Source organism: Paenibacillus lautus (genome assembly GCF_050482385.1).
In the GTDB taxonomy this organism is placed as follows: Bacteria; Bacillota; Bacilli; order Paenibacillales; family Paenibacillaceae; genus Paenibacillus_AQ; species Paenibacillus_AQ lautus_B.
Window position 1 is genome coordinate 1 of sequence record NZ_JBCNHV010000032.1, and the last position, 57,671, is coordinate 57,671.

54 protein-coding genes and 1 riboswitch (1 of these 55 running past the window's edge) are annotated in these 57,671 nt (G+C 51.6%); of the genes, 30 read left to right on the forward strand and 24 right to left on the reverse strand.

What is annotated here, in order from left to right:
• Positions 1–170: 170 nt before the first annotated feature.
• Complete coding sequence (locus tag ABEW73_RS31765; RefSeq protein ID WP_430170401.1) at positions 171–1,202, reverse strand: ABC transporter substrate-binding protein; 1,032 nt, start codon at positions 1,200–1,202, stop codon at positions 171–173.
• A 114-nt stretch (positions 1,203–1,316) separates the two neighbouring features.
• Positions 1,317–1,428: riboswitch (TPP riboswitch) on the reverse strand.
• Between the two features lie 170 nt (positions 1,429–1,598).
• Positions 1,599–1,982: a VOC family protein gene (locus ABEW73_RS31770; protein ID WP_430170399.1), complete on the reverse strand. Its 384-nt coding sequence runs from the start codon at positions 1,980–1,982 to the stop codon at positions 1,599–1,601.
• Positions 1,983–2,217: 235 nt separating this feature from the next.
• Here ABEW73_RS31770 and ABEW73_RS31775 point away from each other — a divergent pair, with 235 nt between their 5' ends.
• Together ABEW73_RS31775 and ABEW73_RS31780 are read left to right on the forward strand one after the other, a co-directional pair.
• Entirely contained in the window at positions 2,218–3,756 is a 1,539-nt protein-coding gene (locus tag ABEW73_RS31775) for a diguanylate cyclase domain-containing protein (RefSeq protein WP_430170397.1), read from the forward strand.
• A 205-nt stretch (positions 3,757–3,961) separates the two neighbouring features.
• Positions 3,962–4,996, forward strand: coding sequence for an EAL domain-containing protein (locus ABEW73_RS31780; RefSeq protein WP_430170395.1), 1,035 nt, complete (start codon positions 3,962–3,964; stop codon positions 4,994–4,996).
• 245 nt (positions 4,997–5,241) lie between these two features.
• Here the strand turns inward: ABEW73_RS31780 and ABEW73_RS31785 are convergent, their stop codons facing one another.
• From ABEW73_RS31785 to ABEW73_RS31795, 3 genes are all read right to left on the reverse strand, one after another.
• Complete coding sequence (locus ABEW73_RS31785) at positions 5,242–7,545, reverse strand: glycoside hydrolase family 65 protein (protein ID WP_430170393.1); 2,304 nt, start codon at positions 7,543–7,545, stop codon at positions 5,242–5,244.
• Positions 7,546–7,635: 90 nt separating this feature from the next.
• The gene (pgmB, locus tag ABEW73_RS31790; protein ID WP_430170391.1) at positions 7,636–8,286 is read right to left on the reverse strand and encodes a beta-phosphoglucomutase; all 651 of its coding nucleotides are present in this window, start codon (positions 8,284–8,286) and stop codon (positions 7,636–7,638) included.
• Positions 8,287–8,434: 148 nt separating this feature from the next.
• The gene (locus tag ABEW73_RS31795; RefSeq protein ID WP_430170389.1) at positions 8,435–9,469 is read right to left on the reverse strand and encodes a LacI family DNA-binding transcriptional regulator; all 1,035 of its coding nucleotides are present in this window, start codon (positions 9,467–9,469) and stop codon (positions 8,435–8,437) included.
• 613 nt (positions 9,470–10,082) lie between these two features.
• On the opposite strand from ABEW73_RS31795, the gene ABEW73_RS31800 reads away from it, so the two are divergent.
• A complete protein-coding gene (locus ABEW73_RS31800) occupies positions 10,083–11,780 on the forward strand; it encodes an alpha-amylase family glycosyl hydrolase (protein ID WP_430170387.1) in 1,698 nt (565 codons plus the stop codon).
• 167 nt (positions 11,781–11,947) lie between these two features.
• Here ABEW73_RS31800 and ABEW73_RS31805 read toward each other — a convergent pair whose 3' ends face one another.
• Positions 11,948–14,212 (reverse strand): ATP-binding cassette domain-containing protein, encoded by a 2,265-nt coding sequence (locus ABEW73_RS31805; RefSeq protein ID WP_430170385.1) that lies wholly within the window; start codon positions 14,210–14,212, stop codon positions 11,948–11,950.
• A 102-nt stretch (positions 14,213–14,314) separates the two neighbouring features.
• Between ABEW73_RS31805 and ABEW73_RS31810 the strand changes: the two genes are divergently transcribed.
• The 3 genes from ABEW73_RS31810 to ABEW73_RS31820 all read left to right on the forward strand — a co-directional run bounded on the left by ABEW73_RS31810 (position 14,315) and on the right by ABEW73_RS31820 (position 17,569).
• Entirely contained in the window at positions 14,315–15,259 is a 945-nt protein-coding gene (locus ABEW73_RS31810) for a helix-turn-helix transcriptional regulator (protein WP_430170383.1), read from the forward strand.
• Between the two features lie 250 nt (positions 15,260–15,509).
• Positions 15,510–16,184, forward strand: a complete 675-nt coding sequence (locus ABEW73_RS31815; protein ID WP_339270002.1) for a response regulator transcription factor — start codon at positions 15,510–15,512, stop codon at positions 16,182–16,184.
• Positions 16,181–17,569, forward strand: coding sequence for a sensor histidine kinase (locus ABEW73_RS31820; protein ID WP_430170381.1), 1,389 nt, complete (start codon positions 16,181–16,183; stop codon positions 17,567–17,569). The genes ABEW73_RS31815 and ABEW73_RS31820 overlap by 4 nt, the downstream gene beginning before the upstream one ends.
• Positions 17,570–17,942: 373 nt before the next feature.
• Here the strand turns inward: ABEW73_RS31820 and ABEW73_RS31825 are convergent, their stop codons facing one another.
• Complete coding sequence (locus ABEW73_RS31825) at positions 17,943–18,149, reverse strand: hypothetical protein (protein WP_430170379.1); 207 nt, start codon at positions 18,147–18,149, stop codon at positions 17,943–17,945.
• Between the two features lie 171 nt (positions 18,150–18,320).
• Between ABEW73_RS31825 and ABEW73_RS31830 the strand changes: the two genes are divergently transcribed.
• From ABEW73_RS31830 to ABEW73_RS31840, 3 genes are read left to right on the forward strand one after another with little or no spacing between them, the layout of a single operon-like run.
• On the forward strand, positions 18,321–19,241 hold the full coding sequence (locus ABEW73_RS31830) for an ABC transporter ATP-binding protein (RefSeq protein ID WP_430170404.1): 921 nt from the start codon (positions 18,321–18,323) through the stop codon (positions 19,239–19,241).
• Positions 19,238–19,954: an ABC transporter permease gene (locus tag ABEW73_RS31835; protein ID WP_430170378.1), complete on the forward strand. Its 717-nt coding sequence runs from the start codon at positions 19,238–19,240 to the stop codon at positions 19,952–19,954. Before ABEW73_RS31830 ends, ABEW73_RS31835 begins: the two co-directional genes overlap by 4 nt.
• A gap of 1 nt (position 19,955) precedes the next feature.
• Positions 19,956–20,690 (forward strand): ABC transporter permease, encoded by a 735-nt coding sequence (locus tag ABEW73_RS31840; protein WP_076322286.1) that lies wholly within the window; start codon positions 19,956–19,958, stop codon positions 20,688–20,690.
• A 120-nt stretch (positions 20,691–20,810) separates the two neighbouring features.
• Here ABEW73_RS31840 and ABEW73_RS31845 read toward each other — a convergent pair whose 3' ends face one another.
• The 3 genes from ABEW73_RS31845 to ABEW73_RS31855 all read right to left on the reverse strand — a co-directional run bounded on the left by ABEW73_RS31845 (position 20,811) and on the right by ABEW73_RS31855 (position 23,865).
• Positions 20,811–21,650 (reverse strand): hypothetical protein, encoded by an 840-nt coding sequence (locus ABEW73_RS31845; RefSeq protein ID WP_430170376.1) that lies wholly within the window; start codon positions 21,648–21,650, stop codon positions 20,811–20,813.
• Positions 21,651–21,684: 34 nt separating this feature from the next.
• Positions 21,685–22,767, reverse strand: a complete 1,083-nt coding sequence (locus ABEW73_RS31850) for a Gfo/Idh/MocA family protein (RefSeq protein ID WP_430170374.1) — start codon at positions 22,765–22,767, stop codon at positions 21,685–21,687.
• A gap of 150 nt (positions 22,768–22,917) precedes the next feature.
• Positions 22,918–23,865 (reverse strand): AraC family transcriptional regulator, encoded by a 948-nt coding sequence (locus tag ABEW73_RS31855; RefSeq protein ID WP_430170372.1) that lies wholly within the window; start codon positions 23,863–23,865, stop codon positions 22,918–22,920.
• Between the two features lie 186 nt (positions 23,866–24,051).
• Here ABEW73_RS31855 and ABEW73_RS31860 point away from each other — a divergent pair, with 186 nt between their 5' ends.
• The gene (locus tag ABEW73_RS31860) at positions 24,052–24,936 is read left to right on the forward strand and encodes a DUF4362 domain-containing protein (RefSeq protein ID WP_430170370.1); all 885 of its coding nucleotides are present in this window, start codon (positions 24,052–24,054) and stop codon (positions 24,934–24,936) included.
• A 93-nt stretch (positions 24,937–25,029) separates the two neighbouring features.
• On the opposite strand, the gene ABEW73_RS31865 is transcribed toward ABEW73_RS31860, so the two are convergent.
• Together ABEW73_RS31865 and ABEW73_RS31870 are read right to left on the reverse strand one after the other, a co-directional pair.
• Positions 25,030–25,614, reverse strand: a complete 585-nt coding sequence (locus tag ABEW73_RS31865; RefSeq protein WP_430170368.1) for a TetR/AcrR family transcriptional regulator — start codon at positions 25,612–25,614, stop codon at positions 25,030–25,032.
• 7 nt (positions 25,615–25,621) lie between these two features.
• A complete protein-coding gene (locus ABEW73_RS31870; RefSeq protein ID WP_430170366.1) occupies positions 25,622–26,371 on the reverse strand; it encodes an alpha/beta fold hydrolase in 750 nt (249 codons plus the stop codon).
• 221 nt (positions 26,372–26,592) lie between these two features.
• Between ABEW73_RS31870 and ABEW73_RS31875 the strand changes: the two genes are divergently transcribed.
• The 3 genes from ABEW73_RS31875 (at position 26,593) to ABEW73_RS31885 (ending at position 30,875) form a co-directional block, all read left to right on the forward strand.
• Positions 26,593–28,572, forward strand: a complete 1,980-nt coding sequence (locus ABEW73_RS31875; RefSeq protein WP_430170364.1) for a peptidase U32 family protein — start codon at positions 26,593–26,595, stop codon at positions 28,570–28,572.
• A 107-nt stretch (positions 28,573–28,679) separates the two neighbouring features.
• A complete protein-coding gene (locus ABEW73_RS31880; RefSeq protein WP_430170363.1) occupies positions 28,680–29,978 on the forward strand; it encodes an aspartate aminotransferase family protein in 1,299 nt (432 codons plus the stop codon).
• Positions 29,979–29,999: 21 nt separating this feature from the next.
• Complete coding sequence (locus ABEW73_RS31885) at positions 30,000–30,875, forward strand: UbiA-like polyprenyltransferase (RefSeq protein ID WP_430170361.1); 876 nt, start codon at positions 30,000–30,002, stop codon at positions 30,873–30,875.
• Positions 30,876–30,940: 65 nt separating this feature from the next.
• Here ABEW73_RS31885 and ABEW73_RS31890 read toward each other — a convergent pair whose 3' ends face one another.
• On the reverse strand, positions 30,941–32,689 hold the full coding sequence (locus tag ABEW73_RS31890) for an alpha-glycosidase (RefSeq protein ID WP_430170359.1): 1,749 nt from the start codon (positions 32,687–32,689) through the stop codon (positions 30,941–30,943).
• 342 nt (positions 32,690–33,031) lie between these two features.
• Here ABEW73_RS31890 and ABEW73_RS31895 point away from each other — a divergent pair, with 342 nt between their 5' ends.
• Together ABEW73_RS31895 and ABEW73_RS31900 are read left to right on the forward strand one after the other, a co-directional pair.
• Positions 33,032–33,292 (forward strand): metal-sensitive transcriptional regulator, encoded by a 261-nt coding sequence (locus tag ABEW73_RS31895; RefSeq protein WP_076322276.1) that lies wholly within the window; start codon positions 33,032–33,034, stop codon positions 33,290–33,292.
• Positions 33,293–33,515: 223 nt separating this feature from the next.
• Positions 33,516–34,529, forward strand: coding sequence for an NADP-dependent oxidoreductase (locus ABEW73_RS31900; protein WP_430170357.1), 1,014 nt, complete (start codon positions 33,516–33,518; stop codon positions 34,527–34,529).
• A gap of 405 nt (positions 34,530–34,934) precedes the next feature.
• Here the strand turns inward: ABEW73_RS31900 and ABEW73_RS31905 are convergent, their stop codons facing one another.
• The 3 genes from ABEW73_RS31905 to ABEW73_RS31915 form a co-directional block, all read right to left on the reverse strand.
• Complete coding sequence (locus ABEW73_RS31905) at positions 34,935–35,426, reverse strand: cytochrome c biogenesis protein CcdC (protein ID WP_430170356.1); 492 nt, start codon at positions 35,424–35,426, stop codon at positions 34,935–34,937.
• 124 nt (positions 35,427–35,550) lie between these two features.
• Positions 35,551–36,111 (reverse strand): TetR/AcrR family transcriptional regulator, encoded by a 561-nt coding sequence (locus ABEW73_RS31910; protein ID WP_430170354.1) that lies wholly within the window; start codon positions 36,109–36,111, stop codon positions 35,551–35,553.
• Positions 36,108–36,827, reverse strand: coding sequence for an MBL fold metallo-hydrolase (locus ABEW73_RS31915; RefSeq protein WP_430170352.1), 720 nt, complete (start codon positions 36,825–36,827; stop codon positions 36,108–36,110). Before ABEW73_RS31915 ends, ABEW73_RS31910 begins: the two co-directional genes overlap by 4 nt.
• A gap of 229 nt (positions 36,828–37,056) precedes the next feature.
• On the opposite strand from ABEW73_RS31915, the gene ABEW73_RS31920 reads away from it, so the two are divergent.
• From ABEW73_RS31920 to ABEW73_RS31930, 3 genes are all read left to right on the forward strand, one after another.
• Positions 37,057–37,248 (forward strand): hypothetical protein, encoded by a 192-nt coding sequence (locus ABEW73_RS31920; RefSeq protein ID WP_076322272.1) that lies wholly within the window; start codon positions 37,057–37,059, stop codon positions 37,246–37,248.
• 137 nt (positions 37,249–37,385) lie between these two features.
• Entirely contained in the window at positions 37,386–37,916 is a 531-nt protein-coding gene (locus ABEW73_RS31925; protein ID WP_430170351.1) for a sigma-70 family RNA polymerase sigma factor, read from the forward strand.
• Positions 37,909–39,309, forward strand: a complete 1,401-nt coding sequence (locus tag ABEW73_RS31930; protein ID WP_430170350.1) for a DUF4179 domain-containing protein — start codon at positions 37,909–37,911, stop codon at positions 39,307–39,309. The genes ABEW73_RS31925 and ABEW73_RS31930 overlap by 8 nt, the downstream gene beginning before the upstream one ends.
• A 207-nt stretch (positions 39,310–39,516) precedes the next feature.
• Here the strand turns inward: ABEW73_RS31930 and ABEW73_RS31935 are convergent, their stop codons facing one another.
• From ABEW73_RS31935 to ABEW73_RS31945, 3 genes are all read right to left on the reverse strand, one after another.
• Entirely contained in the window at positions 39,517–39,927 is a 411-nt protein-coding gene (locus tag ABEW73_RS31935) for a hypothetical protein (protein WP_430170348.1), read from the reverse strand.
• A gap of 146 nt (positions 39,928–40,073) precedes the next feature.
• Positions 40,074–40,457, reverse strand: a complete 384-nt coding sequence (locus ABEW73_RS31940; RefSeq protein ID WP_430170346.1) for a cytochrome-c oxidase — start codon at positions 40,455–40,457, stop codon at positions 40,074–40,076.
• A 180-nt stretch (positions 40,458–40,637) separates the two neighbouring features.
• Positions 40,638–41,798, reverse strand: a complete 1,161-nt coding sequence (locus tag ABEW73_RS31945) for a stalk domain-containing protein (RefSeq protein WP_430170344.1) — start codon at positions 41,796–41,798, stop codon at positions 40,638–40,640.
• Between the two features lie 235 nt (positions 41,799–42,033).
• On the opposite strand from ABEW73_RS31945, the gene ABEW73_RS31950 reads away from it, so the two are divergent.
• Positions 42,034–43,107 carry a lactonase family protein gene (locus ABEW73_RS31950; RefSeq protein WP_430170343.1) on the forward strand — a complete coding sequence of 358 codons (1,074 nt, stop codon included), beginning with the start codon at positions 42,034–42,036 and terminating at the stop codon, positions 43,105–43,107.
• A 176-nt stretch (positions 43,108–43,283) separates the two neighbouring features.
• Here the strand turns inward: ABEW73_RS31950 and sleB are convergent, their stop codons facing one another.
• Positions 43,284–43,943: a spore cortex-lytic enzyme gene (sleB, locus tag ABEW73_RS31955; RefSeq protein WP_430170341.1), complete on the reverse strand. Its 660-nt coding sequence runs from the start codon at positions 43,941–43,943 to the stop codon at positions 43,284–43,286.
• Positions 43,944–44,304: 361 nt separating this feature from the next.
• Between sleB and ABEW73_RS31960 the strand changes: the two genes are divergently transcribed.
• From ABEW73_RS31960 to ABEW73_RS31975, 4 genes are all read left to right on the forward strand, one after another.
• Positions 44,305–45,378 (forward strand): sulfate ABC transporter substrate-binding protein, encoded by a 1,074-nt coding sequence (locus ABEW73_RS31960; protein ID WP_430170339.1) that lies wholly within the window; start codon positions 44,305–44,307, stop codon positions 45,376–45,378.
• 38 nt (positions 45,379–45,416) lie between these two features.
• Entirely contained in the window at positions 45,417–46,265 is an 849-nt protein-coding gene (gene cysT / locus ABEW73_RS31965; RefSeq protein ID WP_430170337.1) for a sulfate ABC transporter permease subunit CysT, read from the forward strand.
• A 12-nt stretch (positions 46,266–46,277) separates the two neighbouring features.
• The gene (cysW, locus tag ABEW73_RS31970) at positions 46,278–47,144 is read left to right on the forward strand and encodes a sulfate ABC transporter permease subunit CysW (protein ID WP_430170336.1); all 867 of its coding nucleotides are present in this window, start codon (positions 46,278–46,280) and stop codon (positions 47,142–47,144) included.
• A 145-nt stretch (positions 47,145–47,289) separates the two neighbouring features.
• Positions 47,290–47,511 carry a YezD family protein gene (locus tag ABEW73_RS31975; protein WP_076322260.1) on the forward strand — a complete coding sequence of 74 codons (222 nt, stop codon included), beginning with the start codon at positions 47,290–47,292 and terminating at the stop codon, positions 47,509–47,511.
• A gap of 303 nt (positions 47,512–47,814) precedes the next feature.
• Here the strand turns inward: ABEW73_RS31975 and ABEW73_RS31980 are convergent, their stop codons facing one another.
• Entirely contained in the window at positions 47,815–48,726 is a 912-nt protein-coding gene (locus ABEW73_RS31980; RefSeq protein ID WP_430170335.1) for a hypothetical protein, read from the reverse strand.
• Between the two features lie 142 nt (positions 48,727–48,868).
• On the opposite strand from ABEW73_RS31980, the gene ABEW73_RS31985 reads away from it, so the two are divergent.
• The 3 genes from ABEW73_RS31985 to ABEW73_RS31995 all read left to right on the forward strand — a co-directional run bounded on the left by ABEW73_RS31985 (position 48,869) and on the right by ABEW73_RS31995 (position 50,897).
• Positions 48,869–49,858, forward strand: coding sequence for an alpha/beta fold hydrolase (locus ABEW73_RS31985; protein ID WP_430206422.1), 990 nt, complete (start codon positions 48,869–48,871; stop codon positions 49,856–49,858).
• Between the two features lie 21 nt (positions 49,859–49,879).
• Entirely contained in the window at positions 49,880–50,632 is a 753-nt protein-coding gene (locus ABEW73_RS31990) for a MerR family transcriptional regulator (RefSeq protein ID WP_430170332.1), read from the forward strand.
• Positions 50,633–50,768: 136 nt separating this feature from the next.
• Positions 50,769–50,897 carry a hypothetical protein gene (locus ABEW73_RS31995; RefSeq protein WP_430170330.1) on the forward strand — a complete coding sequence of 43 codons (129 nt, stop codon included), beginning with the start codon at positions 50,769–50,771 and terminating at the stop codon, positions 50,895–50,897.
• Between the two features lie 128 nt (positions 50,898–51,025).
• On the opposite strand, the gene ABEW73_RS32000 is transcribed toward ABEW73_RS31995, so the two are convergent.
• A complete protein-coding gene (locus tag ABEW73_RS32000) occupies positions 51,026–51,919 on the reverse strand; it encodes a hypothetical protein (protein WP_430170329.1) in 894 nt (297 codons plus the stop codon).
• Positions 51,920–52,284: 365 nt separating this feature from the next.
• Here ABEW73_RS32000 and ABEW73_RS32005 point away from each other — a divergent pair, with 365 nt between their 5' ends.
• Complete coding sequence (locus ABEW73_RS32005) at positions 52,285–52,917, forward strand: NAD(P)-dependent oxidoreductase (protein ID WP_430170328.1); 633 nt, start codon at positions 52,285–52,287, stop codon at positions 52,915–52,917.
• 66 nt (positions 52,918–52,983) lie between these two features.
• Complete coding sequence (locus tag ABEW73_RS32010) at positions 52,984–54,729, forward strand: NAD(P)H-hydrate dehydratase (RefSeq protein WP_430170326.1); 1,746 nt, start codon at positions 52,984–52,986, stop codon at positions 54,727–54,729.
• Between the two features lie 70 nt (positions 54,730–54,799).
• On the opposite strand, the gene ABEW73_RS32015 is transcribed toward ABEW73_RS32010, so the two are convergent.
• Positions 54,800–55,255 (reverse strand): hypothetical protein, encoded by a 456-nt coding sequence (locus ABEW73_RS32015; RefSeq protein ID WP_430170325.1) that lies wholly within the window; start codon positions 55,253–55,255, stop codon positions 54,800–54,802.
• A gap of 56 nt (positions 55,256–55,311) precedes the next feature.
• Positions 55,312–56,220, reverse strand: coding sequence for an SDR family oxidoreductase (locus ABEW73_RS32020; RefSeq protein WP_430170323.1), 909 nt, complete (start codon positions 56,218–56,220; stop codon positions 55,312–55,314).
• A 672-nt stretch (positions 56,221–56,892) separates the two neighbouring features.
• Between ABEW73_RS32020 and ssuE the strand changes: the two genes are divergently transcribed.
• Both ssuE and ABEW73_RS32030 read left to right on the forward strand, forming a co-directional pair.
• Positions 56,893–57,438, forward strand: coding sequence for an NADPH-dependent FMN reductase (gene ssuE / locus ABEW73_RS32025; protein WP_430170321.1), 546 nt, complete (start codon positions 56,893–56,895; stop codon positions 57,436–57,438).
• Between the two features lie 60 nt (positions 57,439–57,498).
• A protein-coding gene (locus tag ABEW73_RS32030; protein WP_430170319.1) for an AAA family ATPase crosses the window boundary here: on the forward strand, positions 57,499–57,671 show its start. The gene runs 418 nt beyond the window's last position; only the first 173 of its 591 coding nucleotides appear in the window; the start codon lies at positions 57,499–57,501; the stop codon falls past the right edge of the window.

Genomic DNA, 57,671 nt, shown 5'->3' on the forward strand with positions numbered 1-57,671 from the left:
ACACGAAGTGAATCAGGAAGCAGTTCGGCATCGAATCTTGAATTCAGCCGGGCCTTCCGGTGCTCACGTACCCAAAACGTACGCTCCGCTCCTGACGTCCCTAGCTTCATCCAACCTTCTCGGTGCTGAAAATCGACCTTTTTGAACACGCACTTAATATAGAAATAACCTTATGGCTTCTCCGGTAAAAATTCATTGGTAAATGCGCGGTCTGCGTCAAGTTCCTTCTCCAGCAGCTTGCGCTCAAACATCCAGTCGGCGTACCCCGACCATACTTCGGCTTTCTGTTCGCCCCAGCGGGCTGCATCGTCCTGGTAACGGGGGCTCAGCCATTTCTGGCTGGCGAGAACCAATTCGGCATCCAGGTCAGGAACAGCCTTCGTCAGCAGGGCTGCTGCATCTTCAGGATGTTGAATCGCATAGTCATAACCTTTTGAAGTCGCCCGCATGAACGCTTTGACAAGCTCAGGGTCTTCCTGGATCTGCTTCTCGTTCGTTACGATCACCGGTGTGTAATAATCAAGCTGCTCCGAGTAGTCCTTCACATAAATCATGTCAAGCGGCTCATGGCGAAGCTCGGCTTCAATACCCGTCCAAGCATAGAAAATCCAGGCAAAATCAATGTCGCGTTTCACGGCCGTAAAATAATCGGCATCGCCCATATTGACCATATTCACCTTGCTGACATCGGCGCCATCGATCTCCATGATGGATTTCATGACCGCTTCCTCCACAGGCGAGCCCCAGCCGCCATAGGATTTTCCTTCAAAATCGCCTGCCTTCACGATGCCTTTGTCCTTGGGGGCGGCAAATCCGGATGTATTATGCTGAATGATCGCCGCAACGGAGACGAGCGGCAATCCTTGGGTTCTCGCCAGCGTTACGCCTTCCTGATAGCTGATGCCAAACGGTACGTTGCCGGATGCGACCAGCGTATCCGTTCCGCCTGCTCCCGGCTGGACGATCTGGACATTAAGCCCTTCTTCCTCATAATACCCAAGCTCCTTCGCTGCATACAGGCCGGTGTGATTCGTATTGGCGGACCAATCGAGCATCAGCTGTACGTCACGGAGTTTCCCGGGAGTCTGACTGTCTTCGCTTTCAGCACCTGTTTTCTTGTTCTCTCCGCTTGTGCCGCATCCAGACGCAACCATCAGCAGGATGCAAGCAAGAAGCAGTGGAATCCATTTTCCCTTCTTCATCGTTTCTTCTCTCCTTTGAATTCTCTTTATATTACCTCGTTAGCTCCATAAAAAAAACGCCCTGATGACATCAGGACGCATGACGGCGTAAGTGTATACCACGGCAAATAAAAGCTGCCGCAAACATGGGCTTCCTACGCTGGCATTACCCAGATCAGGTGTAAGGGTCAGTATCATATCGGATACACTCTCAGCCGGCCAAATTCCAGCTCCCCCGGTATTTATGAAGTTTCGATCATTACATCCGCTATTATAGTCCTAACACAGCAGACCTGTCTAGTTCGAAGAGGCGCGAACGTGACAGGTCTTTGTTAGAACACTAATGTAATGGGAGAATGAATTGATGCTATGAACCTTTCACAAGGTAAAGTGTTTGAATACGGCTTCACGCAGAGGTTAGCGCTGGAAGAACTCAATCCATTCCCCTTCGGGGCCATGTACGAAGAAATAACGGAAACCGTTCGGGAGCGTCACGATTTCCTCGTCCAAGTGAGGAACGTCAAGTCCCTGAACACGGGCATATTCCTCTTCAATGTTATCCGTGCTGACTGCAAAATGATGTACAGTTCCTTCCGAAGGCAGTGTGTCGCTGTATCCCTGAATAAGCTCGACTTCCGTCTCGTTGCTGCCGTTAAATCCTAGGAACGCCAGCTGGATGATGCCATTGGTATGAGTCAGGCGGTCCTTCAGTTCAAGTCCGACTACGGATGTATAGAAGGCGATTGTAGCTTCAAGGTCCCGGACAACAATACCAACATGATCCAATCGTTTCTGTGACATGGTTCAACACCCTTTCCGATTCATATAAGATATGACTGAAATATTATCATATAATTCCTATACGTCAAGTGGGTGTTATATTGTTCTGCACAGGCTAATAAGATGATTTTTCTTTCATTTCCTCATCTTTACTTTTGGGTGGGCAAAAAGTATCATGAGAAATAGAAATGTTAATTCAAAAGACCTAACACACTTAAAGTGAACCCGCTTACCTTTTGGCCGAGGAGGAATGCTTATGAGTCCAACTCCAGCAGATCATCTGTGGATTCGACTCGCCATAATATATGCATTCATTCAGATAATGATCGCTCTGTGGATGCCTGATGCTTTATCGCTTCAGCGTGTTCTAGTCATTATTTCTCCTGCAGCCGCTTCCGTTTATTTAATGCGGATTCGTCGGCGTTATGAGGTTCATCTTCGTAGGTTTTGGCTTATTGTGAGTCTCGGATTGATGGGGGAGGCAGTGGCCCGAATCCTCCACGCATGCAATATCTGGTTTGCAAAAGAGAGCGCTTCCTCGCCGGTTCTAACCCATTTGTTCTGGGGGCTTGAACTTATCCTGTTCGCAAGTGCTCTCATTTATTTATTCCGGCATGTTCAGGGTTCGTTTCGGGGGCTGCGGTTTATGCTGGATATCGTGATTGTTGGCATAGCGGTCATGACGGTAGGATGGGAATATTTCATCAAGCCTGAGCTTCAGGGTCTGGCCCATGAGATCGTATGGGGAAACCTTTGGGTGGACATGCTGTATCCACTGTGCGCAATGGTACTTATTTTTTTTACACTGGTGTTGTATTTCAATACCGGACAGTTAAGGAAATGGGCGACCATTCTGTTATGTCTTGGCGGAAGTACATTTATTGCCGGAGATGTTCTGTATATCTATCTCGTTGATATTTTGAATATCGAGGTTCGCTCCTACCTGTATCCACTCTACACGTTATCGGTATTTTTCATTAGTTTCGCAGGCGGACAGTCCGCTCCTGATACCCGTAATCCATCTGTTGGCGAGCGGGAGCCGCGTTCAACCGGAAACCTGATCGTAAGGTACCTGCTTCCCTACAGCGTGCTCGGCGGGATGTTTGCCCTTATGGCACAGTATTTTGGAGGGTGGAATGGACTGTTTACCGGCCTTTCCCTGTGCGTTATCCTGATCCTGTTCAGGCAGATTTTAATCCAGTTTGAGAACGACCGCTTGTTTGATCGACTGCATGAAAGTCTGATGCAGAGTGAATCCCTGGCACATCGTGATGATCTTACGGGGCTGTATAATCGTCGTTATTTTAATGCAAGGCTGTCAAATTCGCTGAAGGAGGCGGACCGCGCAGGTTCCCGTGTAGGCTTGCTGTATATGGATATGAACCGTTTCAAACGAGTCAATGACCGATACGGCCACCGTGCCGGCGATTTGTTGATACGAAAGGTTGCAGACCGGCTTCAATCACTCGAATCCAAGGGAGTATTGGTTTCCCGTTTAGGAGGAGACGAATTCACCGTTATGATCCATCCGGCTGGCGATGATCAGGAACTGATCTGGATGGCGGAGGAGATCTGGACGATGCTTAGCGAGCCGTACGAACTGGAAGGGCATGAGGTCCGAACCACGCCGAGTATCGGTATTGCGGTTTATCCAGATCATGCCAGAAATGACCAGGAGCTGATTGGTCGTGCGGATGCAGCGATGTATGCGGCGAAGGAACGGAACGCCCCCTGGCATTTTGATGTAGAGCGGACGATGATGCTGCAGCTTTTGGACCAAAAGGTGAGTAGATGAATGTATGACCGTAGTGTCGACAATAGGTTGTTAAAAGCAATATAAGTCGATTTTTGTAGAATTTGACGCAATCATTGCACGAATCTTGCGCATTTCTCTTAATATAGGTCATAACTTCGATATAAAATCCATAAAATGCAAAGAAATCATATTCAAAATGCCGATAAGAAGCATAGTGAGAGCTAGCTTGCCAAGGAGGACGAACATGATTTGCGACAATTGCAGCACCTTTGAACCGATTGAGGACCAGGGGACCATTCATATGAAGCCTGCAAGTGGTGAGCTTATTCAGTTGCTGGCAGTGAACGGCTACACGGTACAAGAGAACAATGAGGGTTGTGCTGTGAACTACAAGGTACGTGCGGACCTGATCTCTATGATGAAGTGTCTGCAGCCCCTTCCGCTGAAGATTCGTCAAGAGCTGTCCTTCTGTGTTACCGGTGGAGAAGCTCCGCAAATCCGGCATTCGTGGACCCCTATGCAGAAGTTCGAACTGCAGATGGAGCATTACGATATGGTGAGTATCATTTTACATAAGCAGTTTACGAGCTACATGCAGCCCATCGTGGACACATCCGAGCAGATCGTGGCCTACGAATTTCTCCTTCGTCCGGTAGAGTGGGGAGCCAGGTTCCAGCCGTATGAGCTGTTTGAGACAGCCCGTAAAACCGGATTGCATGCATTTCTGGACCGGGCAGCACGAACCAGTGCCATTGAGACCAGTGCCGAGTGGCTTCCTATCGGCGTGAAGCGATTCGTGAACTTCCTGCCATCCTCCATATATGATGCGCAGATGTGTCTAAGCCACACCTTTAATACCATCGACAGGCTCCATCTGGATCCGAGGGATTTCGTATTTGAGGTCGTGGAAACCGAGCAGATTGATGATGTTAAGCATTTGCAATCGATTTTCGAGGTTTATCGCAGTCATGGAATCTCGGTAGCCATGGATGACGTCGGCGCAGGTTATTCCACATTGGAGCAGATGATTAAGCTTAAGCCGGATTATGTAAAGATCGACCGGAGTCTGATCGACCATTGCGATCGAAATCCCGCCCAGCAGAAGCAGCTCAAAATGATCACCAACATGGCTCATGATTTTGGGGCCATGGTGCTGGCTGAAGGCATTGAGAGACGGGAGGAGTTTCATTTTTGCCGAGAAATCGGGATCGAGCTCTCGCAGGGGTATTTGTTTGGGAAGCCATCTGAACGACCTCCGCGTGACCTCATTCTCAACTAATCTATTCATAGCATACATAATCGGCAATTCCCCCGCCATCTTGATGCGGAGCTTTGGCATCTGGTTGCCGCAGCCTTCGGCTGAGTCCGGACAATACAGATGCTTGGCATGGATGAAGATGGGTCCTTCAAGGAGTAATGATGTCTGAAGGAGCCCGTTCTGTAAAAACAAGGGCCCTGGAGTGTTCTCCAGGGCCCTTGTTTTTATATAGTTCGGGGTAGCCATTGATTGAACCAGCATGCTTGTTATCTTGCGGCTGTTACCTCTCCAAACCCGCTGATACTGTATTCCTTGCCATTCACGTTCAGGATAGCCGGCGTATCCGTTTCGTTCACGATGATGGTTTCCTTGCCCTTGACGTTGACCTTCAGGCGGGACCCGCGGAACATCACCTTGAAGGAGAAGGAAGACCAGTGGCCTGGAATGAATGGATTCAAATGCAATACGCCATCCTTCACACGCAAGCCGCCGAAGCCATGCACAACGGACATCCAGGTTCCCGCCATACTGGTTGTATGACAGCCGTCCTCGGTATCGTTGTTGTAGTTGTCCAGATCCAGGCGAGCTGTACGGAGGTACATCTCGTACGCTTTCTCCTGGTACCCAAGCTCGCACGCGAGAATGGAGTGAACGCATGGCGAGAGGGAGGACTCATGTACCGTGAACGGTTCATAGAAGTCGAAGTTTCGTTTTTTCGTAGCCAAGTCGTACTGGTCGCCAAGGAAGAACAATCCTTGCAGCACGTCAGCTTGCTTAATGTATACCGAGCGCAGAATGCGGTCCCAGGACCAGTTCTGATTCAGGGGCAGGTGGACTGGGTCCAGTTCCTTCACCGGAACAAGCTCCTTGTTGAGGAATCCGTCCTGCTGCAGGAATACGCCCAGCTCCTCGTCTACCGGGTAGTACATTTTGCTGATGATATCCTGCCATTTGGTCGTTTCGACATCCTGCAGCCCAAGCTTTGCCGTAAGCTCGGTATAGCGGGAATTCTCGTTCTCTTTCAAATATTCGAGCACGTCGAGCGTGTATTCCATCGTCCAGCTGGCCATGCGGTTTGTGTACCAGTTGTTGTTCACATTGTTCTCATACTCGTTCGGACCGGTAACGCCGAGCATCATATACTGATCCTTCGCTGGCACGTAGTTCACGCGCTCTTCCCAGAAACGGGAGATTTCCACGAGCACTTCCAGACCATATTGGCCGAGGTAAGAGAAGTCGCCAGTATAGTTTACATAGTTGTAGATGGCATAGGCAATCGCGCCGTTACGGTGAATTTCCTCAAAGGTAATCTCCCACTCGTTATGACACTCTTCGCCGTTCATCGTCACCATAGGATAGAGAGCGCCTTTGGTAAAGCCGAGCTTCTTGGCGTTTTCCTTCGCTTTTTCCAGGTGCTTATAACGATAAATCAACAAGTTGCGCGAGATGCTGGCATCCGCGGTGCTCAGGTAGAACGGCAGGCAATACGCCTCGGTATCCCAGTAGGTACTGCCGCCGTATTTTTCCCCGGTGAAGCCCTTCGGCCCGATATTCAGACGGTCGTCTTCGCCGCTGTAGGTTTGGTTCAGCTGGAAGATGTTAAAGCGGATCGCTTGTTGGGCTGCTACATCGCCTTCAATGACGATATCACTTTCCTTCCATTTATCGCCCCATGCATCGGCTTGCTCCTTCAGCAGCAACTCAAATCCGGTCTCGATCGCCGGCTCCAGCACAGCACGTGCAGCATCCACCAATTCGCCGAATCCATGATTGCGGGAAGTAACATTAGCCACATATTTATAGATGGTAATGACTTCGCCTTCAGATACCTGCACGCTTACGCGGTTCCCCGCATATTTCTCTTTCTCCACCAGTTCCGCTTGAAGTTCCAGCTTCTCGCCGTTCTTTAAAATAGCATAAGACATGACGGAGGTTACATGGAAATCAAGCTTCTTGGTTTTTACAGTCAACGCGGCCGAACCTTGCGCAGCTTCCTTGAATACTTCAAGCCAGAATTTCTCGTCATAGTTGGAGTCTTTGTTCTTCACATCTCCATCGAGATAAGGGGTAATCGTAAGTTCACCACTGAAATTGAGTGGTGTAACTGTATAACGGATGGCACCAATCTCATGGCGTACGATGCTGACAAAACGGACAGCTTCAACCTTGAGTTCTTTGCCGTCTTCCATGACAGCGGTGAAGCTGCGGGAGAGGAAGCCTTCCTTCATATTTAGCTCACGCACAAAATCCTTCACCGTGCTCTTAGCCAGATCAAGCGGCGCGCCGTCGATTTCAATGCCGATGCCAATCCAGTTGGTGCTGTTCAGGACTTTGGCGAAATATTCAGGATAACCGTTCTTCCACCAGCCTACACGGGTTTTATCCGGATAATACACGCCGGCCATATAACTGCCTTGCAGGGAGGAGCCGCTGTAGGATTCCTCGAAGTTGGCGCGCTGGCCCATAAACCCGTTCCCGATACTGAAGATACTCTCCGAGATCTCATGCGTGTGAGGATCAAAGCCCTCCTCAATAATTGACCATTCATCAAGCTTTAAATATTGTTTCACAATCATCGGCTCCTTTGTTTTTAGGAAAAATGGTTGCAGATCTATATGGGATGAAACTACCGGATGCCGTAAGCATGTGTACGCATTCGCTTACAACTCCTGCAGGCGATCCACCGTAAATCCTTCCAGGGAGGGAAGAACGATGTTGGCCCGCCCCAAGGTTTCAGGCGAACCGATGCCGACGCTGCGCATTCCCGCGCGCGTGGCCGCTTCGATGCCGGCCTCGGCATCCTCGAATACGACGCAGGCGTCTGGCCGGACGCCAAGCTCATGAGCACCCAGCGTAAATACCTCGGGATCCGGTTTCGCTTGGGCAGTCTTCGTTCCATCGATAATGGCATCGAAGTAAGGCGTGAGGCCGGTATTGTTCAGGATCAGCATGGCGTTTTTGCTGGCGGAGCCCAGCGCAACCTTGATGCCGCGGTCCTTCAGCGCTTGGATGAATTCGAGGGCTCCAGGCAAAATCTCGGATTCATCCATGTTGGAAATATACTCGACATACCAGGCGTTCTTCTTCTCGGCCAGTGCCAGCTTGGAGCCTTCATCCAGCGTCACTCCGCCAACCTCGAGCAGAATATCGAGGGAGGCCATGCGGCTTACTCCCTTCAGGCGTTCATTGTCCTGCTCCGTGAATTCAAAGCCGAGTTCCCCGGCAAGACGCTTCCAGGCAATGTAGTGATACTTGGCGGTATCCACCAGAACGCCGTCAAGATCAAATAAACAAGCGGATAGGGATGACATGAACATCCTCCTTAACGAATTAGTGCAAACGTTTGAACCGAGCTGCAAAAATAAAGGAAGCACCACGATGCTTCTTTATTTTGAAATACTTCGTGTATCTTCCGCATTATGAAAACATTTGTGTATCTTCCGCGATTCGATCCGGACCTTAAGATTTCGGGAGCGAAAACATCGAGGATTCGCGGATCATCAACCGATGCGGAATGATATAACGGTGCGGCAGTATCGTGTTGTCATCGTTACGAATGGTCTGGATCAGCGCTTGCGAGGCGGTATAACCCAGGTTATAAATCCCGATGTCCACACTGCTCAGCGGCGGGGTCGATAGTTCGGTCAATGAGATATTGTTGAAACTGATAATGGATACATCATCGGGCACCTTATACCCTAGCTCATGCAGTCCCCGCAGCACGCCGAAAGATACAATATCGTCAACAATGACTAGGGCCGTCGGCCGTTCAGGCAGGTTCATGAAAAAAGACATGGCGCGATAGCCGCTCTCCTGAAGGAACTCGCCTTCGACAATCCACTCTTTTCTCATCTCCAAACCTGCATCGGCAAGTGCTTTGCCATAGCCCTTCATCCGGTCCTGAGATACGATCAGGTTAGGAGGGCCGCTGACAAAGCCAATCCGTTGATGTCCAAGGGAGATCAGATGCTTGGTTGCATCATAGGCAGCCTGCACGTTATCGGTATCGACGGATAACAGATCCGGGTATTTCTCGCTCCGGCCGACAAGCACGAACGGATAGTTGTTGGACTTGAGAAAATCGACCACCTGATCGTCCTGCCTGGAGTATAGCAAAATGGCGCCGTCGACGCGGCGACCGTTAAGCAGCCGGGATACGGCTTCGACCTCTTCCTTCTCGTTGCCGCCCGAACTGAGAACGACGTCGTATCCGGATCGGTTCGCTTGGGTGACGATACCGCGAATCAGTTCCATAAAGAATAAGTTGAGGAACAATTCCTCCGCAGGTTTCGGCAGAATGACGCATATGCTTTCCGTCGTTTTGGAAACAAGGCTCTTGGCCATAATATTGGGATGATAGCCCATTTCCTCCATGATCTCTTTCACCTTACGCGAGGTTTCGCGGCTGATTCTAGGATGATTGGAAAGCACCCGTGAGACGGTGGAGGGGGATACGCCCGCTCGTTTTGCGACATCTTTAATCGTTACAGACATAATAGGACCTCCAGTGGAACCGTTTGCGTTTTTTTGAAAATAAGAAAGCGACTACTGGAGTTCTCTCTTATTTCAGAAGAGTAACTTCCGCTAATCGCGGACCGTTCTTCTTTATTTAATTGTGGGTCTGTCAGGCCCTGAGTATACATGATACCAATTGATCTAAAGCCATATTGATCCGGTATGTTAAACGGTTTCACACTGCTATATTAACGTTAATCGATAGGCTTGTAAATACGTATCCAAGTCAGTCCAACGCAATTATTTCACAAATGCATCAAAAAAGAAGCAAGGGTTAGAAAACGGGAGAAAGGGCGGTATAATCACCAGAAAATCCCGAAAAACAACTTAAAACGGCATTGTGCAAACGATTTAACAAAACGAAGAAGTGAGTTATGATATGGATGGATAAAAACGGGCCGTCATCGGGCGGAGGATGATGAAATTCAAGTTGAACCCTAAAATGTAACCGTTTTACTGGAAAACACTAGTGACTTTGTATACAAACGTTTGCGCCATTCTGGAATGCTGTAGAGATACAAGAGATCCTATCGAATACATAAGTGCAGTGACTGGATGAACATCAGCTGCTGCAGCGAACAGGAGGTAACACGTGATACGTTCTACATGGGGAAGACGTAGGGCCCTACCTTTATGGCTCGTCGCCTTTGCGCTTACGGGAAGTCTGCTGACAGGCTGCAGCGGCAACGCAGCTCCACCGCAAGAGGAGGCTAAGCCGCCAGCGGCACCGGAAACGAAGCCGTCGGATCCGGAAGCGCCTCCAACAATGGAGACATCGGAGGTGGATGAGCAGCCCTCGGATGTCTATTATGAAATTTTCGTACGATCATTCTATGATTCCGATGGGGATGGGATCGGTGATTTACAAGGTGTCATTGAGAAGCTGGATTATCTGAATGACGGAAATCCGGACACTACTGGCGATCTTGGCGTGACGGGGATTTGGCTGATGCCGATCAATCCTTCGCCAAGCTATCATGGCTATGACGTGACCGACTATCGTTCCATCCATCCGGAGTACGGAACGCTGGATGACTTCAAGACGCTGCTTGCTGAAGCGGATAAGCGCGGAATCAAAATTATTATGGATTTGGTAGTCAATCACACCAGCACGGAGCATGCCTGGTTTCAGCAGGCTGTGAAAGACAAGGCTTCGGCTACCCGCGATTGGTACATCTGGGCCGAGGATCAAGGGAAGACCCCTTCGGGGGCCAGCGCGGCAGGCAGCGGCTCGCCTTGGCATGAGATGAACGGGGCCCATTATATGGGCACGTTCTGGGGTGGAATGCCGGACCTGAACTTCGACAACCCCAAGGTCCGCGAGGAAATGAAGGATATCGGGAAGTTCTGGCTGGAGCTCGGTGTCGATGGGTTCCGGATCGATGCAGCCAAGCATATTTACGAGGATCTGATGTCCGATAAGGGCGAGGCAACCACGGCCAAGAATACGGCCTGGTGGCAGGAATTCCGCGCCAGCATGAATGAGGTGAACCCGGACGCTTATATTGTCGGGGAGATTTGGGATAATTCCGCTGCGGTCATTGCGCCGTATCTGGATAACGCATTTGATTCCGGGTTCAACTTTAGCCTGGGCGAGAGCATCATCGGTGCTGCGATGAACGAGAAGGATAACAACCTGGCCTTCACCCTGGAGCGGACTTATGGTTTGTTCAGCCAGGTATCGGGCGGCAAGTTTACGGATGCCGCATTCTTGACGAATCATGACATGAACCGTGTGATGTCCCAGCTGAAGGATGACGTGAACCATGCCAAGATGGCTGCCGGTATTCTACTGACGATGCCGGGCAATCCGTTTATCTATTACGGTGAAGAGATCGGGATGAAGGGAGCAAAGCCGGACGAACAAATCCGCGAGCCGATGATCTGGTCCAATACGGGCAGCGATAAGGGGCAGACGACCTGGGAGCCGCTTAAGCATAACCGGGGCGATCAGGTGCAGGGTGTGGAGCAGCAGACGGGAGACCCGGCTTCCCTGCTATCCCGCTATCGCACGCTCATCCGGTGGCGGAATGAGATTCCTGCCCTGAATAGCGGCACGATTGAATCCTATGCTTCCGGCAATGGGCAGGTGATGGCGTATATCCGCCGTACCCAAGACAACAAAGCCCTTGTGGTCCATAACCTGTCAGGCGAAGAGCAGACGGTCGATTTGGCGGCAAAGAGCGGGGAATCGCCATTCCAATCCTTGTCGAAAACAACGGACGATAGAGCGGTATTAAGCGGCAGCAGCTTAACGCTGCCGCCCTATACAACCGTCATATTGGAGTAGGTCGCAGCCTAACCCTGCTGCCCTATACAACCGTCATATTGGAGTAGGCAGCAGCTTCTCTATTGAGTGGAACACTAAAAGACCGCGAGCCCCTCTTGGAAGGAGGTGTGCTCGGGGTCTTTTTGACCGTTAGGATGCCTCCATATGAGCCTGGAAGACGTAGATGTCTAGGATTGAAAGTGCCGTAAATATCTGGCTGTTAGGGAGTGCGGGTTCTTCAGCAGATCAGCCGGTTTACCGGAGAACAGAATATTCCCGCCGTCTTGCCCCGCGCCGGGCCCCATGTCAATAATCCAATCGGCCTGGCTGATGATATCCAGATTATGCTCGATCACAATGACCGTGCTCTTCTGACGGACAAGGCGGTTGATGATGGACATTAACCGCTCGCAATCGGACAGATGGAGGCCTGTCGAGGGTTCGTCAAGCACATAAATTTCACCTTGTTTATCAAGCTCGGCCGCCAGCTTCACCCGCTGCCGTTCCCCTCCCGATAGCGTGCTTAAGGGCTGACCGAGCGTCAAGTAGCCCAGACCAACATGCTGAATGCGCTGAAGTGCAGCCACGATCCCTTGTTCCGTGAAATAATCCAGCGCTTCGTCGGTGGTCATGGCGAGCACGTCACTGATGTTTTTACCGCGAAGTTGATAGCGTAGAACGTCATCATGAAAGCGGCGGCCCCGGCAGGCTTCGCAAACGGTAACCAGGCTGTCCATAAAAGCCAGATCCATCGTAATCGTGCCGGAGCCGTTACACACCGGACAAGCCCCCTTGGCATTAAAGCTGAACAGGGATGGACTTACCTGATTCTCGTCGGCGAACAGCTTGCGGATGGCATCAAAAATGCCGGTAAACGTTGCAATATTGGAGCGGTTAGACGCCTGGATCATGTCCTGGTTAACTATGATGGCCTCCGGGTAAACGTTCGGCAGCACCTGGTTAATGAGTGTGCTTTTGCCTGACCCGGCAACACCTGTTACCACCGTCAGCACTCCGGCCGGAATGCTCACGGACACCTGCTTCAGATTGTGAAGGGAGGCGTCCTCAATGTGCAGCCATCCGGCCGGCTCCCGGACCACGGACTTTAACCGGGCACGTTGACTGAGATATTTTCCTGTCAGGGTGTTGGCGTGCCGCAACCCTTCCGGGTCTCCCTTATACACAATCGTACCGCCAGCGGTGCCGGCTCGCGGCCCCATATCGACAATATGATCCGCAATCCCGATGACGTCGGGATCATGCTCCACGATGATGACCGTATTCCCCTTATCTCGAAGCTGTTGCAGCAGGCGGTTCATGTTGTGCACATCGTGCGGATGCAGGCCGATACTGGGTTCGTCAAAAATATACGTTAAATCCGTCAAGCTGCTCCCCAACTGGCGCACCATCTTGATGCGCTGGGACTCGCCGCCGGACAGGGTCGCGGTTTCCCGGTCCATCGTCAGGTAACCAATCCCGACCAGAAGCAGCTGCTCCAACCGAGTTATGCAGGTTTCCACGATGGTTGCTGCCGCCGGATTCTCGATCGTCTGCAAAAAAGCGATCAGCTCATTGACCTGCATCCGTGCACAGTCGGCGATGGATGTTCCGTTGATATTGCAGGAGAGCACCTCCTGATTCAGTCTCCCGCCATGGCATAACGGGCAGGTGGTCTCAGCCACCACTTGATCAATAGCTTCCCTGTACGTCCTGGCATCCCGTGAATCCTTGCTCAGGAACGTTCGCTCCAATCGGGGGATAATGCCTTCATAATACGAGGTGGGCGGCCATTCCTCCGTTGGGTTCGGCGGTTTAAAGCCGGTTTTGTACAGCAGCGTGTCCCATTCTTCCTCGCTGTAATCCTTCAGCTTCTTATCATTATCAAACAGGCCTGTGGCGATATAACGCTTCCAGCGGAACTCCCCCGGACGGAATGTCGGGAACCGGATGGGGCCTTCATTCAGCGATTTCTCCTTGTCGATCAAGTTCTCGATCCGAAAGCTGTTCACTTTGCCCAGTCCCTCACAGTGGGGGCACATGCCTTGAGGATTGTTAAAGGAAAAGACGTCCGCATATCCGACGAAGGGCCGGCCTATCCGGGAGAATAACAAGCGCAGCAAGGAATGGATATCGGTGATGGTTCCCACGGTTGAACGGGCATTGCCGCCGATTCTTTTCTGATTGACGACGATGGCCACCGACAGGTTCTCAACCGAATCGACCTCCGGCTGCCCGTAATGTGGGAGACGATGACGGATAAAACTGGAATATGTCTCATTCAGCTGACGCTGGGATTCCGCGGCAATCGTATCAAAGACCATGGCGGATTTGCCGGAACCGGACACACCAGTGAACACCGTGATTTGTTTTTTGGGAATGGTCAGGCTCACGTTACGCAGGTTTTTGTTTCGGGCACCGTTTACCTTGATGGCCTGTTCCATGTGGTTGCACATCTTGAGGACTCCTTTCTTGTATCGTTTTGACCTGGACACAGCAATAGCATATCTTATAAACATGACAATTCTTGTCTAGTTATAACGTGTGAGGTGTGTATTATGTCAAAAGCGAAACAGCTTATGGATGTCATCATGTATGTCAATGCCAAAAGGAGTTTTACCGCTCAGGAAGTGGCCGACGAATTCGGCGTTTCCGTTCGCACGGCGCACCGGTATCTTACCGAAATCAGCGATATGGGCGTTCCCTTATATACGGAGCAAGGGCGGCACGGGGGATACCGTACATTGAAGAGTCGCGTTCTTCCGCCGATCCTGTTCGATGAAGATGAAGTGTTTGCTATATTTTTTGCCTTTCAAGCCTTAAAGCGTTATACCTCGTTACCGTTTGAGCTGAATATCGACTCTGCCTCCCGCAAGCTGCTGGCCGGATTTCCGGAGGATACGAAAATGATGATCAGCCGTCTGGAATCGGTGCTGACATTTTGGAGTCCAAACAGAACCGCAGGGTCCCCTTATCTAAAAGATGTCATTGAAGCCGCTCTTCATCAGCGGGCTATACGGATCAGCTATCGTTCGAAATCGGGCACGAGCGACCGGGAAGTGCTGCCGATCGGCGTTTATGCCCAGGATGGTTTATGGTATATGCCCGCGGTGGAACGCGAGAAGGAGGGTGTGCGTGTGTTCCGCATGGACCGGATGGAATCCTTAGCCCTGACCGATAACACCTATGCGGTGGACTTTAGCATGCAAGAATGGCTCGAGGACTATCCCATTCGGGAGCCGGTTCGATTATATGCCGAGCTGACAAGAGAAGGGGCGAGACAGTGCGAGAGCATTGCGTGGCTGGAGAACGAGGTGGTCATGCAAGATGAGCAGCGGGGCATTGTGGACACCATCGTAGATCGCAATGATTTTGAATATGTCGCTCAGGTCTTCCTGCGTTTGGGTATGGAGGCGAAAGTCATTGAACCTCAGGAGATCGTTAATATGCTGAGGGAGAAGGCAAGGCAGCTGAGCTTGCATTACGGAGTGGCGGATACATAGGTGCCCGAATCACCTAAGGCCCGTAAGATTAAGTGGCGCGAAGTGTTTGGATTGAGATTCAGAGAAGGTTGAAGAAGGATCAGGGTTGGTTAGCGAACTAGATCCCTGCACGCTTGGTATCCCATGATACAATGACAAATGATGGATCAATGTATATATAAATAGATACGGAAGTCTATTTTGACTTAAAAGATCTAGGGAACCTCTTCACAGGGGATATGAATATGGGCACGAGAAAGGAAGATGGATCATGAGCGCATGCATTCTATATATCGAGGACGACCGGGAGATCGGCGGGTGGGTCAGTGAATTTCTCAGGGATAAGGGCTATGAGGTGCGGTGGCTGCTGACTGGAGAGAAGGCCGTAGAGGAAGCGGCTCCGTGTGCGGTCGTTGTTCTGGATGTCATGCTCCCGGGGCTTGACGGTTTTACAATCGGGCAGCGCCTCAAAAAAGCCTATCCTGGACTGCCTATCCTGATGCTGTCGGCCCGCACCTCTATTGACGATAAGCTGCAGGGGCTTGAGTTTGCCGATGATTACTTAACGAAGCCTTTTCACCCGGACGAGCTGGCTGCCCGTCTGGAAGTGCTTCTGCGCCGGTCAGTCGTGAAATCAGCGGAGCCCATGAGAGTAAAGCACTTATCCGTATATGAAGCCGAGAATCGGATCGTGAACGAAGATACCGGCGAGGAGACGCTGTTGACCGGCAAGCAGTATCAAATCTTTATGTACCTGCTCCAGCACCAAGGGCGTGTCATGACCAAGGAGCAAATTTACGAATCGGTTTGGGGAGAGTCTTATATCGAGGGGGACAAGACGCTCATGGTCCATATCCGGTATCTGCGCGAGAAGCTGGAGCGGGATCCCGCCAACCCGGAGATTATTGAGACGGTTCGCGGGCTTGGTTATCGGGTGAGAGCATGAGATGGAGAAGGAAGCAGGGCAGGTTCCGCAATTCCCTGACCAACCGCTATCTGCTGTTAATCTCAATGGCGATGATCTTCATGCCAATCATGTTTCCGTTAGCATCGATTTTTTACTGGTTCGTGAATGATACGTTCTCGGATCGGCCGCCAGCCCCTGTCGGGAAGTATACCAGCGGTGCCGTGTTAGAGAAAATGTGGCATGCGGAAGCAACCCGATTAAGCGGAGCCTCGCCGAAGGTTATTGAGCAGAAGCTGAATTCGATACGGCAGGAGTATCCGGAAATCTCCATGTTCTGGGTGGACAGCAGCAATGAGACTAGGCTGCAGCTGCCTGCACAGCCTAACATTCCCGAGGTATGGAGCGCCCTCTATACCGTGCAGTTTATGAAAAACTCCCTGGATAGTGACCCGTTCACATCCGTCGCTTTTATTGGGGGAGAGGGATCGGGAGAAGGCTTTATGGTCATGCAGCTGCCGAGAAAATATATCAATGTCCAGCAGCCCATTGCCAGCGAAACGGCGCTGTACGGCCTGTTCATGGCCTTGATGTCCGGACTGTTCATTCTGGTCTCCTGGCTGTTCTTTGTGCGCATCCGCAAGCGGCTGCTGCGACTTCGCTTTGCCATGACGTCTTCTCATACGGTGACAGGCATACCGCAGCCGGTTACCTTAACCAAGCATGACGAGATTGGGCAGCTGGAGGAGGGCTATAACGATATGGTCATCCAATTAGAGGAGGGTCAGCGCCGCCAGCGCGAGGAAGAGGAGCTGCGCAAGTCGCTGATTGCCAATCTGTCTCATGATCTGAGAACCCCCTTGACGGTGATTCGAAGCCATATTTTCTCTATGGAGCGGGAGCCGCTGAGCGAGAAGGGGAAAGCATCGTTGTCACTCATCGAATCGAAAATCGCGGATTTGGGCGGCCTGATCGACAACCTGTTGTCCTACAACCTGCTCACCAGCGGCAGAGTGCAGCTGAACATGGAGCCGACCGATGTTCTGCGAATCGTCAAGGAAAGCGCTGCGGCTTGGTACCCCGTATGGGAGAAAGCGGGGATCGAACCCGATATCCAGGTGCGTGACGAGCCGCTAAGCTGGAACGTGGACGTGCTGTGGTTCCGAAGGCTTCTTGATAATCTGTTCCAAAATGTCGTCCGCCATGCCAAATCCGGGAAGTACATCGGAATACACACCGAGGAGAGAGAAGGGCTTGAGGGCGTGCTTGTCATTTCGGATCACGGACCGGGAATCGAAAGCGACTCCGGCAACAAAGGAACAGGCATCGGCCTGGCCATCGTGGATCACCTGACAAGGGAGATGGGACTTGGCTGCCATGTGGAAAGCTCGGACGAGGGAACGAGGATCCGCATCTGGAAGCGGTGAGGAAACAAGGGGTGGGCTATCAAGCATCATATCTGGGATGGTTGAGGTCTAGATCGAATATATAAAAAGAGGAACCGGCATTTATAACGGTTCCTCTTTTTTGCTGTCCATAACGGAAAAGACATCCTATCAGGCGTCTTTGTACCATTACTTTTCGCTCGAGTTTCACGAACTCGTCAGTGAACCGGGTTCATAAGCAAGGCAGGCTACAGTTGCTAGACTGAGAGAGAGCCATTTCGAAATCCAAACGAACTAGAACATTCATATTCATAGTTAACCGCGTTCTAATCGTAACTGTTAATTAGGCTGCGACTGGTACGAGTTCTCAAGCTTTGTCAGTCGGCAGGAGCAGATGCAGGCTCTATCATTCGTATTAGTTTATGTGAAGGAACCCCTTGCACCCTTGCAGATACACCAGCGGAGGGGACGGAATCGTTGCTGGAGAAGCGAAGCGTTCGCCTTTAAATCCGGGAAACCACCCTTGGGCAAATTCCAGTTTCCTGGATTTAACAGCGATCGGAAGAACGATCCGGCACCGGAGCGGCCTTTGTTGCACCAAGTCACTCTTAGCTCTTTTCACGAAGTCATCCCTATCTGCACGAAGCTCCAGCGACAGAGATCCACGAAAATTCCCACGATGGTGGCAGCCACTCCGAAACCGTTTGGATAGTCTGCCGACTTTTTAAAGAAAATTTAAACTTCAGGTCGACCGGCATTTAACCTTGGACATGTAGGATTTATACCTGAGGTGATGAACGTGACGGAACTCGTCATTCAAACAAAAGGCTTATATAAAATATACAAAAAGCGCGCAGCCGTTGTGGATTTGAATCTGGAGATCGCCCGCGGCGACATTTATGGCTTCCTCGGACCGAACGGTGCCGGAAAAACAACGACCATCCGCATGCTGCTCGGACTCATTCAACCAACGCGTGGTGCGATTCATTTGTTCGGCAAGGATTTGAAGAGTGACAAAATGGACATTTTGCGCCGGACCGGATCGCTCGTGGAATATCCATCCTATTATGGCCATCTAACGGCCGTAGAGAATCTGGAAGCCATTCGCCGGATTACCGGCGGACCGAAATCCCGCATCTCGGAAGTGTTGGAGATCGTCTCCTTGACGAAGGAAGCCAAGCGACCGGTCAAGGGGTACTCCCTTGGGATGAAGCAGCGTCTTGGCATTGCAGCCGCCCTGCTGAACAATCCGGAACTGCTCATTCTGGACGAGCCGACCAACGGCCTGGATCCATCCGGTATTCATGAAATCCGGGAGCTGATCAAGAATATGCCGCGCCAATACGGGATAACCGTGCTGGTATCCAGTCACCTGCTGGGTGAGGTTGAGCAGATGGCCGATAAAGTCGGCATCATCCGCGAGGGGCGCATGGTGTTCCAGGATACGATCAGCAACCTGGTATCCACGGCGTCCAGCGGCTTCCGTCTATCGGTGTCCGAGCCGGAGTTAGCGCTCGGATTGGCGCTGGACCTGGGCTGTGAAGGAGTTTTGCGTAATCAGATGCTGGAGCTGGAAAGCATGCAGGACGCCAAGATCGCGCTGCTCGTGAAGCGACTGGTGGAGAATCAGCATGCGGTGTACCGAGTGGAAGAACAGCGGAAGTCGCTCGAGGATATCTTCATGCAGATCGTAGGGGAGGGAAGCCGGGTATGATGTTCCGTGCGCTTTCCGCCGATTGGCTGAAAATCCGGGGCAAAGGCATTTGGTTTCTCGCTGCGCTCGGTCCCATCGGGCTGGCAGCGATGCAAGGGCTGAACTTCGGACTTCGATATGATTACCTGATGAAATCCTACGCGGCCGATCCATGGGGCGGGCTGCTGGAGAATGTACTGTTTTTCGTACCGATTGCCCTTTTTCTTGGGATTACACTGGTCTGCTCGTTGATGGCCAACGTGGAGCATCAGCTGAGCTCGTGGAAACAACTGCTCGCATTGCCTATTTCCAGAACGGCGGTATTCAGTGCCAAGTTCGTGCAGGCCTTCCTGATTCTCTGCGTATCCTGTCTCCTTCTGTCGATCAGTACCGCCGTGCTCGGCATCGTACTGGGGATGGGCGCAGATCAAATGCCATATCTAGATCTGCTGCGCATCGGTTTTGTGCAATTAATGGCTGCGCTTCCCATGCTGGCCTTTCAGCTGTGGCTATCATTGACGCTCAAGAACCAGGGGATCGCGGTCGGAATCGGGATTACCGCCTCCGTTGTATCGATGTTTGCCCTGCAGTTTCCCGATTGGATGCCGCTAAAGTGGCCGCTGTTGGCTTACATGGGTCCGGGAGAAGCTAAGGTCATCGGAGCGGGTCTGCTGCTGGGTGCGGTGATCACGTGTGCCGGCCTGATTCATTTTAACCGAAAGGATGTGGACTAAGATGGCATCCTGTATAAGAGCCGTGTCCGCAGAGTGGCTTAAGCTGTCAAAATCCAAATTGTGGCCGCAGATTTTCCTATGCGCGATCCTGGTCATGCTGGTGGGCATATTAAATGGAAAGCCTGAGGAGCTGGCACCATGGGAGCATTTGATCAGTATTATGATCATCCTGCATGCGATGCTGCTGCTCCCGATTCTGACGGGGATCTTTAGTGCCATGGTGTGTCGGTATGAGCATACGGGCGGGGGGTGGAAGCAGCTGCTCGTCCTGCCGGTTTCACGCGGTGCCGTCTATTTTGCGAAGTTCTCGGTGGTGGCCATGCTGCTTGCCGTGGTGCAGTTACTGTTCATGGGAGCCGTCCTGGGAGCCGGTTTGATCCATAAGGTGGAAACACCGATTCCGTGGGAAATGCTGCTGCGCTGCGTGCTGGGCGGATGGGTTGCCTGTTTGCCGCTGGCCGCGCTGCAGCTTGGAGTCTCCACAGCCTGGAGCAGCTTTGCCGCTCCGCTGGCATTGAATGTGGTTTTTACCATACCGAACATGCTGGTGGCCAACTCGCAGACGTATGCCCCTTACTATCCATGGACACAGCCGTTTCTTGCGATGATGCCAGCAGGTCAAGCCGATTTCGGTGCATTCAACCTGCCGTTTGAGAGCCTCATGACCGTCGTGGTTGGCGGGTTTCTCCTGTTCTTTCTTGCGGGCTTCATTTATTTTCAGCGGAAAGAAGTGTAACTCTTCAGAACTGAATTTCCAGTTGGCTTGGTTTCATGAAAAAGAGCTGCCCCTGGCCTTTACGGCCTGTTGGAGCAGCTCTTTATATATATTTCTATGTGTAACGAACCCTTGGTTTCGCTATTGAGGCAAATCCACCCACACATAAGGGGTGTCAGCGGCCGTCAATCCATACTCGATAATCGTGATGACGGCGACCGTTTCTGCCGGGTTGACGGCGGGCTTGCCCGATTCGAAGAAGTTCACCAGATTCTCAATGAACAAGGCAAAGAAATTCGAATTGGCGGTGACTTGCTTGAAGCTCCCGGCGTCATTCTTTATGCCTAGGGTAAACGGGCAGTTCTCCCCAAGATGATTCAGCGTGGCTTGACGTCCATCACCAAAATCGATCAGCAGGGCGGGGGAGTCAGGTGTTCCGATGTACATCACCCTCTTTGGGCTGGCCCCCATCAGGCTGACGATCGGCTCGATCTGATGGATCGAGTAATTGGCGAATCCGCCGGGGCCCCAGCTGCTGATGGTTTGGATGTCGCTCCGGTCCAGCTCCGTATATTCGCTCGCAAAGCGAAGGGCGGACGTTGAATACATCGGCGTTCCGTGTTTTGCCGCCAGATCAAACAGGCGGATAGCCGTGTATCGGTCAGGCGCGAACGTTTTATCAATATAAGTTGGCTTGCCGGATTGCAGCGGAAGCTGGGATAGCTCCTCATGGAATTCCGGGTTATCCGGGGACAGCACGATCAGGTAATCGCTGCGCTCCACCACGTCTTCGATCGTGGGCAGCAGCTCAATTCCATTCTCCTTGCTCCAGGCTTCGTTCGTGAGCCCGTTCTCTTTGTCTCTTTTGCCGTAGGCGTACACGACCTTCATGGCACTTTCCGTAGCCTGTTCAATCCAGCCAGGATATTTATTCGCATGGAATTGGTCCAGATGCAGGTCGATGAATCCGATTTTTTTCATGATTAATGATCCTCCCTGGCGTTCGAACTATAGGTTAAAGGCTGTTCTGGGCAACGGGCTGCAGCGAAACTTCTGCGCCTTGGTCGGACGAGTCGTAAATCGCCTGGATGATCTGGGAGGAGAGGATGACCGTATCGATATGCGAAGGCTGCTTCTCCCCGGTTTGAATGCAGCGGATGAATCCGTCGATTTCGTTCTGGAACATGCTGCCGAGATTGAATTTCGGCGTGGTTTCGATCAATGCGCCGTCCTCCGTGGTATAGAAGGTGAAGTCCGCGCCGTACTTCAGCCGGATGCCGCCTTTGTTGCCGAGGAAGTCGATGAACATTTCTTCGGCACCGATATTTTGCGCCCATGCGCCATTCAGGGAAATGGTTGGGCCTTCCGTGCGGACGAGAGCCGTGACAAAGTCATCGACGTCATACGTGCCGTCATATTTCGGCGGACCTGCCCACATGTTGAGGAAGGTGTAATTCTCCATATCTTTGCCCAGCTTGCAGTAGGCCTGCCCGGAGACGGTCTTCGGTTTCGGATCGCCCGTACAGTACATCACGACATCGAGGAAGTGAACGCCCCAATCGATCAGCGCGCCGCCGCCAGCGATGGCTTTGGTCGTGAAGGCGCCGCCAAGTCCCGGGATCGAGCGATGGGAACGGAAGCTGGCATATACGTGATACAGCTCGCCGAGATCGCCGTTTTGGATCATTTTTCTGATTCTGTTTACGCTTTCATTGTAGCGGTTGACCACCCCGATATTCAGCGTCTTGCCCGTTTCGTGCTGAACCTTTTGCATTTCCAGTGCTTCCGCGTAGGTCCGGGCTGCCGGCTTTTCGCATAATACATGCTTGCCTGCCCGTAAACAATCGATGGCGATGGAGGCATGGACGTCATTCGGCGTACAGATGGATACGGCATCGACCTCGGGATCATTCAGAATTTGTTGGTAGTCCTCAATGGCTTGACCGCATTCGTATTTGGCGACGGCGGTTTCGGCCCAGTCCTTCACGATATCGCAAAAGTATTTGATCTCGGCGTCTTCGTTGGCCATGTAGGCGGGGATATGGGCACTGTTCGCAATCGTGCCGCAGCCAATCACGGCAATTGTAATTTTGTTCATCGGTTCTCCTCCAAAATCGTGGATTGATGATGCAGGGATTACATGAGCCTGACACTTGATTCTTCGTTCTTGCTTGCCCCGAGTATAGCATGGGATCGCTCGCTTCGATTTCACTATCGTGTTTATTTATTGGATTATCGTACCGGGGTGTTAGTCCACGGTTTTAAAAGCATTCTTTTTATAGTATGCGGGAGTCGTTCCCGTATATTTCTTAAAAATGCGGCAGAAGTAGGGAAGCTCGTTAAACCCGACCTTGAAGCATACATCGGTTACCGTGAGTTCAGGCTCCGTGAGCAGCCGCATGGCCATCCGTATCCGGTAGTTGGCCAAGTATTGGCTGAAGGTCCGGCCTGTAACCTCCTTGAATCGGCGGCAAAAATTAGTCCGGGACATCATCGTCCGGGCACACAGATCCTCCAGCCATAGGGGCTGGTCGAAATGGTCATGAATATACTGAACGGATTCCAGGATGGGCTCTCGGTACTGGTCGCTGCCTGCGGTGATCGATGGATGCTTTCCCTGCTCGGCATGCTCGCGGTTCACGATCGCCAGCAGCTTCAGCAGATTGGCTTTTAGCAAAATATCAAAGAATGGACCCCGGCTTCCGTACTCGGCCAGCATTTCGGTTAGGAGCTCCTTCACGGCCAGGTCGCTGCTGCCGGTCAAGGTAATTTTGAGCGGGACGTTATCCTCGGTCGTAACAAATGAGTTGATGAAGGCAAGGTCGAACAGCTGCGGTTCGGTCGGCGTCTCATTTAGTCGTTCATTAATGAAGGCCGGCATGAATTCGCACCCCAGCACCTCCAGCTCTTTGCCCGGTATCATCTCCACGCGATGGACGCTATAGGGAGGAAGCACGAATATATTACCTTGGACCATCCGGTATTTTTGACCATAGAGCGTATGGATGAATTCGCCTTTGCTGACATACCAGATCTGAAGATAATCGTGCATATGGTCGGATAAACTCCCGAACTTTTCGGTAATCCGGTACATTTTGCAGGGCAGGCCATTCATCATTTCCAGCTCCGATGTAAAGTAGGCGATTCCTCTTCGGGTACATTCGGCGATATCTGGTGCCAGCCAGTGAATAGCCATCGTTCTTTACCTCCTCACGTGCATGTCGATCCTGTTATTAACAGCATAACTGATTAAGGGCATGAAGGAAGAGGAAAATTGAAAAAGTTAATCGAATTCAAGGCGTTTAGGGCAGAGTGAAAAAATGACGAGACCTGGTAACAAATGGACATCGGCAAACGTCTGTAGGTTAGAGGTGATGTTGTGATGAAGACCTTGAGGACATTCAAGCTGACAAATAAGGGTCTTGTTCTGCTAGGGCTGATGATGGTGGTGCTGCTGGCAAGCTGCGGCTCCGGGAAGGATGGTGACGTGAAGGAGTCTTCCGAGATGGGGGGACGAGGCACAACTTCCGTTATGGAGGAGGATAGCAGCCAATCCCAAGATCATGTGACGATCCACCGCGGTCAAACGTTCGGCAAAGTCAACTCGAGTATTTTCGGAACGCTGGATAGTGTGGAGGAAGTGGAGGGATTTGATGAGGCCATTCGTAAAGCCATCAAGATGCCAGGCATCATGGATGTAAGGGAGCCCGATTATGATGCGGTGATCCACCTTGACGGGAAGAGCACGTCCATTCATCTGTGGCTAGAATCCGACAGTACACGTGGAATGTTTACCTATATAACGGATACCGGCACAGGATATAAACTGACCGAAAAGTCGACAGCCCAGCTTAAAGAATCGATCGGTCAATTGCGATATACACCTGAGCAGGCCATGGACAATGGGGATGTTGTATTAAGCTTGGGCGGAATCGCCAACCGTGAGATATGGGACAAATTCATGATGGAGGTTAAGAAGAAAAAGCCCGCTTCTGTACAGCTGACGACCTATACAAAAGAGGGCAGCCCCATTTTTAGTGATTTGGAGTATGGTGACCAGGGCGAGTTCTTTCGGCATCGGTTCGATACGACCCATGACCCGATGGGCATGCCTATAAAATCCGTCGAATTCTGCAAGGAACTGGTAGCGGAGCAGACGGAACAGGGAATCGAATATCGTCTGAACGGCTGCGGTGAGGGGGATGCTCAAGAGAGTGAGACTTTCTATGTGCTGTTTCCCTTTGATCGTGTGATTCAAGATAACTGAAGATCATATCCCTTTTCGCGTGCGAAGAACAAATTTCGTGTTGCAAAGAGCCGAGGCGTCCTGAAACACAGGTGAACCCCCGGCTCTTTTTTGTTATGGGCAAAACTCTTGCAGCATCTGCTCCTTCACTTCTTCAATGGGGAAGTGCTGGGGATACGTGGATATCATCAGCATGATCCCCTGCAGGGTAGAAGAGAAGTACAAGGAGCGCTTGCGCGGCTCGGGAACTCCGAGGCCTTCGAATATGCGGCATTGAATCTCAAACTGCCGTGCAGCCTCTTCCACAAGACGCTTGCTGTAGGGAAACAACTCTTGATCCGCTTCGGGCTGGGTTTGAAGATGCAAGTAAAACCGGAATACTTCCGGCTGCTGATAGACGTTGTCGATGGCTTGCTCCAAAATAAATCTCAGCTGATCTGCAGGTGCTTGGAGTGAAGCGGCATTCTCTATGACTTCGGCCACGCCTGCAATTCGCTCCTCGACCATGGCGGCCAGCAGTCCTTCCTTGCCTGAAAAATAGTTATAAAGCAGCCCTTTGGATATTCCGGCTTGCTTGGCTACATCGCTAATGGAAGTGGCATGGTAGCCCTGATGGATAAACAAATCCATGGCGGCTTCTAAAATTTTGTCTTTTGCTATCTGGCGTATGCGTTCGTTCTCGCTGGGTGTGCGTGGCATGAAATCTTCATTCCTTCACAAATTTGGTGATATGGCGGGATAACTCCTCCGGATGCGTTAATGTGACCATGTGATCCGCTCCCGTAATAGTGGCAAAGCGAACGCTCGGAACCCTCCGAAATTGTTCTCCTACCTGCTGGTTATCAGGCAGTTCATGATCTCCTATGATAAACAGCGTTTTGGCCGAGATATCTTGTAATCGGTCCATCGCAGGCGGTTCTGGCCAAATCGAGTCAAAGGTAGCCCAGGTAAATGTACGTTCAAAATGGTGGCGAAGCATGTGGACCATAAGTTCCCGCTCGGCGTGGTTCCTTGTAATTTCATAAGAAGGCGGCTCCAGGCACAGTTCGATCATTTTCTCGATATCAGGGGCAGCGGCGCTTACCCGTAGCATGTAAGCTTGCATTTCCTCGGAATAAGGAAAGCCGGATAGGGCTGGTGCAATAACAATCAATTCCGATACTCTTTCAGGATAATGGATTGCGAACTCCGTGGCAATCCGTCCGCCCATGGAATGACCGACAATCGCGGCTTGAGGAAGCTTCAGATGATCAAGAAGAGATAACAAATCTTCAACATAGTTTGGCGGCTGGGCGGGAGAGGGGGAGCGTCCAGCTCCGCGGCCGTCGAAGGCAACCACGTGAAAGTTCTCAGATAAGAGAGGGGCAAGATAGCTCCAATCCCGTATATCCGCTCCACCGCTGTGAACAAGAACGACAGGCTTACCGTTGCCGTGAACTTCGTAGTGCAGATCCAATAGAATACCTCCAATCGATTTTCAATCATTTGCAGCGCTTGCTGAGTCCATTTTAATATTGAATGAACGACCAGTCAATATAAAATCCGAATCGAATCTTGAGAAGCTTTTCGGATCTGGGGTCGTACTGTGAATTCCGCTGTGAATTATTTCACTAATGTTAATTGTGAATTATGTTACAATCGAAAAAAATAAACTTAGCGGATTAGGAGGAACGGACGATGGCTCGTTATTTTAACGGTAAAGAAGTGGAACTGTTGGCTCCTGCCGGAACATTCGAGATATTCAAAACCGTCATTGACGCAAACTGCGATGCCGTATATTTCGGGGGACCCTCCCTAAATATGCGTATGTTGCGCAAGGGTTATAACTTAAGTTATGAGGAAGTCAGAGAAGCCGTTCAATTGGCCCATGCGCGCGGTAAACGCGCCTACATTACAGTGAACAACCTGATGGATGAAGAGGACCTGGAGGAAGCGAAGCGTTACTTCGCCTTTTTGAACGAGGTGGGCCCGGATGCTATTATCGCGCAGGATCTGGCCGTGTTTCCCCTGATTCAAGAGATGAATTATACGAATATTCCGGTTCACTCCTCGGTCATGATGAACGTGCACAATCTGGAGATGATTGAAGCCGTCAAAGCATTGGGCGTTTCCCGTATCGTGGCTTCCCGCGAGATGGACCTGAAGACGGCGGAGGTGCTGCACGCTAAGAGCGGAATGGAGTTCGAGTACTTTGTGCACGGCGATATGTGCACCGTTCATGGCGCTAACTGCTTGTACAGCTCCATGTTATTCGGTAACAGCTCCAACCGGGGACGATGCATGAAGCCTTGCCGTTGGGATTATCGGGTGAAAAAAGACGGATACCTCTATCCTACCGAATATCCGCTTGCGGCAAAAGATATGTATATGTACGAGCATATTCCGGAGCTGGTCAAGTCCGGCATTACCAGCTTCAAAATTGAAGGACGCATGAGAGATACCGAATTTTTGCTGATGGTCATTAATGCTTACGGAGATGCCATCGATCGTTACATTGCGGATCCGCTGGGCTTTAACCGCGAAGATGGGGCAGATACGCTGCATAAAAACCGGAAGCGTGATTTTACGACAGCCTATGCCTTTGGCAAGCCGGGACTGGAGTTCATCAATCGCCGTTATGAAGGAACAGGCAAGTTTTACAGTACGGGGAAGGTGTTCAGCACGCCTACCGCGGAACGCGAGATGAAGGAGGAACGGGTGCTTCAGGTGAAGGAATCGCTTCGTCATGCGAAGCGTGAGCAGCCGGGTACGACGATTCCGCAAATTACGGTGCATGTTAACACGGTAGAGCAGGCCCGTGCGGCAATGGAAGAAGGGGCGAACGTCATCTATCTGACAGGTGACGTATTCCAACCGGATCTTCCATTCGGCCGTGAAGATATCGAAGCTTTGACAGCGGATAAAGGGAACGCCGAAATTATTCTTGGCATGCCCCGCATGATGAATGAGCTTCATATGGAGCAGTATCATCAATTCCTCAGTGCAGGCAAGGAGCATAACCATTATGGTCTGGATGGCTTGCTTGCATCCAACATCGGTGCCATGCACAAGTTTCAATCCCTAGGGCTGCCGATGATTGCCGATTTCAGCCTGAATATATACAACCATATGGCGGCTTCGTTCTACCAGAAGCATTTTGGCATATCCAGAATCAATCCGTCCCTGGAGCTTCAGCTCCATGATTTGACGAAATTGCTGCGTCATCCGGAGATTCCTGTCGAGATCATCGTTCACGGATCGCCCATCGTCATGTATCTGGAGCATGACTTATACACCAATGCGGCAGAGTTTGAGCCCATAGCTGAAGAGGATAACCGGTTCGTGGATAACCGTCATCTCGTACTGCTTACGGATAAAGGGGAAAACCCCGTATATCGGGATGCCGCAGGATGTAACCACTTGGCACTGGCGAAGGAGCTGTGCAACATGCCGTTCTTGAAGGAGCTGCACGAAGCTGGCGTGAATCATTTCCGCATTGAAGGGAAGACGTATACGACGGAGCAGCTTCGCGGCCTGGTGCGGATATATCGCCAAGCTGCCCTGAATCTGGATTCATGCAGCAGGCTGTATGCAAACATGACACCGATCTATGCCGGTTATACACTGGGTTCGCTCCAATTCGGCCATGCCTTGCAGCTTGAGCTGACAGAAGTATGAGATGAGCTTCGAAACGGAGTATGAAGATGGACCCGATATGGCTATCATTTCGATATATTTTCACGGAACATGGGAGAAACGAGAACAATTCAAAGAGGTGAATATCCATGACGCATGCAGATCTGACGTATATCGGTCCCGAAGCTATCGTGGCAAAGCGTCGGGAGTACGGCTACCCTTGCACGGCTAATTTCTACAAAGAGCCGCCTCAGATCGTCAGCGGCAAGATGCATAAACTTTACGGCCATGATGGCAAAGCGTATGTTGACTTCTTCACAGGGGTGTCGGTTGTCGCCTGTGGTCACTGCAATGAAGCCATTACTGCAAGAACGATCGAACAGCTGCAGACGCTGCAGCATACGTCAACCATTTACCTGACTCAGCCGATGACGGATCTGGCGGAGCGGTTGGCAAACGGCGTTTTGCCCGGCAACCTAAAGCGAACGTTCTTCGTGAACAGCGGCTCCGAAGCGAATGAAGGCGCCCTGCTTGTCGCGCGTCTGCACACGAAACGCCGCAACTTTCTGGCGCTGGAACATGGCCTTCATGGCCGCACCTTCCTGACCATGAATGTGACCGGCATCCCGATGTGGCGTGCCGATGATTTCCTGGACCAGGAGGTGACTACGTTTATTCCGCGTCCTTATGATCCTGCCATGGATCAGGATGCTGCCGCTCGCCGCTCCCTGGATGTGTTGGCGAGTGTGCTCGCTGCGAAAGGAGACACCTTCGCCGCGATGATCGTAGAGCCGATCCAAGGTAACGGAGGAATGATCGTACCGCCGGATTGGTATTTCCATGAGCTGAAGACGATGCTGGAGGTGCACGGGATTCTCCTGATTGCCGATGAAATCCAGACAGGCTGCGGCCGTACAGGACGCATGTTCGCGATCGAGCATTATGGCATCGTGCCCGACATTCTGACCATGGCGAAGGCACTAGGCAATGGCGTGCCGATCGGCGCTTTCTCCACGACGGATGAGATTGCCGCCAGTCTAAATCGACCCTCCGCCTCGACCTTCGGTGGCAACCCGGTGTCATCGGCCACGGCGCTTGCCGTATTGGATTACATCGAGCAGGAAGGCTTGGTCGAACGTTCTCTGCGTATCGGCGGACGGCTCATTGAAGGTTTGAGGGAGCTGCAGGGACGATATGAGCTTATCGCCGATGTCCGAGGCAAGGGCTTTATGGCCGGGGCCGAAATCCGGGGAGCGACCGACGAGGAAAGCGCAGCATGGACGGATATCATTCTGGAGCGCATGAAGGAAGAAGGATTCATTATTGGAAAAAATGGCATCGGCCGAAACGTGCTTGCGTTCCAGCCGGCCATGATGATTCCGGAGGAAGATATCGAGGCCATGCTCAGCGCCTTGGACAAGGTGCTGGCTGGGTTATCCCAAACGTAAAATGAATGAGGTTGGATCCGGATGCAAATGATCAATAAAGTCGTTCACAAGACCAAAATGTTCGGAGAACTGGTGATGTTCTCCCACACGCTGTTCTCGCTGCCCTTTGCGATCATTTCCATGATCTGGGCCGCGGGCGGCGTACCGTCATGGCATGTCATGCTGTGGTCGTTGATTGCGCTGGTTGCCGCACGCAATGGGGCCAATGCCTTCAACCGTATCGCCGATTTGAAGTTCGACGCCGCGAACCCGCGAACGGCGAACCGCCATATGCCGAGGAAGCTTCTGCTGCCTCGCGAAGTGTACGCATTTGTCATCGTTAACTTTGCCATCTTCATTCTCGCGGCAGGGATGCTGAACCGGCTCTGCTTGTGGCTCTCACCGGCAGCGATTATACTGATCTGCTCGTACTCGTACACGAAGCGCTTTACCTGGTTGTGCCATCTGTACCTGGGCTTCACGATTGCTTCGGCTCCGATCGGGGCATGGTTTGCCGTAACGGGCCAATTCGCCTTCATTCCGTTTATCATCGGTACCGTCGTGATGCTGTGGATTGCGGGCTTTGATATCATTTATGCCACGCAGGATATCGAATTCGATCGCAGCACCGGCTTGTGGAGCATTCCCCGCGCGTTTGGGTTAGAGGGCGGACTGCTCATTTCCAGAATGCTGCACGGGATTATGGTCATCCTGCTGGTTTCCCTTTACTTTATCCAAGGCTTGGGCTGGCTCTACTTGACGGGGATTGTCGTCTCCGTCATGCTGCTTGCCGTGGAACATCGCATCATTAAGCCTTCCAGCCGCAGACGGATGCATCTGGCATCCTACAACCTGAATCAGGTGATTAGTTTGACAATTCTGCTTTTTACTTTGGCTGACCAATTTTTGCTCGGATAAAAAAACTCCCTTCGACTGCCGGCCCGTATACACGGGCCATATGGCATTCAAAGGGAGTTTGATTTTTATTGACCGGCCTTTAAGATGGCAAAGCCATAGGCCGGCAGCTTCACGGTCAGTTGGCCCTGCTTCGCGCTAAGGCTTTCGCCGTTCCACAGGTTCGTCCACTGATGATCCAGCACAGGGACGTTCATCGTGTTGCCCGCCTTGTCGTTGTTGACGGCAATGAGGATCGTTTCGTTGTCGTCCTCGCGCAGGTAGGCGATTTTACCGCTGTTCTTCTCGGCCTTCAAGAATGTGAAGGTTCCCGTACGGAGAGCGGAATGCTCTTTGCGGAGCTTAATCAGCGTTTGATAGAAATGGAACAGGTCCTTGTCATGCTTGGACTCGTCCCATTCCATGCATTTGCGGCAGCCCGGATCGTGCCCGCCGTCCATGCCGATTTCGTCGCCGTAATAGATGCAAGGCGTGCCGAAATATGTGAACTGGAACATCGCGGCAAGTTTCATCAGGCGTTTGTCGCCGTTCGCTTGCGTTAACAGTCTTGCAGTGTCATGGCTGTCCAGCAGGTTGAACATCACTTCACTGGCTTGTCTTGGGTAACCGGCAAGCTGCTTGCCAAGCATGAAGGAGAATTTCTCGGCATCGGCGGTACGATTGATGAAGAAGTCCAGTACGGCATTCGTGAACGGGTAGTTCATGACAGCGTCAAACTGGTCGCCTTCCAGCCAGATGGAGGATTCATGCCATACCTCGCCAAGGATGTAAGCATCCGGGTTGGCTTTTTTCACGACTTGACGGAATTCGCGCCAGAAGCTGTGCCCTACCTCGTTGGCTACATCCAAGCGCCAACCGTCGATGCCCGTTTCCTTGATCCAGTACTCGGCAGCCTTGAGCAAGTAAGCCCGAACTTCCGGGTTCTCCGTGTTCAGCTTCGGCATCAGCGGCTCGAAAGCAAAGGTATCGTAAGTTGGAATGCCATCCACCACTTCCAGCGGCAGGGAGCGAACGTAGAACCAATCCTTATATTTGGAGTTCATACCGTTCTTCTGCACGTCAACGAACGGCGCAAACGTTCTGCCGGAATGATTAAAGACTGCATCCAGCAAGACGCGGATTCCGCGCGCATGGCACAGATCGACGAGTTTCTTCAGCGTGTCCTTGTCGCCGAACTGCGGATCGATTTCGAGATAATCCTCGGTATCGTATTTATGGTTTGTTGTTGCCGTGAACAGCGGCGTGAAATAAATCGCGTTAACCCCAAGCTCACTAATATAATCCAGGTGGTCGATTACACCCTGAAGGTCACCGCCGAAGAAGTTTTTCGGCGTCGGTTCGGCACTGCCCCAAGGCAAAGCGCCTTCCGGATCATTACTTGCATCCCCATTTGCGAAGCGTTCCGGGAAGATTTGATAGAAGATCGCATCTTTGACCCATGCAGGCGGGTGGAAAACGTCATCCGGATTGATGAACGGGTATTCGAACAGGCGGTCCGGATTGGCCGGCGGCTCCGTCAGGAAGTCATATTCGGTCATCCAGCGTTTCTCGTCGCCCTGCTGGAGCAGGAAGCCGTATTTCAAGCGGCGGTACGGAGGGGTTGCCTCGCACTCCCAATAATCGAACATTTCATCCGAGGACAGCTTGGTCATCGGAATATATTCCATCGTTTGATCCCACAGGTACTTGTCGCCTGCGAGGGCGTACACTTCGGTAAGGTCGTCTTTTTTGGTGCGGATTCTGAGATGGATGGTCGTACCGTTATAAGCATAGGACCAGTTTTTACGCGGACGGTGATAGATGGCTTCCAAGAACATCGATAATTCCTCCTTAAGTCGTGAAATTAAAAAAAGGCACAGCCAGGACTATGAATAGCCGAGGTTGTACCTTTGTAAGATAACATTGCCTTTAAATTATGAGGTTTGGATCTGGGTGACTATGATTTCATTCGTTATTTAAAAATATACCATGCGCTCTTGGCGTATACAAGCCCTATATCGAAGTTGCTAATCCTATGCAGCAGCGAGCAGCAGGATGCCGATTTTCAAGCGGGATTCTGCCGGCGGGCAGGTCGTAAGGAAAGAGCGGGCGTTTGTTGTATAATATAGGGACAAGGATAAGCCTGACAGTGCAGATACGTATTATAGGAGGACAGTCACATGCAATATGACGATCAGATGAAAAACCGGATCAAGCGGATTGAAGGACAGCTTCGCGGCATCTTGAAGATGATGGAGGAGAACAAGGACTGCAGGGAGGTTATTACGCAATTATCCGCTTCGCGTACGGCGATCGACCGTACCATTGGCGTTGTTGTAAGCTCCAACCTGGTGGATTGTGTACGGCAGGCCGAAGCGAACGGCGAGGATACGGAGAAGCTTGTGCAGGATGCCGTTAATCTGCTCGTGAAGAGCAGGTAAACGTTTGAATAGCAGGCAGGGTGAGGGCATGAATGAACCGCTCTCCTCGAGTATCCGACCCATGATGGAACCGCTTGAATTTAGCGGGTCCCTCTGAATTGAACATGCACCCGAACACGAAAGGATCACCTGCCGTTAAGGGGTCTGGCAAGGGCTGGGGAATTTGTGAACGGACAAAATGGGTAAAGATAAGATGATGTTTTTTTTAAAGGAGGGTACTCAGATGTCTGTGAACGAACAAATTATACTAGCCAAAAGGCCGCAAGGCATGCCGGATGAGTCGGATTTTACATTTGAGGAGCAGCCTTTGCCCGTTCCGCAAGCTGGAGAAGTCCTGGTACGGACCGTATATTTGTCGGTGGATCCGTATATGCGGGGCAGAATGAGCGATGCCAAAAGTTACGCGAAGCCCTACGAGGTAGGACAGATTATCGCTGGAGGCGCAGTAGGGCAGGTCATGGAATCGACGGATCCGACCTTTCGGGAAGGCGATTTTGTTGCAGGAACATGGGGCTGGCAGCGCTTTGCCGCCGTGCGGACCGGGACGCTGCGTAAGGTTAACCCGGATCTGGCGCCCGTATCGACCGCCTTGGGTGTGCTGGGGATGACCGGTTTGACTGCCTATTTCGGACTGCTGGATATCGGTCAGCCGAAGGAAGGCGAGACGGTGGTGATATCGGGTGCCGCAGGCGCCGTTGGCATGATTGTCGGGCAGATTGCCAAGATCAAAGGGACCCGGGTAATCGGTATTGCCGGTTCTGACGAGAAAACCAAGTACCTGACGGAGGAGCTGGGGTTTGATGCAGCGATCAATTACCAGACCGAAGATCTGGCATCGGCTTTAGCGGAAGCTTGCCCGAATGGGGTGGACGTCTATTTTGACAATGTCGGCGGTGAGGTTTCCGATGCGGTGATGCGTCTTATCAACAAAAATGCACGGATCCCGATTTGTGGCCAAATCGCACTCTATAACCTGGAGAAACCCGATACGGGTCCGAGAATTCAGAGCCTGCTGCTGACCAATACGGCACTGATGAAGGGCTTCCTAGTCGGCGACTACGCCAGCCGTTACAGTGAGGCCTTGCATGAGCTGGCCGAATGGCTGAGGGATGGTAAAATTCAGTACGCCGAACATATCGTCGACGGTTTTGAGAAGACCATTGAGGCGTTTCTGGGGCTCTTCTCCGGGGAGAATCTCGGGAAACAGCTGGTGAAGGTAAGCGAAGAGCAAAGTTAGTCTTGTGATCTATATAAAATAAAAGAGTGTCGTATTCACGACTTCGTGAAGCTCCTCATACGGGAGCTTCGCGGCCGAACGGGTACAAGCCGTCCGGTTTAGCGTGAACATCGGCACTCTTTTTTGCGCTTGCTAAGTTTCATGACTATATAGATTGAACTAAAAAAAGAAGAACATCAACGGAGGAGGCGGAATTATTATGGAGAAACGAAGAGGTCGCCCGAAAGCTTTCCAAAGGAAAGCTCGCATCGGAAGCATATACTGTCCCCGGATTTTAACCATGATATGGATAAATAGAAGAAATCTGGGGGGCAACAGCGATCGGAAGAATAATCCGCATTCGTAGTGATGCTCAGGCTAAGAATCATTAGTTCAACTTATATAGTTAACGATGGAACATGTCCGCTATATAGCCGCTTCTGGTGTCGTAAATTGCTGATACTGGCGATACATCGAGATGCGCCAGTGGACAATCATGCCGTAAGCCAGCATGAAGAACAACGCCGCGGTCTGCGGGATGGAGATATGCTGCTCGATATATCCGTGGAGCAGGAGCCGGATAGCCAGCAGGCCCAGCAGAATGTAAATAAAGCTTTTCGATTTCTGCATGAAAATCTGGCCATCGACTTTCTCGAATTTGGTGCTGCGAATCAGAGGATAGGAGAAGATGAACCAGCCTACCAGAAAGGCAATTCCCGCCCACCATATGGGGATGCGTACTTGCGGCTCAACGAACATCAGAAACCCGGAGCTCATCGCTAGCGGAGGGATGATGATCTTCTTGACGGTGACGGGTCGGTGACTCGCTTTCATTCGAATGAAAATAACGGTCAGTGCCATAACCAGCATCACAATCGTAGAGCCTATTTGAAGAATTGGGGAATCGAAATTAACCACAATTCAGAACCTCTTTCCATATAAAATGACAAGACAATGTGCTGCTTTCTGATTATAGCACATTCTGATGCCAGGCAAAATCAGGCAGGCGGGGGAGGAGCAGCGCTGTTGGCGCCGGCTGTCTTTAAGGCTGGAGTCCATCGATGAAAATCCGGATCATGAAATCCAGGCTTTCGTCTACATTCAGATCCATGGCGAATTGACCCCCACGTTCCAGAGATGAGAAGCCATGGCACAGGCTGCGAAGTGTCCGCACGGCATGCAGCGCTTCCGCCTCATTGAGCTGGTAAGGAGCTAAGATTTGGAGCAGAAGCTCGACAATCTGATTGCCTACTTGCTGTGCCTCCTGCTGTTCCGGACGGAGAGGCTGCAATGCGGCTTCGTATAATCCGGGGTGAGATCTAGCAAAGTCTACATAGGTAAGGCATACATAACGGAGGGCATCTTCGCCTGACCGGCCGGCGACAGCCTTCAGCAGCCGATCATGCAATGTCTGGAGGCCATACAGCATCAGGGCGGCATGCAGACCGGGCAGTCCATCTACGTGGTTATACAGGGAAGGCGACCGAACGCCCAGCTTACCTGCAAGTGCGGCCAAGGTCACGGTATGAAGCCCATCCTGATCCGCTAGTTCGGCAGCGGTTTGAAGCAGTTGAAGCCGGTCGATTCCGGGTCTCGGACTCATTTTGCATTCCTCCTCATAATCGATTCCGCTTGCGCAACGGCCTGCTGCATGGCAGCCGCCGGATTCTTTAGCATCCGTCCATGGCCGACAGCCAGAACGACGGGGTTTCGTGCGGTTAGTATTTTGGCGCTCTCCAGAGCAAGCTCCTTGCTCCAGGTCGCCATGGCTGGGAAGGGAAACCAGGGCTTGAGCACGCCTGATACGGCTAATCCGCCCCGTGTCTGCCAAGCATCTCCGGCTATCAGAATACCGCTGCGTTCATCAAGGAATGCCATATGCCCCGGCGTATGACCGGGAGTGGCGATGGCCTTGAGCGAACCAACGGAATCCCCGTCACCCAGCAGCACATCCGGCACGGTGGTTATGTTCTTGGGAATATCCCCGCGAATCGGAGTTTGCAGCTCTCCAGGCTGGAGCTCGGCATTTCCTTTTAGCAGCAGCGCATCACGCCGCGAGATGTAAACCGAAGCATTCGGAAGCTCTTTCTTTAACCCGTCGAGCGCCCCGACATGGTCGCCGTGAGCATGGGTCAGCACGATCCGGGTGATGGGCTTTCCTATAGCGGCTGCCGCTTGAAGAATTCCCTTTTGGGAAAATGACATACCTGTATCAATCAGCGTAACCCCGTCGTTTTCTTCTACAAGATAGACATTTACCGGGAAAAGACGAGGAAGAAAAGAAATTTGAGTCACGTGTTCAATCGTTGTTATTAACATAATACAATTCCCCTCTCATTCAAAACTAATCATATTAGTATAATAACTAATATGATTAGTTTTATCAAGCCTGAATTTTAACATTTTCATGAATAGGCTCGTTTAACCCCTAAAATTTTTATAAATTTACCAAATTTTGAGTGCAATTTTCATCATTTTGAGTTACCATAAAGATAGATATACGGAAAAAAATGTAGATTATTGAGATGAAGAGTGAGGGGCGGACGACATGGATATTTTCAAACGCATCGTACTTCTGATGGTGATGTATGCCTTCTCCGCGGTACTTCTGTATGTAGCCAGTCAGCACACGCCATATCTGCTTCCTGTCATCTGGCTCTCTGCGCTTATGCTGCTGTTATGCGGCATCGGATATCTGGGATACCATTACTTCTTTAAAGGACGCAGAAAACGAAGTTAATTGAGAGATACGTTCAAGTCTGCCTGCCCGGGCGGACTTTTTTTGTGCGGAAAATAAAAAAACCGTTTGAATCGCTTCGCAGTCTTATATACAGAGATGAAAACAAACGAGGTAGGTCGGAGGGGAAGGGTAATCGGATGATGGAAAATCAAGAGCTTGCGGCTGCTGCCTGTAGAGGGGACGAGGAAGCGTTCTATGCACTCGTTACGGAGCACCGAAGGCGCCTATACGGAATTGCGTACAGTTATTTGCATAACGAGAGTGACGCACTGGAGGTATTGCAGGAGACGATATGCCGGGCGTGGATGAAGTGCCGGAAGCTGAAGCATCCGGAGGCATTTGTCCCTTGGCTCATTCGGATCCTGATTAACTGCTGCGTGGATGAGCAGAAACGAAAAAAGCGCATGGTTCCGGTTGAAGAAATTCGCAACCAGGAGACGGCTGGCGAGATGGTCAGTGATAGCAAGCTGGATTTGGAACGTGGGCTCAGCCGCATGAAGCCTAAATACCGCCATGTGCTGATTTTGAAATATTATCAGGACATGACGATCAGTGATATTGCCAAGATTCTCGATGTTCCGGAGGGTACAGTCAAAACCCGGCTGTATCAAGGATTAAAGCTGCTTCGGCAAAAAATCGAGCCAGGAGGTGCCGTATTCCATGTTTGAGAAGGAAGAGCGAATGCTGAAGGAGATGAATAGGGACGCGGAGAGCAGCGCAGCGGTTGTATCCGATGAAGCATTGGACGCGGCGGTGCGAAGCGGGATGCGAAGAGGACGGCGCGCGCAGCGGAGCCGGTCACGAATGTCTACCGTCACTGCCGTGGCTGTAACCGTAGCGGCTGCGCTGCTGTTCGTCGTATGGAACGGGAACGAAGGGCTGGTGAATCCTAAAGAGCAAATGGCGGCTCAAGGGCCGTATCCGCCATTGACCGGGTTTGATTTTGGAGAAGATATTACGCTGAATACAGCCAACAAACACGGCATGATTCAGCCGGTGAATCAATCGGTGACCAAGGGGGATTATACGGTAACGGTGAACGGGATACTTGTAGGCTCCCAACAGATGGAGGTGTTCTATACGGTCCAGAACCATGCGGAGCATCCCGCGGACTTAAAGAGGGTGGAGATGAAGCGCCGGGGATCCAGCGAACCGCTGCCTTATAGCATTGGGTCATCGGGCGGAAACGAGATTAAGCCCGGCGCCGGCAAGCTCTATTCCCGATCGGACATTCATATGGGCGAGAATCATCCTATACCTGAGGAACTGACGTTATCTTTTAACATCGCCCCCTATTCGACAAATACGGCTTATGAATCCTCTGCAGAGAACGAGCAGGTGCTTGATATTAACGTAACCGTTGATATGGAGACAGTCCGGAAGTATATTAGCACGATTCCGCTCAACCAAATGCTGCAGATTGAGAGCCAGAAATTCTATTTGAAAGAAGCCGTGTTGTCGCCTGCCGGAATCGTCTTGAAAGCGAACATCCCTTCCAGCAATACGATGAAGGTATCCGGTTTATGGGATGTGTATTTGGAAGCCGTGGTTAATGGCGAGAAGATCAGATTAAACAGCGATTCCGCGTTTTTGCCCGGTGCAGACGGGGGAGATATGACCTACTTCTTTGACAGCAATATATTGGAGAATCCGGAATCGATCACGCTGAAAGCAAGCGGATTCCAGGCGGTGGACCCCTCGAAGATGAAGCTCGTGGTGGATACGGATAAAAAGGAGGTCATCCGTTCACCGGACGGCGACCTTCGGTTTGGAGAGTACACGGGGCATACGCTGACATTTGAATATGAGGAACAGACCGACCGGCATATGGGCAGCGTGTCGATTGAGCCCGAGTTTGTGGATGGAGAGGGGAAAAAACATAGGATCAACGAGGATGCAGGGGGAGTTCGTTCTTCGTCCCGTTCCTCATCGGATACCAGCGTAAGCCTCATTACGGAGTATATCTACCTTAAACCTGGGGACTACCCACAGCCGCTGACGTTTACGTTAAGCAGCTACCCTGGAGTCATGGAGCAGGCATTCGAGGTGCCGATTCAATAAATTTAGAGATGCTGAAAGCCCATCAGAATAACCACAACGCCGAATGCGATGGTCATTTTGCCAGCAAATTTTAGATACCATATTCTCAAATCGCTGAGTTCAATATCATCGCTTGAGCCACGAATAAGGAACCGCCCCCGACCATGATGGCCGGAGGACGGTTCCTTTTTTTCATTTATGATATCTTGAATCATGGGCTTGATTTCGCTATTCCTTATGCTCGGTTGGGGAGCTGCCTTCAGGTCTCTTAGCATCCAGGAGTTCAATTAGCGCTTTGGGCACCCCGTTAAGCAGCAGCCACTCACGAAGCGTTTCGATGGCGCGGATATGGCCATTTCCTTCATCCCGCCAGGTCAGCAGCTCGACGACCTTGATGACGAGGAGCATCAGCTCCATTTTGTCATGCTCGGTTTGATCCGCGCGGATTTTTTGGAATACGGCTTCTTTCTCCCAATCCAGAAGGATCTCTTCCCCAATGGTTGGTCTCATGAGTGAATAGCTGTAATCGCACTGCGGGCAGAGTACCGTGGTGAACTGTTCTGATTTGAACGTAACCCCGATATCCGCTTGGCACTGACGGCAGTGAAATTGGACTTCAATTGCTGAGTTTGTTTCCATGTCTATGATGCCTCCTTCGAAGAGAAAGGTATCTACTTATACCCATTAGTCGGTAACTATGACCCATCTTCCGATGAAAGAGGCGCATGAAACATGAAGAAGGAACCGCCAAATAGAGGCGATTCCTTGAGGATCTCAGCCAGAAATCAGCGTTTCCTTCTTTGCGTACTTTTAACATGGGTTAGCACATTATAGAGGAAAGCCAGAATGCCCAACGTGACCAGAACGCCTCCAACGGCAATGACCGGCTCTACCGATTCCATACCGCTTACCAGCAGTGCGAGACCGATCATCATGACAGGCAGACCGATATTGTGCAGCCAGAAATGCACTTTGCCTGCGGTGGATTCTCCGGCTGCGGGGAACAGAACATAAATAACACCTGCAAGAGCCAGGGATGCCCAGCCCAGAAGGTTGATGTGTGTGTGAACTGAGGCGTAATCGTAGCTGTGGGAGATCGACATGTACATGCCGAGCAATATCCCCAGTACGAAGTATACAGCGGCAATCTTGATTAATTTAACACCCATATAACCCCTCCTCTTATGGATTACTACTATGATATATGCCAGCTATGGTGAAGTAGACCAAGAGGGAAAGATTTAATGAAGACCGATGCTTTACAGCCAGCAAAAAAAAAAAGAAACCGTGAACACCCTTGCCGGGGATTCACGGTGAATCGTGTTTTACACACTCGTGATGCCGATAACTTATTCAAGCTCCAGCACATCATAGATCAGCCATTTGCCTTCGGCTTTCTTAAGCCAGTAAAGAGAGGTCGAACGGACGATTTCACCGTCTGCATCATCGCTTTCTTTGGCATAAACAACGGCGTCTTGATCTTGGAAAAAGACCGTCCGGAGCTCCTCAGACTTGATGTTGAAATTCACCTCATCGAAGATGCCTTCCGCAATGCTGGTTCGGAATATCTCGTGGAAGGCCGATTCCGGATGAATAACCGACATAAGCAGCGGACCATCCTCCTCATTGAAGCCCTTGGACTGGGTGTCAATGGTAGCCACGATGGCTGTTTGTTCCGCTGCCGGCACTTCCGGACGAGCTTCCAGCAGTTCATCTCCGACCAGATATTCCGTCTCGTAATGGGTCAGATCATAGATTTTCCATGCTCCCGAAGCATCCTTCTTCAAGAGATTCTCGTAATGGAGTGTAGCATCCCAAGCAAAAGGTCCGCCGGTGCGGTCGAGGGTCACGCTGGTGTAGGCATGGATCGACGTTCCGGCTACCGTTACTTCCCATACGTCAGCAGATACGTGCAGATCGTTCTTAAATTGGTTCTGATAATTTTCTTGAATTTCCGCAAAAATAGGAGATTTCGGATGGAAGGCGCTCATGACAGCATCCAGTTTCTTGGCACTTCCAGCTTCTTCAATCGTATGGTAAAGCTTCTTCACCTCATCGGTGGCTTTATCAATTGCACCTTCGCGGTCGATCTTGATGGTGCGTGCCTTGGAATCCCACTTCACGGGCAGTCCGGTGGCTTCAGCTACGAAACGAAGGGGAACCAGCGTGTTGCCGGCATCGGTGAACGGGGCAATCTGAAGCGTGGTTGCTGCACCATTGACATAAGCGGTTTTCTGTCCGATGGTCATCTGCAGCTTCTGATCGAGGTATGTACCCGTCACCTGTTTATTCGTGCGGTTCCAATTGACTTTATAATCCAAGGCCTGGAACAGAGGGCGGAATTGCACGAAGGTGACTCCATTCTTCATAATAGGCGCTGCCTGAAATTTGATTTCCTGGTTATCGAGGTAGACCCGGATATCCCCTTGATTCTTTGCCGGAGCCGCTTGCGCCGCAGTAGCGAGCAAGAACAGGAAAGCGATCGTCAGTAGGCTGATTTTTTTCTTCAATGGGCTGTCATCTCCTTCAACGAATGATAGAATATAGTGGTAATTGTGGTAATCGTACATGATAAAACCAATGCTAGCAATACATTTCTTTATGAGTAATAATTGGTAGAGTAACCTGGGACGGCTTGCCGGATCGAATTGAAAAAAGGCGGTAAGCACAGAGTCCTGATGGGTAATACATAATAAGAATTAGACCGGTTCACCGGATCATTCATTAGACAAAGGAGTGGATCACATGACAGCAGGACAGGAACTGATATTTTACATAGGAACCTATGGTTCGGAGGAAGAGAATCGAATTCATTGGGGGGCGATGGATCGAGGTACGGGCGAGCTGCGTCTCTTAGGTGGTACGGCTGGTATAGAAAACCCTACCTATCTGGATTTCGATGATTCGATCTCTGTATTGTATGCAGCGAGCGAGAAGGGCGAGAGCGATGTATCGGCTTATTCGGCCAATCTGGTCACTGGTGAATTAACGCTGCTGAACGTTCAGTCTACCGGCTCGTCCGGTGCATGTCATGTATCCCGTACATCGGACGGGAAGTATCTGCTTACGACAGGGTACAGCGATGGACATATATCAGTGCTGGCATTAGAAGAAGACGGCCGGATTGGAGAGCTGGCCTCCAAGATCAAGCACAGCGGACGCGGTCTTCACGATGACCGTCAATCGGAAGCACATCCGCATTCGATATTTGAAGACCCCGTCAGCAAGTATATCGTGGTCAGTGACCTGGGTATGGATGATGTGAACCTGTATCGGCTGGAGGAAGGCAAGCTGGTGACCCACCGGGAGATCAGTCTGCCGCCAGGCTCGGGCCCGAGGCATGTGTCTTTTCATCCATCAGGCAAGTGGGTGTATGGCACGAACGAGCTGAACAGCACGGTAACGGCTTACGCAAACGATGGAACATTTGGCGATTTGAAAATATTGCAGCATATATCGACCTTGCCAGAAGACGTAGTGATGGATAACAACACATCGGCCCATCTGCTGGTCTCGCCTTGCGGCCGTTATCTGTACGCCTCCAACCGGGGTCATGACAGCATCGTTCAATATGTAATCGACCAAGAGAGCGGTACGCTCCGTGCCGTCAACTGGGTGTCTTCCGGCGGTAAAACGCCGCGCCACTTCAATATCATGCCGGACGGCTTCCTGCTAACGGCGAATCAGGACAATGGTTTGATCGCAAGTTATCGGATCGATCCGGACACGGGCAACCTGGTTTCTACGGGTTATACACTGGAAGTTACGCGCCCGGTATGCATCTGTCCCGTGGAGAAGGCAAAGGCTAATAAACGTTAACGTATAAAGAAGAAGCAGCTCGAAGACCCGAAAATGGGTCTTGAGCTGCTTCTTTTGTTAAGCGTCCCCTGCCGGTAGCAATGGACAGGAACACGGTGTTCAACCTCCAACTAGCGAGGAAGCTGACTAGCAAGGTTATAGGAATTCATTGGTTTAATGATTCATTCCATGAATCATTAATGCGCAAAGATATGATTGCCGATCTGCAGCACTTGCGGTCTGGACCAGATCCATTTGCTTGTCGCTGTTTTCGGATTGAAATAGTAAAGGGATTCATAAGTCGGATCCCAGCCGCGAACGGCATCCAATGCGGCAAGATAGGCGGTCCGGTTCGGGGGCAGCCAGTATTGTCCATCATCTACGGCTGTAAAGGCACCTTTTTGAAAGACGACGCCCCGAATATCATTCGGAAATTCGCTGGATTGAATGCGGTTCATGACAACAGCCCCGACGGCAACTTGTCCTTTGTAAGGCTCACCGCGAGCTTCGCTGTAAATGACTTTGGCCATGACATCCATTTCGGATTGATTTAACGTATATTTTTTCAGCTGTCTCCAGGTTTGTGCGCCGGTAACTCCATCGGCTGGCACACCGTATTCTTTTTGGAAACGGGTAACGGCTGTTTTCGTGTTAACGCCATATTTGCCATCCAGCGGCTGCGTGTAGAAGTCCAGCGTTTTCAGGCGATATTGAAGCTCCCAGACATCCCCGTTTTCGCTGCCCGGCTTTAACACCGGAGCTGCCTCCGTCGTTTGGGCGAATGCAGGCATGAACAGAAGAATACTTAGGAAAAGAGCAGAAATTATTTTTCGATTTGGCTTTCTTATGGTGATCAACTCCCTTTGGGGTAGAATTATAAGGCTGGAAGCGGGTTCATACAACCATCAGTAAATGGAAATCCGCGCCGTGACTGCGTTCGTTCCACCAAAAATGGTTCCATGGTCCGAGTGGTCCTGAACTTGAAATTTTTTGAAAAAAAGGTTTGACAGCAGGAGAGGGACTTATTACAATAGCAATATAACATACTAAACAGGTAGGAATTATATCATATTGTTCTCACCGTATCGACGGAGGAACGCTCGAGGACCAAGAGCAGGCACGGTTGCAAACCGGCTTGACTCTGTTCTGATGAGCCTTCCTCCGTCTTTTTTTGCCATACGGCCTGTTTAGTAAAGAAGAATAGGGGGAGTGATCCATATGAAAAAGGTGTTGAAGCAAGGGGTTCTCATCGGATTAACAGTGATGCTGACGGCGGCACTTACAGCTTGCGGTGCAGAGAAAACAGAGACAGCCACCGCCAATGGAGACGCGCCTGCTTCGGGTTCAAGCAAGCCGAGCGTGGAACTGCTCAATGTTTCTTACGATCCGACCCGGGAGTTATATGACCAATACAATAAAGCATTCGCGGCGCACTGGGAGAAGGAACAAGGCCAGAAGGTAACATTTAAGCAATCGCACGGGGGGTCAGGCAAGCAAAGCCGCTCGGTTATCGACGGTTTGGAGGCGGATGTGGTGACACTGGCCCTTGGATACGATATCGATGCGATCCGTCAGGCCGGATTGATCAATGAAGGCTGGGAGAGCAAGTTTGAGCATAACAGTGCGCCATACACCTCAACCATCGTTTTCCTCGTCCGCAAAGGCAACCCGAAAGGCATCAAGGATTGGCCGGACCTGATCAAGGAGGGCGTGGAGGTGATCACGCCGAACCCGCAGACCTCCGGCGGTGCTCGGTGGAACTACCTGGCGGCATGGGGGTACGCACTTAAAGTTAACAATCATGATGAAGCGAAAGCACAGGAATTCGTGAAGGAACTGTTCACCCACGTACCGGTGCTGGACAGCGGAGCCCGCGGTGCGACAACCACTTTTGTAGAACGCGGAATCGGGGACGTGCTGCTGGCTTGGGAGAATGAAGCCTATCTCTCGATTAACGAGCTGGGACCGGATAAATTTGAAATCGTGAATCCGTCCGTCAGCATTTTGGCGGAGCCTCCGGTTGCCGTCGTGGATAAGAACGTCGACAAGCGGGGGACCCGCGAGGTAGCGGAAGCCTATCTGCAATATCTATACAGTGAAGAGGGGCAGACGATTGCGGCGGAGAACTACTACCGTCCAACGCTTGCCAGCGTGGCTGACAAGTACAAGGAGAAATTCCCGGCTATCGAATTGTTTACGCTCAAGGATGTGTTTGGAACATGGGAAGAGACGCAAACGAAGCATTTCAATGACGGCGGCATCTTTAATCAGATTTACGTGCCAGGCAGCTGATCGGCATAACCGCCGAAGGCAGGAAAGGATGAGTGGATATGGCAGTACTCCCCGTAGAGAAGCAAAGCAGAAACAATCGCAGCGTACTCCCGGGTTTTGGAATCGGCATGGGACTGACCGTCCTTTATATGAGCTTGGTTGTGCTTGTGCCACTGTCGGCGCTGCTTCTCAATCAAACCGGACTAACCTGGGAGAAGTTCTGGTCGGTTGCAACCGATCCGAGGGTGCTGGCCTCCTACCGGGTTAGTCTGACGACAGCGGCGCTGGCTGCATTCGCGGATGCGATACTGGGGTTGCTGCTGGCTTGGGTGCTGGTGCGGTATGACTTCCCCGGCAAAAAATTGTGGGATGCCCTGATTGATTTGCCCTTCGCCCTGCCAACGGCCGTGGCGGGGGTGGCTTTAACCGCGATTTATTCCGCTAATGGCTGGATCGGATCGCTGCTGGAACCGCTAGGGATCAAGGCGGCATTCTCTCCTTTAGGGATCACGCTGGCTCTCATGTTCATCGGCATACCGTTCGTTGTGCGGACGGTACAGCCGGTGCTGGAGGATGCGGAGCGGGATACGGAAGAGGCGGCTGCGACGCTTGGAGCGGGCCGATGGCGCACGTTTTGCACCATCATTCTGCCGACCTTGGTTCCGCCGCTGCTGACCGGATTTGCGCTCGCTTTTGCCAGGGGCATCGGAGAATACGGCTCTGTAGTCTTCATATCGGGGAATATGCCGATGAAGACGGAGATTGCACCGCTGCTGATCATGACGAAGCTGGAGCAGTTTGATTATGCCGGCGCGACGGCGGTTGCCCTGATTTTGCTGCTCATCTCTTTCGCACTGCTGCTCGGCATCAATATGTTACAACATTGGACGCGGAAAACCGCGCGTTAAGGAGGGGATACTATGGCTGAAACTGTACCCGCTGCCGTTCCTGCAGCGAAACGAAACACGCCGTCCTCTCCGGCGGCAGCGGAGAAGACGTGGGTGAAATGGACATTCATAAGTTTGGCTGGGCTTGTGCTGTTGTGGCTTATTGTCCTCCCTCTGATTACGGTGATGTCCGAAGCGCTTAAGAAGGGATGGGACGTCTACATAGCCGCTCTATCCGATCCTGATGCTCTATCTGCGCTTCAGCTGACTTTACTGGTGGCCGCTATTGCGGTACCGCTGAATTCAATATTCGGCGTTATTGCAGCATGGACCATAACGAAGTTTCGTTTTAAAGGCAAAAATCTGTTGATTACGCTGCTGGATCTGCCGTTTGCGGTATCGCCGGTGATCGGAGGTTTAATCTTCGTGCTGATTTTCGGGCGGCAGGGATGGTTCGGCCCTTGGCTTGAAAGCCATGATATCAAGATTATTTTTGCCGTGCCCGGTATTGTCCTGGCTACATTATTTGTCACGTTTCCCTTTGTGGCCAAGGAACTGATCCCGCTGATGGAAGATCAAGGGACGAAGGAAGAGGAGGCAGCTGTAACGCTGGGCGCCAAGGGATGGCAAATATTCTGGAGGGTCACCCTGCCCAATATCAAGTGGGGGCTATTGTACGGCATTATTCTGTGCAACGCCAGAGCGATGGGCGAGTTTGGCGCCGTGTCTGTCGTTTCCGGCCATATCCGCGGCGAGACCAATACGCTGCCCCTTCATGTCGAAATTTTGTACAATGAGTATCAGTTTTCGGCATCGTTCGCGGTGGCCTCATTATTGCTGTTATTAGCCGTCGTAACCCTGCTGCTGAAAAATTGGTTTACGCGAAAAAATGCCCATTGACAGTCGTTTCCAACCCATGCTAATGTTAATTCATACTATGTAGGTTGGAAAAGAATGAATAATGCATGCGTGCAGGTAAAATGTCACTTCGACTTGTGGGGATGAGTAAATATATTTGGGCTTTGCCCGGTGAGGAGGCGTATCCATGGCTAAACCTTTAAAAGTGGATGAAATGTGGCTCGAACGCATAGCCAGCCTGCTGAACGACATGGAATTTGGTTCGCTGCAAATTGTAGTGCATGAGGGTCAAATTGTTCAGATGGAACGAACGGAGCGCAAGCGTTTCGAGAATACGGCCTCCGGAGCGGTCAAGACGTCAGGACCATCCCGGGCATCCGGTCAACAGCGAAGAACGAATGCAAGATGATCCCCAAGGGTTATCGAGTACCAAGAAAAGAATTTCCTTAGATGCCATAAGTACACCTTACCCAGTAGACTTTGGAGAAACACCTTGAGTGTTAACCGACGTAGACATAGGGGTGCGTTTTGGTCATCATGCGGGAGTTCTTTTTTTGTATGAACACAGGGATCCAGGATTGCGGCATGTAAGAGTATGAGCGTAATATCGGGTAATGACTGCCTGCCGTACAAGGAATGTGGAGATATAAAAACAGCCCGGCCGTTGATTCGGCACGGGTTGTATCTCGTCATATTCATATCGTCGGCTATCTTATCTGGATCGCAGAGGGCTGTTAATGATCTCCGGGTCGCCGGAACCTCCCGTCTCACTAAGAGGGTCATTCTCGCCCGTAGGATGAAGGAATTGTTCCATTAGCTCCGGGTGTCCGGCATAGGGCCGTTCACGGCGCTTGCGGGTGGCTGTAACCCGGAAACCCGCCAGATACAGCAAGCATTGGGCAGCCAAAACGTAAGGCGAGGCCTCGTTCCAGATCAGATTAAACAGGGCTGAAGCTACAATCAGCAGATGCAGTATGGTATAGATCATTCCATGCGTTCTTCTTCTGGAATCCATCAATAGTCGGTAGAAAGAAATCGTGGCAATTATGTTGGAGAGCCACAGACACCATACCTCGGGGGTTGTCCAGGCAGAGGATTGCCTTAGTTCTTGGACGAGAATCGTCGTCCATAGGATCGCGGCGCTCAGTGAAAGGGCAGGTACGGCAGGTTTCAGGAGCAGCCACAACCCCATACCCCAACCGGGCTTCTCGAGCCGCCCAACCAGTTCGTCGCGCTCCTTCATAAGTCTGTTGATCTCGCGGTCCAGCAGCTTGTGAAGTGTTGTTAGTCTGGATTCATCACGATCGCTAAGAAAGGTATCAATCTGTTCGTGGAGCTCCCGCGTCAGCAGGTCAGCGGATTTGCATTCCTGCAGAAGCCGGATCAACAGGTCGTCGGGGACAGCCGTTCGGGTCGGTCGATTGATAAGGGTTCCCAGAGGTCCGGCTAGTCTGGTATAAATCGTCAAGGACTGACGAATGCGTGCGAGTGAATCCTTCCGTGCACCCAATAGCCGGGATGCACTGTATATGTACAGGCCCGAAAATACGGCAGTGGCAAGAAGTATGGCCACGAGCGTGTCCAGTGAGCCAAAGATATCAACCATCCATTCCGTAAGGGACAAGCGGATCCCTCCTTCAATATTCTACCTTTCACTATTGCACAACAAGGGAGAGATTTCAAGCCGATTCGGAAACAGGCAGCTATGGATAGCATGGGGGTTGCGTATAACGTTACGTCATATCCTATAGTCACCTTAGGAGGGGATGGAGTTGAATCGAAAAAAAGGATGGGTGATCTTGGGTAGCATTCTCATTGCTATACTAGCTATACTGACGGTAATAGGCTTTTTATTCAGAGATGACGGGTCGTTAAGCGGTTTTGTTACAGAGGATGGGCAGAAGGAATACGCGGCGGCTTATGATGAGGCGATGAATCACTTACCGGAACCGGTTGAATCGATTAAGGTTCATACCGATTTTGGCGTGGTGCAGCTCTACAAGTTCCGGGAGAGCGATACACCGCATAAAACACCCTTGTTGCTGCTTCCCGGAAAAGGATCTGCTACACCCATGTGGGAGGCCAATTTAAGCGGCTTGTTAGAACACCGGCCTGTATATACCCTTGATTTGATAGGAGAGCCGGGTTTAAGCACAGAAACCAGACGGATCGAAACCGCTGCGGACCAAGCAGCTTGGTTAGGGCAAGTGCTGGATCAGCTGCCGGAATCAGAGATCCACCTATTAGGGCTGTCGTTCGGCGGGTGGAGTGCGGCGAATGTGGCGCTCAAGCACCCTGAGAAGATTCACTCGCTCATATTGCTGGACCCTGTCTATGTGTTTGGCCCCATTCCACTGAAAATGATACTGGTATCCATTCCGGCGTCTGTGCCCATGGTGCCCAAACCGATCCGGGAGAAAATGCTCAGCTATATATCCGGCGGGGCTGAAGTTGATGACAGCGACCCGACCGCCAAATTAATCGAAACCGGTATGCGGACATTCAAGAGCAAGCTGCCCATGCCGAAAGCCATCAAGCCGGAACGATTAGCTGAGCTGACAATACCGGTGCTCGGTATTTTAGCTGGACAATCGACGATGCACCATGCTGAAAAGTCGTATCAAACGGGGATGGATTCCCTGAAAGACCCTAATAGCGAGATGGTCGTATTTGAAGATGCCTCGCATGCAATTAACGGGGAATACCCTAAAGAGTTACTGGAAACGATAGAGGCTTTTTTAGCGAAAATCGAGTAAGGGACAGGAAGGGATGGGTTCATGGGAAAAAAATATTCCGTAAAAGAAATCAGTCAATTGTCGGGAATAACTCCGCGAACCATTCAGTATTACGATAATGAAGGGATTCTTAAGGCGGAGCGAGATGAGCTGGGGCATAGAGTATATTATGATAAACAGTTGTATGTACTTGAACAGATTATGTTCTATAGAGCCATCGGTTTCTCTTTAAGAAAGATCAAAGAACAATTGATCGTGGGCACCGAGGAGCAGGATATCGAGAACATTCTAGATTACCAGGAATCGGTGCTCTATTCACAGAAAGTGAGTATCCAAGCCAAGCTTGACGGATTGCATGTCGCAAAGGAAATGATGAAAGAAGGTTACAACGTACCTTGGGAGCTGTTAGCCCATCTCATGCGTTCGTTGAATGAGGTCGATATGTCGGCTTGGAAAGAATACGAATTTTCGGAGGAAGACTCGCGGCTATTTCAAAAAGTATTTAACTCTGAGCAGGCTGCATTGGATTTTTACAATACGTTCAGAAAAATATCGCTGCAAGCTGCAGCTTATAAGGCCTCAAAGGTTCCCATCGAATCCCGTTTAGCCAGGACCTTAGCCCAAGAATGGCAACGGATGGTTCAACGTGTGACACATGGCGACGAACGGATTCATGCTGCCTTCTTAGCAGTCGATCGAAATCGGGATCAGTGGAACACGGGAGAACGTCAGCTTGTAATGGAAGCAGAACAATATTTGCAGGACGTCTTGAAGCGCTATCCTGATCGTGAATGAGCTGCATTGCAGCCCAGGTTCTGCTTCTTATGCAGGAAGCCTAAATCGTACTCTACTGTTTGCATGGCTAATCGTTTTTTTCTTGGCAAACAATTTTTCCTCAAGGCAACACAAGAGACCGAGCCGCATATAGTATATGAATAAGACGGTAGCACCGAAAGAGAGGAAGGGGCCCTGGGTGATGGAAGTGCAGGTAAAAAAAGCGCCGCTACAACGCGCCAAATTGACGGTCGGTTATGTACTGCTTCTCATGTTGACGGTTTAAGAGCGATCAGGCCTTTTACCCGATGGAGAGGATGAGTTCCTTCATCTAATAATATAAAGATGGCGCCAGAGGAGACACCCTCTTGAAACGCCATCTTTTTTATTCCCATTATGAAATAAATCGCGATGTTATCGATCGGAGTCATGCAATGCCTTCCAGTATCGGTAGTCATGAATGGCGAACCCGGAGAATGAAGGGTGCTTCTCCGCTTTGGTACATACCTTGGACAACTGTTCCTCCATATAGGACGTGCCTTCCTCAAAAAAGGTAATGTAAGCTCCCTCATTGCTCGATTTGGTCTCTACGGCGATCAGGGCTTCCTTGCGGAGTTCATCGGCTTCCTTAAGCTCGGCGGCAGCGACGCTGTAAATGTTATCCGCTTGATCACGATAGGCCATAATGACGACCTGGTCGAACTGCTGGATCATCCACCGACTGATCGACATCGACTGGTCCGGCAGCTGGTAGCCGTGCAGCCAGAAGGTCATGTCGGAACCGATGGGCAGATTCAGTGTGTGCGCTTCATGGACCAGATAGCGGACGCTCGCTTGCCATTGCTTTACCAAGGAGGCCTGGTTTGTTTTCCACTCGGTCAGCACATGTGGCTCGATATCGACATGAATGCCGGTGAAGCGCTCATTCGGAGCGGCGGAAGCCTGATATTCAGCGGTCCATTGAATGAAAGTTTCTAATCGATCACGCTCCGTTTCCAGCGCCCAGTTAGGCGCGCCGCCAAGAACATGAACCTCGATCCCCTGTTCACCTGCTTGGCGGATAAAGCTGCGATAATATTCGGGCCGAACATCACGGTTCATCTGCAGATAGAGCACATTGGCGCCTTGACTGATGGCAAAATTCAGAATGTCGTCAGCCGAATCTTGAATCTGCGGGGTATCCCAGAACCAGGTTGCCTTCTGACGGGATTCGGCTGTAGCCGCATCAGGCTGAAGGGAGAAGCTGCTTAGCAGCAGCAGACTGCCTGTGAGACAGAGGGCTAGCAAGCGAACGTATTTTTGTTTCATGGTATGGATAATCTCCTTTACATTACGATCAAGTCATAGAAAAACGACAAATTCCAGCAAACACACAACCTTAGTAATGCGAATTAAGTCGCTATGCAAGATATATATTTTCGTAAAAATGAATCTATGTATTCTATCGGTGAAAATAATATTGTGATACATAGGTCTAAAGATCTATTGTTTTGAGGAAAAATGAACGAGTGTAGTTTGAAGAGGTCTGTAAGGGGATAAGTAAATAGGAGGTGCGACAGCCTGGGACGGCTATAGACGGCACTAGGTGTTTATAATACTACTTAAGATTCAGTAAAGAGCCATTCATCACCAAGGGTGATATAGTATAATTTCTAAGCGAAGGAGCGATGAACATGAAGGTAGCATTAATTGGAGCAAGCGGAACGATCGGGAGACGAATTACGGAGGAAGCGCTGCGCCGGGGGCACGAAGTCACGGCGGTATTGCGTAATCTGGATCGATTGGATTCAGAGCATGAACGATTAAAGAAAGTCAAAGCGGATGTAATGGATCCTTCATCATTAGAAGAGGCGATTCAAGGGCATGATGCTGTCATTAGCGCTTTTGGTCCGAAGTTCGGCCAGGAAGAGGAACTCGTTGCAGCCGCACGCACGATTGTAGAGGGAACGAGACGCGGCGGCGTAACCCGTCTGTTGATCGTTGGCGGCGCTGGTAGCTTGATCGCCGACAGCGGCGTACCGCTTATGGATGCCCCGGAATTTCCTGAGGAGATCCGGCCGCTTGCCCGTGCGCATGCGGATGCTTACGATCTGTATAAGGAAAGCGATCTGGAATGGACGTATGTCAGTCCGGCGGCGATCATTGAGCCGGGGAAACGCACCGGACAGTTCCGAATCGGCATGGATCGCCTGGTGACCGACGAGAGCGGAAGCAGCCGAATTTCGGTTGAAGATTTCGCGGTAGCCGTGATCGATGAGCTGGATGATCCGCAGTTTATTCAGTCCCGGTTTACCGTTGCTTATTAATAGTGGGGCATCCTGAGTCGACAGAACGTTTGTGTAGGATATATCGAAGCAAAGGGGAGAGCTTGGATGTATGTTGTAACGTCTGAACAGATGAGGGCACTCGACAACCATACGATTCACCGAATCGGTATTCCGGCGATTGCGCTGATGGAGAATGCGGGTAAAGCGATTGCCGAGGAAGTTCTGAAGCTGTGCCTAGAGCGTGATAGAGTGAGCTGTTCTTACACTGCAGGTGCTGTGACTGCAGGAATGGCTCAACCATTCATGCCGGGGGACGGGCGAGGTGAACAGCGGCTATCCTTACCGGAGCATTCGGCAGTGGCGGAGGCTCCTACCGCCGGGAATGACCTGGCTCTGGCGATGAGCCGCCCGTCGCCTGTCATCGACGGAGAGGCTCGATTGCCCACCGCGCTCGCGGCGCAGCAGCACTGGCTCATTCTGGTGGGCAAAGGCAATAACGGCGGCGACGGCGTGGTCGCCGCCCGGCATTTGCGTGACGCCGGTATACGCGTCACGCTGCTCTATGCCGCCGAGCCGTCTGCGCTTGCCGGCGAGGCGGCGGTGCAGCGGGATGCCGCGACGGCGCTCGGCATCCCGGCTCTGGTCCACGGCCGTGAAGCCGTGGACTACGGTGCGTACACCGGCATCGTGGACGCGCTGCTCGGCACGGGCGCGACGGGCGCGCCCCGCGGCGCTTACGCCGCGCTGATCCAGGCCGCCAATGACAGCGGCCTGCCGATTGTGTCCGCGGATATTCCGAGCGGACTGGACGCCGATACCGGCGCGCGGCACGAGCCGTGCATTTCGGCTGCGGTGACGGTATGCCTCGCCTTCTTGAAGCGAGGCCTGGTGCAGTACCCCGGCGCCGAGGCGGCAGGCCGGGTGGTGGTCCGCTCCATTGGCATTCCGGCATCGCTGTGCCGGGAGCAGGGCGTGGGCACGCATCTGCTCACCCCGCATGTCCTTCGGACCGAGCTGGGTGCGGACGTGTCCCGCTACCGCTCGCCGGACGGGCATAAGGGTACCTACGGTCACGTCCTGACCGTAGGGGGGAGCCGCACGATGAGCGGCGCAGGCCTGCTCGCTTCCCGGGCAGCGCTTCGCGCGGGCTGCGGCCTGGTGACCTGGGCGCTCCCTGCAAGCCTGGTGCTGCCGCTGAGCGGAGCCGCGCCCGAGGTGATGCTCGCCCCCGCCACAGGTGAAGAGAGCGGTGGCTATTGGGATGAGGCCTCCGCGGAGCAGGTGCTGGAACTCGCCAAAACTCGTGATGTGCTGGCCGTAGGTCCGGGGCTTGGCCGCTTTGACGGAGATGCCAGGTGGCTCCGCCGGTTGTGGGAAGAATGGGAAGGGCCGTTGGTGGTGGATGCTGATGCGCTGAATATGCTGTCCGCAGCCGGTGATTTCAGCACCTGGAAGCCGCGCGGTGCGGCAACCGTGCTGACCCCACATCCGGGGGAGATGTCCCGGATGCTGGATACCCCCACCGCCGAGCTGCAGCGGGACCGGATCGGTGCCGCCGCTGGGTTTGCGACCGAGCACGGGGTTACCCTCGTGCTCAAGGGGGCGCATACCGTCGTGGCTTCGCCGGACGGACAAGCCTACATCAACCCAACCGGCACCTCCGGCATGGCGACCGGAGGTGCCGGGGACGTGTTGACCGGCATCATTGCCAGCCTGCTGGCGCAAGGATATGCCGGTCCGTCAGCAGCCGCGCTTGGCGTGTGGCTGCACGGCCGTGCCGGTGAGCGAGCCGCGCGGCACCGGGGACATCCCGCCTCGGTCATCGCCGGGGATGTCATTGAAGCGCTTTGAAGCGAAGAGCAAGGGAAGGGCCCTCATCGGAGGGTCCTTTTTGCATGGAAGGAAGCTATAGGCACTTGAATCAGATTACCCAGCACAAGAGGGGAACGGCCAAGGCAAAGAACGGGGTAGCCAGAGAATTGCTGGAGAACGTATGCTTTCCCCACAAGAAGAGCAGCAGTGTCAAGGCTCCCGCTGCTGCGCGAAGCCAGATCTGCTCCGGATTCCCGCCTGTGAATAAGGCGAAGAACAGAAAACCGACCGCTCCGTACACGGCGGCTTGTTTACCCTTATGCAGGGAAGGCAGGAACGAGAGAATGGCATCCGCTGCAAGAGACGCGGTCAGCGCGTAACCGTAAACCCAGTGCTCTTGCGGCATATAGAGGCCTAACCATTCCGAAGCTTGATCAGCGCTGGAAGGCCACACCCGATCAAGCAGGCTCAGCAGCAGCACAACGATGCCGGCACTGGCGAGCTTGTTTAATGCATAAAACCCCATGTCCATCCGGGCAGACCGTTTGGGAATTCCGGTGTTCATTGTACACATCCTCTGCTCGTTATTCATCGAATCCTCGGATGCTTGCAGCATCCCTGCTAGCTGGTTACCATCTGCCCTCCGTTGACGTGAATAGCCTGACCCGTGACAAAAGATGAGCAGATGGATGACGCCAGGTAAACATAGGCGGGTGCCAGCTCATAGGGCTGTGCGGCCCGCTTCATCGGTGATTTCGTTCCGAATACGGCGACCTCTTCAGCGGAGAAGCTGGATGGGATGAGCGGCGTCCAGACTGAGCCGGGAGCGACGGAATTGACGCGGATGCCTTGATCGACCAGCGAAAGGGCCAGGGATCGGGTAAGGGAAACAATGGCGCCTTTGGTTGAGGAATAGTCGATGAGCTCCTTTAAACCGTTATAGGCGGTAATGGAGGCCGTGTTGATGATCGACGCCCCGGATTTCATGTGGGGCAGCGCGGCCTGGATCATGAAGAAGAAGGGAAAGATATTCGTTTGATAGGTGTGATGGAGCTGTTCTTCCGTGATGTCCAAGATGCTGCGCTGCACATACTGGACGCCATGGTTGTTCACGAGAACATCCAGCTTGCCGAAGCAGGCTATCGTTTCGTTAACTACGGCTTCGCAGTTTTTTTTGGACCGCAGATCAATCTTAATTAAGAGGCATCGTCTGCCGAACGATTCAATCCGTTGTTTCGTCACCTCCGCATCCGAAGTCTCATATAAGTATGGGATGACCAGATCGGCACCTTCCTTGGCGAAGGCAATGGCGGCCGCTTTGCCGATACCGCTGTCCCCCCCGGTTACAATGGCGATTTTGCCATCCAGTTTACCGCTGCCCCGGTAGGCGGGATCCTCGCTGATCGGACGCGGCGACATGAGGCTTTCAAGACCGGGCTGGCAGTTTTGATGCTGGGGAGGGAATGCGATGGGCTGTTCCTTGCATTCGGTTTTGGAGCCTACGTATGGAATGGGCTGCTGGGGATTCATTTCATTCCTCCTTTGGTGTACAGGATGTTTTCGTTGAACGCCGATGCTTTATCTCTATGCATCCGCCCAGTCGGAGGTGCCGTTTATGATCAGAATAGGAGAAAGGTCGTGCGTAAACATGCGGGTTACAGATTTTTTACGATGTCTTCCGAGCTGTCATGGTAAAATATTTCCAATTACACAAAACAGCCAGGGGAGGACGATCACCTGATGAAACCCGTGAAGCGTTCAAAATTCCGCTAGTGGGCAGGCAAGCAATAATTTACGTACCGGCGTTATTGGGAATGGATGAAGAAGAGTGGCGGCAATATCCCCAGTAATGCGAAGCCTGAGCCGCTATGATATCCGGTATTCGCACACCAAGTCCCGCTGAGACGTCAAGTGTAGTGGTTCGCGAAACGCCAAGGTTCAATTGCCGATGCTGCTGGATTGACAAAAGCGCGGACACATTGATACGATGATATTAATTCTGACAAGTTTGCTCTGATTTATGTTGGTAAACGTCGGATTTAAGAGCGACTGCTTATGGAAGACTTTGTGGTTCTTTGTAAAGTCTTCTTTTTCTAAACATGTTGGCTAAGGCCGTCCGACTCTAAGTCGAGAGGATCTTACATAGCGATCTTATGAATGGATGAGATGGCGACACTATAAGATAAGCCGAGGTGAATGATTATGGCGAAAGCTGTTATTATTAACGGGAGTCCCACAGCCGGATCCCGATTGAATGCGATTATGGAGTATGCGGAGCAGGCATTGACTGCTGCGAATTTTGAGGTGAGCCGGATCGACGTGGCTGGGCTGCCGCCTGAGGATTTGATTCATACCAAGTTTGAGAGTGAGCATATTGTCAAAGCGAACGGGCTTGTGGCCGAGGCTGATGCCGTGATTGTGGCAAGTCCGGTTTATAAAGCTTCGTTTACGGGCGTTCTGAAAACATTTTTAGACCTGATTCCGCAAAAAGGATTGGCCGGCAAAATCGTGCTTCCGATGTTCATCGGCGGTAGTCTCGCGCATCTGCTGGCGATTGATTATTCGCTTAAGCCCGTGCTTTCTTCGATTGGAGCCCGTCATATTCTAGGCGGCGTGTACGCGGTGGATGCCCAAGTGGCACGTACTGAGGACGGCGGATTTGATGTAGCAGAAGTGCTACAGGAACGCTTGACCTCTGCCATGGAGGAATTGATTGAGGAAACCCGTTACCGGACAGAACGTGAATAAGGATGCATGAGTGAACGGCAGGGATATGAAAGCGATAGAGATCATATGGAGGGATACCATTTGCAAAAGCTAGTGTTTTTTGTCGGCGTGGCCGGTACAGGCAAGACAACCGTAGCCAAGAAGCTTGCAGTCCGTATACCGGCTGCATTTCTCGACCGTGATACGGTGGGGGGACGCTTTGTTGAGAAGTTCCTGGAAAGTAACGGACTGGATCCGAACGATCGCGACTCTTC

Coding starts and splice junctions, on each gene's coding strand:
- ABEW73_RS31765 (WP_430170401.1), bottom strand. CDS start 1,202: ATGAAGAAGGGAAAATGGATTCCACTGCTTCTTGCTTGCATCCTGCTG.
- ABEW73_RS31770 (WP_430170399.1), bottom strand. CDS start 1,982: ATGTCACAGAAACGATTGGATCATGTTGGTATTGTTGTCCGGGACCTT.
- ABEW73_RS31775 (WP_430170397.1), top strand. CDS start 2,218: ATGAGTCCAACTCCAGCAGATCATCTGTGGATTCGACTCGCCATAATA.
- ABEW73_RS31780 (WP_430170395.1), top strand. CDS start 3,962: ATGATTTGCGACAATTGCAGCACCTTTGAACCGATTGAGGACCAGGGG.
- pgmB (WP_430170391.1), bottom strand. CDS start 8,286: ATGTCATCCCTATCCGCTTGTTTATTTGATCTTGACGGCGTTCTGGTG.
- ABEW73_RS31795 (WP_430170389.1), bottom strand. CDS start 9,469: ATGTCTGTAACGATTAAAGATGTCGCAAAACGAGCGGGCGTATCCCCC.
- ABEW73_RS31805 (WP_430170385.1), bottom strand. CDS start 14,212: ATGTGCAACCACATGGAACAGGCCATCAAGGTAAACGGTGCCCGAAAC.
- ABEW73_RS31810 (WP_430170383.1), top strand. CDS start 14,315: ATGTCAAAAGCGAAACAGCTTATGGATGTCATCATGTATGTCAATGCC.
- ABEW73_RS31815 (WP_339270002.1), top strand. CDS start 15,510: ATGAGCGCATGCATTCTATATATCGAGGACGACCGGGAGATCGGCGGG.
- ABEW73_RS31820 (WP_430170381.1), top strand. CDS start 16,181: ATGAGATGGAGAAGGAAGCAGGGCAGGTTCCGCAATTCCCTGACCAAC.
- ABEW73_RS31830 (WP_430170404.1), top strand. CDS start 18,321: ATGAACGTGACGGAACTCGTCATTCAAACAAAAGGCTTATATAAAATA.
- ABEW73_RS31835 (WP_430170378.1), top strand. CDS start 19,238: ATGATGTTCCGTGCGCTTTCCGCCGATTGGCTGAAAATCCGGGGCAAA.
- ABEW73_RS31840 (WP_076322286.1), top strand. CDS start 19,956: ATGGCATCCTGTATAAGAGCCGTGTCCGCAGAGTGGCTTAAGCTGTCA.
- ABEW73_RS31845 (WP_430170376.1), bottom strand. CDS start 21,650: ATGAAAAAAATCGGATTCATCGACCTGCATCTGGACCAATTCCATGCG.
- ABEW73_RS31850 (WP_430170374.1), bottom strand. CDS start 22,767: ATGAACAAAATTACAATTGCCGTGATTGGCTGCGGCACGATTGCGAAC.
- ABEW73_RS31855 (WP_430170372.1), bottom strand. CDS start 23,865: ATGGCTATTCACTGGCTGGCACCAGATATCGCCGAATGTACCCGAAGA.
- ABEW73_RS31860 (WP_430170370.1), top strand. CDS start 24,052: ATGAAGACCTTGAGGACATTCAAGCTGACAAATAAGGGTCTTGTTCTG.
- ABEW73_RS31865 (WP_430170368.1), bottom strand. CDS start 25,614: ATGCCACGCACACCCAGCGAGAACGAACGCATACGCCAGATAGCAAAA.
- ABEW73_RS31875 (WP_430170364.1), top strand. CDS start 26,593: ATGGCTCGTTATTTTAACGGTAAAGAAGTGGAACTGTTGGCTCCTGCC.
- ABEW73_RS31880 (WP_430170363.1), top strand. CDS start 28,680: ATGACGCATGCAGATCTGACGTATATCGGTCCCGAAGCTATCGTGGCA.
- ABEW73_RS31885 (WP_430170361.1), top strand. CDS start 30,000: ATGCAAATGATCAATAAAGTCGTTCACAAGACCAAAATGTTCGGAGAA.
- ABEW73_RS31890 (WP_430170359.1), bottom strand. CDS start 32,689: ATGTTCTTGGAAGCCATCTATCACCGTCCGCGTAAAAACTGGTCCTAT.
- ABEW73_RS31895 (WP_076322276.1), top strand. CDS start 33,032: ATGCAATATGACGATCAGATGAAAAACCGGATCAAGCGGATTGAAGGA.
- ABEW73_RS31900 (WP_430170357.1), top strand. CDS start 33,516: ATGTCTGTGAACGAACAAATTATACTAGCCAAAAGGCCGCAAGGCATG.
- ABEW73_RS31910 (WP_430170354.1), bottom strand. CDS start 36,111: ATGAGTCCGAGACCCGGAATCGACCGGCTTCAACTGCTTCAAACCGCT.
- ABEW73_RS31915 (WP_430170352.1), bottom strand. CDS start 36,827: ATGTTAATAACAACGATTGAACACGTGACTCAAATTTCTTTTCTTCCT.
- ABEW73_RS31920 (WP_076322272.1), top strand. CDS start 37,057: ATGGATATTTTCAAACGCATCGTACTTCTGATGGTGATGTATGCCTTC.
- ABEW73_RS31925 (WP_430170351.1), top strand. CDS start 37,386: ATGATGGAAAATCAAGAGCTTGCGGCTGCTGCCTGTAGAGGGGACGAG.
- ABEW73_RS31930 (WP_430170350.1), top strand. CDS start 37,909: ATGTTTGAGAAGGAAGAGCGAATGCTGAAGGAGATGAATAGGGACGCG.
- ABEW73_RS31935 (WP_430170348.1), bottom strand. CDS start 39,927: ATGGAAACAAACTCAGCAATTGAAGTCCAATTTCACTGCCGTCAGTGC.
- ABEW73_RS31940 (WP_430170346.1), bottom strand. CDS start 40,457: ATGGGTGTTAAATTAATCAAGATTGCCGCTGTATACTTCGTACTGGGG.
- ABEW73_RS31950 (WP_430170343.1), top strand. CDS start 42,034: ATGACAGCAGGACAGGAACTGATATTTTACATAGGAACCTATGGTTCG.
- ABEW73_RS31960 (WP_430170339.1), top strand. CDS start 44,305: ATGAAAAAGGTGTTGAAGCAAGGGGTTCTCATCGGATTAACAGTGATG.
- cysT (WP_430170337.1), top strand. CDS start 45,417: ATGGCAGTACTCCCCGTAGAGAAGCAAAGCAGAAACAATCGCAGCGTA.
- cysW (WP_430170336.1), top strand. CDS start 46,278: ATGGCTGAAACTGTACCCGCTGCCGTTCCTGCAGCGAAACGAAACACG.
- ABEW73_RS31975 (WP_076322260.1), top strand. CDS start 47,290: ATGGCTAAACCTTTAAAAGTGGATGAAATGTGGCTCGAACGCATAGCC.
- ABEW73_RS31985 (WP_430206422.1), top strand. CDS start 48,869: ATGGAGTTGAATCGAAAAAAAGGATGGGTGATCTTGGGTAGCATTCTC.
- ABEW73_RS31990 (WP_430170332.1), top strand. CDS start 49,880: ATGGGAAAAAAATATTCCGTAAAAGAAATCAGTCAATTGTCGGGAATA.
- ABEW73_RS31995 (WP_430170330.1), top strand. CDS start 50,769: ATGAATAAGACGGTAGCACCGAAAGAGAGGAAGGGGCCCTGGGTGATG.
- ABEW73_RS32000 (WP_430170329.1), bottom strand. CDS start 51,919: ATGAAACAAAAATACGTTCGCTTGCTAGCCCTCTGTCTCACAGGCAGT.
- ABEW73_RS32005 (WP_430170328.1), top strand. CDS start 52,285: ATGAAGGTAGCATTAATTGGAGCAAGCGGAACGATCGGGAGACGAATT.
- ABEW73_RS32010 (WP_430170326.1), top strand. CDS start 52,984: ATGTATGTTGTAACGTCTGAACAGATGAGGGCACTCGACAACCATACG.
- ABEW73_RS32015 (WP_430170325.1), bottom strand. CDS start 55,255: ATGAACACCGGAATTCCCAAACGGTCTGCCCGGATGGACATGGGGTTT.
- ABEW73_RS32020 (WP_430170323.1), bottom strand. CDS start 56,220: ATGAATCCCCAGCAGCCCATTCCATACGTAGGCTCCAAAACCGAATGC.
- ssuE (WP_430170321.1), top strand. CDS start 56,893: ATGGCGAAAGCTGTTATTATTAACGGGAGTCCCACAGCCGGATCCCGA.